General features: G+C 45.0%; 45 protein-coding genes (2 of these 45 running past the window's edge). 19 read left to right on the top strand and 26 right to left on the bottom strand.

Going from position 1 to position 57671, the window contains the following annotated elements:
- The 7 genes from BMZ28_RS10700 to BMZ28_RS10735 form a co-directional block, all read left to right on the top strand.
- Window positions 1-1059, top strand: partial view of a hypothetical protein gene (locus BMZ28_RS10700; RefSeq protein WP_047780894.1) — the 3' portion only. 2583 nt of this gene lie to the left of the window's left edge; the window shows 1059 of its 3642 coding nt (coding positions 2584-3642); its start codon lies beyond the left edge, outside the window; its stop codon occupies window positions 1057-1059.
- Between the two features lie 112 nt (window positions 1060-1171).
- Entirely contained in the window at window positions 1172-3265 is a 2094-nt protein-coding gene (locus BMZ28_RS10705; protein ID WP_053007576.1) for a type I secretion system permease/ATPase, read from the top strand.
- Window positions 3266-3329: 64 nt separating this feature from the next.
- Window positions 3330-4520, top strand: coding sequence for an HlyD family type I secretion periplasmic adaptor subunit (locus BMZ28_RS10710; protein WP_373994789.1), 1191 nt, complete (start codon window positions 3330-3332; stop codon window positions 4518-4520).
- On the top strand, window positions 4521-6152 hold the full coding sequence (locus BMZ28_RS10715; RefSeq protein WP_082118956.1) for a TolC family outer membrane protein: 1632 nt from the start codon (window positions 4521-4523) through the stop codon (window positions 6150-6152). It begins immediately after the preceding gene.
- An 837-nt stretch (window positions 6153-6989) separates the two neighbouring features.
- A complete protein-coding gene (locus tag BMZ28_RS10725) occupies window positions 6990-7595 on the top strand; it encodes a response regulator transcription factor (protein ID WP_053007575.1) in 606 nt (201 codons plus the stop codon).
- Between the two features lie 949 nt (window positions 7596-8544).
- Window positions 8545-9438 (top strand): manganese-dependent inorganic pyrophosphatase, encoded by an 894-nt coding sequence (locus BMZ28_RS10730; RefSeq protein WP_074823070.1) that lies wholly within the window; start codon window positions 8545-8547, stop codon window positions 9436-9438.
- 93 nt (window positions 9439-9531) lie between these two features.
- Window positions 9532-9795 carry a YjbD family protein gene (locus BMZ28_RS10735; RefSeq protein WP_047780889.1) on the top strand — a complete coding sequence of 88 codons (264 nt, stop codon included), beginning with the start codon at window positions 9532-9534 and terminating at the stop codon, window positions 9793-9795.
- A gap of 65 nt (window positions 9796-9860) precedes the next feature.
- Here the strand turns inward: BMZ28_RS10735 and BMZ28_RS10740 are convergent, their stop codons facing one another.
- The 9 genes from BMZ28_RS10740 to BMZ28_RS10780 all read right to left on the bottom strand — a co-directional run bounded on the left by BMZ28_RS10740 (window position 9861) and on the right by BMZ28_RS10780 (window position 18424).
- On the bottom strand, window positions 9861-10166 hold the full coding sequence (locus BMZ28_RS10740; protein WP_047780888.1) for a c-type cytochrome: 306 nt from the start codon (window positions 10164-10166) through the stop codon (window positions 9861-9863).
- 16 nt (window positions 10167-10182) lie between these two features.
- The gene (locus BMZ28_RS10745) at window positions 10183-10680 is read right to left on the bottom strand and encodes a TlpA family protein disulfide reductase (RefSeq protein ID WP_047780887.1); all 498 of its coding nucleotides are present in this window, start codon (window positions 10678-10680) and stop codon (window positions 10183-10185) included.
- Complete coding sequence (locus BMZ28_RS10750) at window positions 10670-11386, bottom strand: ABC transporter ATP-binding protein (protein WP_047780886.1); 717 nt, start codon at window positions 11384-11386, stop codon at window positions 10670-10672. The genes BMZ28_RS10745 and BMZ28_RS10750 overlap by 11 nt, the downstream gene beginning before the upstream one ends.
- Window positions 11387-11392: 6 nt before the next feature.
- Window positions 11393-12505 carry an ABC transporter permease gene (locus BMZ28_RS10755; protein ID WP_169052213.1) on the bottom strand — a complete coding sequence of 371 codons (1113 nt, stop codon included), beginning with the start codon at window positions 12503-12505 and terminating at the stop codon, window positions 11393-11395.
- 13 nt (window positions 12506-12518) lie between these two features.
- A complete protein-coding gene (locus tag BMZ28_RS10760; protein ID WP_074823077.1) occupies window positions 12519-13799 on the bottom strand; it encodes an ABC transporter permease in 1281 nt (426 codons plus the stop codon).
- A 2-nt stretch (window positions 13800-13801) separates the two neighbouring features.
- Entirely contained in the window at window positions 13802-15172 is a 1371-nt protein-coding gene (locus BMZ28_RS10765) for a Fe-S-containing protein (protein ID WP_074823151.1), read from the bottom strand.
- A gap of 176 nt (window positions 15173-15348) precedes the next feature.
- Window positions 15349-15876: an iron transporter gene (locus BMZ28_RS10770; RefSeq protein ID WP_047780883.1), complete on the bottom strand. Its 528-nt coding sequence runs from the start codon at window positions 15874-15876 to the stop codon at window positions 15349-15351.
- A 60-nt stretch (window positions 15877-15936) separates the two neighbouring features.
- Complete coding sequence (locus BMZ28_RS10775) at window positions 15937-17874, bottom strand: FTR1 family iron permease (protein WP_074823155.1); 1938 nt, start codon at window positions 17872-17874, stop codon at window positions 15937-15939.
- Between the two features lie 259 nt (window positions 17875-18133).
- On the bottom strand, window positions 18134-18424 hold the full coding sequence (locus BMZ28_RS10780) for a putative periplasmic lipoprotein (protein WP_074823079.1): 291 nt from the start codon (window positions 18422-18424) through the stop codon (window positions 18134-18136).
- A gap of 615 nt (window positions 18425-19039) precedes the next feature.
- Between BMZ28_RS10780 and fnr the strand changes: the two genes are divergently transcribed.
- Both fnr and uspE read left to right on the top strand, forming a co-directional pair.
- On the top strand, window positions 19040-19789 hold the full coding sequence (gene fnr, locus BMZ28_RS10785) for a fumarate/nitrate reduction transcriptional regulator Fnr (RefSeq protein ID WP_047780881.1): 750 nt from the start codon (window positions 19040-19042) through the stop codon (window positions 19787-19789).
- 120 nt (window positions 19790-19909) lie between these two features.
- Entirely contained in the window at window positions 19910-20854 is a 945-nt protein-coding gene (uspE, locus tag BMZ28_RS10790) for a universal stress protein UspE (protein ID WP_074823082.1), read from the top strand.
- A gap of 79 nt (window positions 20855-20933) precedes the next feature.
- Here the strand turns inward: uspE and pntB are convergent, their stop codons facing one another.
- Both pntB and pntA read right to left on the bottom strand, forming a co-directional pair.
- A complete protein-coding gene (pntB, locus tag BMZ28_RS10795) occupies window positions 20934-22340 on the bottom strand; it encodes a Re/Si-specific NAD(P)(+) transhydrogenase subunit beta (protein ID WP_074823085.1) in 1407 nt (468 codons plus the stop codon).
- 9 nt (window positions 22341-22349) lie between these two features.
- Window positions 22350-23882, bottom strand: coding sequence for a Re/Si-specific NAD(P)(+) transhydrogenase subunit alpha (gene pntA / locus BMZ28_RS10800; protein WP_047780878.1), 1533 nt, complete (start codon window positions 23880-23882; stop codon window positions 22350-22352).
- Window positions 23883-24240: 358 nt separating this feature from the next.
- On the opposite strand from pntA, the gene ydgH reads away from it, so the two are divergent.
- Window positions 24241-25197, top strand: a complete 957-nt coding sequence (gene ydgH, locus BMZ28_RS10805; protein WP_074823088.1) for a DUF1471 family protein YdgH — start codon at window positions 24241-24243, stop codon at window positions 25195-25197.
- A 323-nt stretch (window positions 25198-25520) separates the two neighbouring features.
- Window positions 25521-26915, top strand: a complete 1395-nt coding sequence (locus BMZ28_RS10810) for an amino acid permease (RefSeq protein ID WP_047780876.1) — start codon at window positions 25521-25523, stop codon at window positions 26913-26915.
- 28 nt (window positions 26916-26943) lie between these two features.
- On the opposite strand, the gene BMZ28_RS10815 is transcribed toward BMZ28_RS10810, so the two are convergent.
- Window positions 26944-27588: a Qnr family pentapeptide repeat protein gene (locus BMZ28_RS10815; RefSeq protein ID WP_074823092.1), complete on the bottom strand. Its 645-nt coding sequence runs from the start codon at window positions 27586-27588 to the stop codon at window positions 26944-26946.
- 65 nt (window positions 27589-27653) lie between these two features.
- Complete coding sequence (gene hrpA / locus BMZ28_RS10820; RefSeq protein WP_074823095.1) at window positions 27654-31541, bottom strand: ATP-dependent RNA helicase HrpA; 3888 nt, start codon at window positions 31539-31541, stop codon at window positions 27654-27656.
- A 217-nt stretch (window positions 31542-31758) separates the two neighbouring features.
- On the opposite strand from hrpA, the gene BMZ28_RS10825 reads away from it, so the two are divergent.
- Window positions 31759-32364 (top strand): FMN-dependent NADH-azoreductase, encoded by a 606-nt coding sequence (locus tag BMZ28_RS10825; protein ID WP_074823098.1) that lies wholly within the window; start codon window positions 31759-31761, stop codon window positions 32362-32364.
- Between the two features lie 474 nt (window positions 32365-32838).
- Here BMZ28_RS10825 and BMZ28_RS10830 read toward each other — a convergent pair whose 3' ends face one another.
- The 3 genes from BMZ28_RS10830 to BMZ28_RS10840 are packed head-to-tail and all read right to left on the bottom strand — an operon-like array spanning window position 32839 to window position 35981.
- The gene (locus BMZ28_RS10830; protein WP_047780872.1) at window positions 32839-33162 is read right to left on the bottom strand and encodes a YdbL family probable chaperone protein; all 324 of its coding nucleotides are present in this window, start codon (window positions 33160-33162) and stop codon (window positions 32839-32841) included.
- A gap of 9 nt (window positions 33163-33171) precedes the next feature.
- Entirely contained in the window at window positions 33172-33333 is a 162-nt protein-coding gene (locus BMZ28_RS10835) for a YnbE family lipoprotein (RefSeq protein ID WP_047782597.1), read from the bottom strand.
- A gap of 23 nt (window positions 33334-33356) precedes the next feature.
- Entirely contained in the window at window positions 33357-35981 is a 2625-nt protein-coding gene (locus BMZ28_RS10840) for a YdbH family protein (RefSeq protein ID WP_258554809.1), read from the bottom strand.
- Between the two features lie 157 nt (window positions 35982-36138).
- Between BMZ28_RS10840 and BMZ28_RS10845 the strand changes: the two genes are divergently transcribed.
- Entirely contained in the window at window positions 36139-37125 is a 987-nt protein-coding gene (locus BMZ28_RS10845; RefSeq protein WP_074823101.1) for a 2-hydroxyacid dehydrogenase, read from the top strand.
- 182 nt (window positions 37126-37307) lie between these two features.
- Window positions 37308-37739: a heat shock protein HslJ gene (hslJ, locus tag BMZ28_RS10850; protein ID WP_074823104.1), complete on the top strand. Its 432-nt coding sequence runs from the start codon at window positions 37308-37310 to the stop codon at window positions 37737-37739.
- Between the two features lie 183 nt (window positions 37740-37922).
- On the opposite strand, the gene BMZ28_RS10855 is transcribed toward hslJ, so the two are convergent.
- Window positions 37923-38171, bottom strand: coding sequence for a DUF333 domain-containing protein (locus BMZ28_RS10855; protein WP_047780869.1), 249 nt, complete (start codon window positions 38169-38171; stop codon window positions 37923-37925).
- A 424-nt stretch (window positions 38172-38595) separates the two neighbouring features.
- Between BMZ28_RS10855 and nifJ the strand changes: the two genes are divergently transcribed.
- Window positions 38596-42135: a pyruvate:ferredoxin (flavodoxin) oxidoreductase gene (gene nifJ / locus BMZ28_RS10860; RefSeq protein WP_074823107.1), complete on the top strand. Its 3540-nt coding sequence runs from the start codon at window positions 38596-38598 to the stop codon at window positions 42133-42135.
- Between the two features lie 189 nt (window positions 42136-42324).
- On the opposite strand, the gene BMZ28_RS10865 is transcribed toward nifJ, so the two are convergent.
- Window positions 42325-42600, bottom strand: coding sequence for an IS1-like element transposase (locus tag BMZ28_RS10865; RefSeq protein ID WP_047780867.1), 276 nt, complete (start codon window positions 42598-42600; stop codon window positions 42325-42327).
- 539 nt (window positions 42601-43139) lie between these two features.
- On the opposite strand from BMZ28_RS10865, the gene ttcA reads away from it, so the two are divergent.
- Complete coding sequence (gene ttcA / locus BMZ28_RS10870; RefSeq protein WP_047780866.1) at window positions 43140-44063, top strand: tRNA 2-thiocytidine(32) synthetase TtcA; 924 nt, start codon at window positions 43140-43142, stop codon at window positions 44061-44063.
- Between the two features lie 49 nt (window positions 44064-44112).
- On the opposite strand, the gene zntB is transcribed toward ttcA, so the two are convergent.
- From zntB to ydiJ, 3 genes are read right to left on the bottom strand one after another with little or no spacing between them, the layout of a single operon-like run.
- Complete coding sequence (gene zntB, locus BMZ28_RS10875; RefSeq protein ID WP_047780865.1) at window positions 44113-45096, bottom strand: zinc transporter ZntB; 984 nt, start codon at window positions 45094-45096, stop codon at window positions 44113-44115.
- Window positions 45097-45155: 59 nt separating this feature from the next.
- The gene (locus BMZ28_RS10880; RefSeq protein WP_047780864.1) at window positions 45156-45578 is read right to left on the bottom strand and encodes a hotdog fold thioesterase; all 423 of its coding nucleotides are present in this window, start codon (window positions 45576-45578) and stop codon (window positions 45156-45158) included.
- 34 nt (window positions 45579-45612) lie between these two features.
- Window positions 45613-48666 carry a D-2-hydroxyglutarate dehydrogenase YdiJ gene (ydiJ, locus tag BMZ28_RS10885; protein WP_074823110.1) on the bottom strand — a complete coding sequence of 1018 codons (3054 nt, stop codon included), beginning with the start codon at window positions 48664-48666 and terminating at the stop codon, window positions 45613-45615.
- 323 nt (window positions 48667-48989) lie between these two features.
- On the opposite strand from ydiJ, the gene ydiK reads away from it, so the two are divergent.
- Window positions 48990-50090 carry an AI-2E family transporter YdiK gene (gene ydiK / locus BMZ28_RS10890; protein ID WP_074823113.1) on the top strand — a complete coding sequence of 367 codons (1101 nt, stop codon included), beginning with the start codon at window positions 48990-48992 and terminating at the stop codon, window positions 50088-50090.
- A 79-nt stretch (window positions 50091-50169) separates the two neighbouring features.
- Here the strand turns inward: ydiK and ppsA are convergent, their stop codons facing one another.
- Entirely contained in the window at window positions 50170-52560 is a 2391-nt protein-coding gene (ppsA, locus tag BMZ28_RS10895) for a phosphoenolpyruvate synthase (protein ID WP_074823116.1), read from the bottom strand.
- Between the two features lie 293 nt (window positions 52561-52853).
- On the opposite strand from ppsA, the gene ppsR reads away from it, so the two are divergent.
- Both ppsR and BMZ28_RS10910 read left to right on the top strand, forming a co-directional pair.
- Window positions 52854-53675 (top strand): posphoenolpyruvate synthetase regulatory kinase/phosphorylase PpsR, encoded by an 822-nt coding sequence (gene ppsR, locus BMZ28_RS10900; RefSeq protein ID WP_074823119.1) that lies wholly within the window; start codon window positions 52854-52856, stop codon window positions 53673-53675.
- Between the two features lie 511 nt (window positions 53676-54186).
- Complete coding sequence (locus BMZ28_RS10910; protein WP_047780859.1) at window positions 54187-55233, top strand: 3-deoxy-7-phosphoheptulonate synthase; 1047 nt, start codon at window positions 54187-54189, stop codon at window positions 55231-55233.
- 83 nt (window positions 55234-55316) lie between these two features.
- Here BMZ28_RS10910 and lplA read toward each other — a convergent pair whose 3' ends face one another.
- The 4 genes from lplA to BMZ28_RS10930 form a co-directional block, all read right to left on the bottom strand.
- Window positions 55317-56333, bottom strand: a complete 1017-nt coding sequence (lplA, locus tag BMZ28_RS10915; protein ID WP_074823124.1) for a lipoate--protein ligase — start codon at window positions 56331-56333, stop codon at window positions 55317-55319.
- Window positions 56334-56442: 109 nt separating this feature from the next.
- Complete coding sequence (locus tag BMZ28_RS10920) at window positions 56443-56877, bottom strand: EVE domain-containing protein (RefSeq protein WP_074823127.1); 435 nt, start codon at window positions 56875-56877, stop codon at window positions 56443-56445.
- Window positions 56878-57243: a VOC family protein gene (locus BMZ28_RS10925; RefSeq protein ID WP_074823130.1), complete on the bottom strand. Its 366-nt coding sequence runs from the start codon at window positions 57241-57243 to the stop codon at window positions 56878-56880.
- A 108-nt stretch (window positions 57244-57351) separates the two neighbouring features.
- Window positions 57352-57671, bottom strand: the 3' portion of a protein-coding gene (locus tag BMZ28_RS10930; RefSeq protein WP_074823133.1) for a helix-turn-helix transcriptional regulator. Its footprint extends 370 nt past the window's final position; the window shows 320 of its 690 coding nt (coding positions 371-690); its start codon lies beyond the right edge, outside the window; its stop codon occupies window positions 57352-57354.

Raw genomic sequence — 57671 nt, forward strand, 5'->3', positions numbered from 1 at the left:
ACTGGCAAGATCGTTCTGGATGGCGTTACCCTAAATACCAATGCACCTAAAGGTTCCGCTGACGTTGCACCTAAGATTGTTGCTCTGGATGACGGTACTTTCGCTGTTTCATGGGCACGCATTTCTGGCGGCGACAAAGGTGACTTACTGTTACAACGCTTCCAAATCGTAAATAATAAGTTAGTACCGATTGATGCAGAGCCTACCGTAGTCAATACTACAACCGATGGTGCTCAAGGCGTTCTGATGAACACTTTGGTTGGCGCACACGACATCACTGTTCTGGAAAACGGAAACTATGTTGTCACTTGGGCCTCTATGACTACCGAAGGCGAGTCTCACGTTGTTTCTCGTGTTTTTGATATTTATGGTCAAGCAATCACGCCAGAAATCATTGTTGATAAAGGTGTTGACGATCCAGGTACGTGTTCACTGCCTTCAGTTGTTGCTTTGGCTGACGGTGGCTTTGCGGTTACCTGGTCTGAAGTATCAGATACCGGTGGCAACCTGTATAGCCGTACTTACAACAACGATGGTTCTATCCGTGGAACGGGTGAGCATGGTGATGTCACTAAGCCTGGCGAATATGTTGAAGGTAACTATGAATCGGCTGTCGGTACCGAAGGTCACGATGTTATTGACGGACTGAAAGGTGTAACTAAAGTGAATGCCGGAGACGGTAACGATCACATTATGGTTATGTCTGACAAGTTCACTTCAATTGATGGCGGCAAAGGCTTTGATACCGTGTTCTTTGGTGATACCGAAGCGAAAACCATCGATTCAACAACCTTAAACAAACTGAGCAACATCGAGCAAATCGATTTAAATACCACTTCCGCCCTGACGCTGGATGTTAAGTATGACGATCTGGTTAAGCTAAACGATGAGAAGAAACTGTTTGTTAATGGTGATTCTGAAGACAAAGTTGATCTGGATTTAACCAGTTGGACTAACGTTGCTGTCGCTAACAAAAATGGCGTTGAATACAATCTGTATGTCTACGATAAAGACGAAGATGCACAGATCTGGGTTCAAAACGGTATTTCTGTAATGTAATTACCCCCCAAAGGGGCGGATTCTCGCCCCTTTATTAATTAATCATTATTACTTGATAGTTATTAATTAATAATTAGTTGTTTTATATAAATATGAAGGCAAAGGATTGGTTATGGAATTCTCTCCATGGAATGAATGCGTAACAATTATCGCTCGTGAGTTGGGCGTCAATGTTACGGTAAATAACTTACAGCACATTATTCAAAATGGCGGTAGTCATGATGAATTAATGACTCGCCTGGTTGACCATATTGGCTTGAAATGTAAGAAGTTAGACGAAAAACTGGAGCGTATACCATCACTACTCTTTCCGGTATTTGTACCGTTGAAAGATAATCAGGCTGTTGTGGTTTTCAGTATTAATGAAAATAAAACTGCAACCGTTTCATTTAATATCTCTCCGGATATTAAAACCCAGATAGATTTAGAAAAACTAGAATCTTTAAGAGACGGTGAACTTTGGCTCGTCTATAACAAAGAGCGAGCTAAAGATAAACGAATTGATGATTTTCTTAAGCCGTATAAAGAGAACTGGCTATTACAGTTGATCTCCAAAGATGCCAGATTTTATGGTCAAATCGCTCTTGGCGCTTTGTTTGGTAATATTCTTGCCCTGTCCAGCGCCCTCTTTTCTATGCAGGTTTATGACCGGGTTATTCCAGCTCAGTCATACTCAACATTATGGGTACTGTTTATCGGTGTAACCGTTGCTCTTCTGATGGATATGGGATTACGCCTGGCCCGTAGCCACTTAGCCGATGCCATCGGTAAAAAAACCGATATGTTTATGTCGGGCATGTTTTTCTCTCGCGCATTAAGAATTAAAAATGATGCCAGACCCAACTCCACTGGCGCTTTCGTGGCTCAGTTAAGAGAAATCGAGCATATTCGTGAACTATTAACCTCAACAACCGTTATTGCTATGGTTGATATGCCTTTTATTATTCTCTTCATTGGAGTTATCGCCTTTATCGGTGGCGAGTTAGCTTTTGCCCCACTACTGGCTATTCCACTGATTGTTATTCCGGGATTGATTGCCCAATGGCCTCTATCACGCCTTTCTCAACAAGGTATTCGTGAAAGCGCCATTCGCAACTCTATGCTGGTTGAAACCGTAGAAGGTCTCGAAGATATAAAAATTATGCAGGCAGAAGACCGTTTTCTTCGCACCTGGAATGAATGTAATACCACCACCGCCCAGATTTCTCTTGAACAGCGTCATTGGGCAAGCCTGATTACTAACTGGTGTCAGTTTGTTCAACAGCTGGTTTATATCAGCGTTATCGCGATTGGGGTTTATCTGGTCATTAATAACGATATCACTACCGGTACGTTAATTGCCTGTTCCATTCTCTCCAGTAGAACCGTAGCGCCATTAGGCCAATTAGCGCAGGTATTAACCCGCTGGCAGCATGCCAAAATGGCAAAAACTGGACTAGATGAATTCCTGAAAAAACCATTAGATCAAAAACCTTTTGATGAAACACTTCATACGGATTCGATCAAAGGTAACTTCAGCTTAAGAGATGTGAAATACCGCTTTAATCAAGAGTCTCCTATGGTGTTAAACATTAACAGCCTCAAGATTACCCCGGGAGAAAAAATCGCCATTTTAGGCTCTATTGGTGCAGGTAAATCAACTTTACTCCGTCTGGTATCCGGTATTGCCGAAGCAACTGAAGGTGAATTGCTGCTGGATGGGCTGGTGATGAAGGATATATCCAATAACGATATCCGCCGAGATGTTGCTTACCTTCCTCAAGGCGCACAGTTGTTCCACGGCACCATTCGCGAAAATCTGATCTTGGGTAAACCTCAGACCTCAATAGAGCAGATTGTTGAAGTACTCAATATTGCTGGCGCCGCCAGTTTATTAAAAACCGGTAAAGGGTTGGATTTATCGATTGCGGAAGGTGGTCGAGGATTATCCGGTGGGCAAAAGCAAACGCTCCTGTTGGCCAGAACGCTATTACGCAACTCCCCCATTCTATTTCTCGATGAACCGACTGCCAATATGGATGAAAAATTGGAAAACCACGTAGTGAATGCTTTAGGCAGTCATATAAAAGATAAAACTTTCATTATTGTCACTCACCGTCAGGCACCGCTCAAACTGGTCGATAGGATCATCGTGATGAGCCAGGGAAGCATTGTTCTTGATGGGCCACGAGATCAAGTCTTACAAAGACTGAAATCATCAAATTAACAGGGATGACAAAATGAGTTTTTTTAATAAAAAGAAAAGAATCGCCAATATTGGTGAACAAGAGATGGGTAAAAACACCACCATTATTTGGTTGATATTAATCACCTGTTTTGTCCTGATTGTTTGGGCTAACTTTGCCGAATTAGATGAAGTGACCAACGGTCAGGGAACCGTTGTTACCTGGAACCGCTCGCAGGTTATTCAGACCCGCGATGGCGGTGTGATCCGTGAATTGATGGTGCGTGAAGGCGATATCGTTACTGCTGGTCAACAACTGGCGATCCTGGATGCCACACGCTTTCAGGCGGGTTATAACGAAATTGGAGCTAAAGTAAAAGCCTTAGCGGTCAGCATAGCTCGCTTAACCGCTGAAATTAAAGATGAAAAAGGTAGACCCGATTTTGTCTTACTGTTACGTGAATATAACAGCGGCATTGAAGATAAAAACCTCAGTGATAAAGAACTGATGGATGAGAATAAAGTGCTTATCGATCATGAAATGTCCCTGCTGCTTTCTCGCCGCAGAAGTCTGGATGAAAATGTCTCGGGTTTACAGCGTAGCCTTAAGCTCACGCAAAACGAATTAAACCTTATCCGACCACTGGTTACCAAAGGTGCAGTAAGCCAAGTGGAAGAGCTACGTTTAAGACGTGAAGAAAACGAACTGAAAAATAAGGTCACGGAAGCACGAAATCACTATTTTGAACAAGCCAAAGAAGAATTGGTGAAAAAGAAAAATGAACTGGACTCTATCTATTTCCAACTGCTGCAACGAAAAGATCAGCTTGCTAGTACCATTATTGTCTCTCCGGTAAAAGGAATTGTAAAAGACGTTCAGGTAACGACCGTTGGTGGCGTACTTGAGCCTGGCGGTAAATTGATGGAAGTCGTTCCTTCAGAAGATCAGCTATTAATCGAAGTAAAAATCAATCCACGCGATATCGCTTTTATCCATCCGAACCAAAAAGCTATCGTGAAGGTTAGTGCTTATGAATCATCTATCTACGGCACCATGGATGCCACAGTAGAGCGTATCTCTCCAGATACCATTCAGGATCAGGTACGCCGTGAACAATATTACTACAAAGTTTTCGTACGAACAGAGCGTTCAGCGCTTGAAACACCAGACGGAAAGCTCCACGAAATTGTTCCAGGGATGTTGGCCACGGTAGATATTAAAACAGGGAAAAAGACGGTCTTCGATTACTTAATCAAGCCGCTAAATAAAGCCAAAGAAGCACTGAGGGAAAGATAAGTGACTAATTACAATAAAATAATGCTCACAATTGCGTTAACGTATTGCACAATGACAACCACGGAGCTAAGTGCTGAAACCATCAAGGAAACATTACAGATGGCCATTAACCGCTCTCCGACCATTAAATATCATACCGGGAGAATTGCTTCAGCGGAAAGTTCTATTGGTGAGGCCAGAAGCGGCTGGTTACCCAATGTTTCACTCAACGCAGGTAATGAACTAACCAAAACCAATAAAGATAATAATAACAATGACGACGGTAATACCTACTCACTAAAAGTTGAACAAAATATTTTCGACTTTGGTCGTACCGGCGATCGCGTTGATTACGCTGAGCATAACCGGACGTCAGAAGTTTACACCGCCTTCGATGAGGCGGAAGTGCTTTCGTCTAAGGTAGCCGAAATATATTTAAACATCCTTAAATACCAAGATCTTATTGATATAAACAAGAAAAATAGTATTGAACACCGAAATATCTTAACGCTGGCGGAAGCCAGAGCCAGCGGTGGTGTGGATAGTCGTGGAGACGTAGAACAAGTAGAAGTCCGCATAAAAGGTCTTGATGCTGAGTTATCCAACTACGAAGCTCAACTGAAAGCCGCTCAAGAAGACTATTTAATTCTTGTTGGCAAGCGCCCTTCTGGTCTAAGCGTGCCTGATGTAAAACAGCTGAAAAATAAGCTTAGCGGTCGAATGAAACAGCGAATCGCTAATTCTCCACGCGTAAAAGCAATAAAAGCCAACAAAGAAGCCGCAGCTTCTGAGTATGCTTACACCAGTAAAAGTTGGATGCCGGCATTAAGCGTGTCACTATCACAGGGAAAAACGACAACTTATGGTGAGAATGACACCTTAGTGATGCTAAATATTAACAGTAACGTTTTTGACGGTGGTGGTGCGATTTATCGTAGCCGCGGGGCTGCACAACGGGTAGAAAGTGCCCGCTGGAACATTGAGAAATCAATTGAAGACCTATCGACCAAAGTTTCACAAATGTATCAGGATGCACTCAGCCAGGAAAATCAGGCGAATATCTATGCTCAACGTATTATTCACTCTCAGGAAGTAAAAGAACTGTATCACGAGCAATACAAGGTAAATCGCCGTTCGGTCTTAGACGTACTCAACTCAGAGCAAGAATTTTTTCAAACCATGAGTAATAAAGTAAATGCTGAATTTAACTTTAGAATTCTTTTAATTCGGGTATTCTCTGAGCTCGGTGAAATAAATAATGCATTCAATATCAAGGTCAATTTTGATAAACAAAATGATGGAAATTTTGTCACTGACATGCTTGGATTTAATAATAGCCAAACCGAAAAACCTATAAACATCACTGAAAATCAGGCGCAGGTACAACACCCTGAAAATCAAAGAAAAATTGAATTAATTGAAACGTTAAGTGCTAAGGCGCCACTGGTTCAGGAAAAAAATATCGAAAAAAGAACCATTCTAGGCACCTCGATCATAGATAAAAGTGCAGTAAGCACCCCATCGAATGACGCGAGTTTAAAATACGAAACTAAAAACATTATTCATGAAAATAAGATCAACGACCTTGATAATCAACAACCGGTTAAAGAAATAGAGGATCCATTGCTCCTGATTGGAGTTAGAAGCAAATGATATTGATTTTAATGATATTAAATACATTTCATTAAATATCAATATGAATGATGATCGTGCGATGGCCGCTAAACAGTCTGTTCTAACTAAAGCGCCACAGGCAGGATTTTGGAAATCAGACACTTTCGACTTCGTTGTCAGGGAGAGCACTTTAATTATAACGGAGTCGATTGTGTTTACTGTCGTTTAGGACTGAACTTAAAGCTTTGGATTAAAAGTTACCGCCTAAACGAGAAAGCTGTCCCCTGTTAGTCGCTAAGGTGGCGAATATCCTGTGGACATTGAATTTTATAGATGATGCGTTGTATTACAGAAAACGCTTTCGTACACTGAATTTTCTGATAAGGACACTCGAGAATGTATAACGATTAAGATTAATACGTCATTACTGACAGAGCGGATTTATTGAGCGTTTTAATGGTTTTTTTTCATCGTAAGTTTTTAAATGTGTACTTGTTTAATTTATTAAGTCAGAACCGTGAAATGGTCTGATTTTGGCAACATGACTATAACGATGAAAAAGCACCCAAAAGCATAGAAATATGCCAAAGAAAACACCTGAAAAACTCTAATGACTTACTGTTCCAATAATTGGGGAGTGGATAATGAAAAATTATCTAATTGATAGCTTTTATGTTTGTTAATTAAATGAGATTAGGAAATATAAGTCATTAAAATGCTTCAGCATACTATTTTAGCAATAGCGCAGTCTCAATTAGCTATATATAAATCACTCAATCATCATTTTTTATGATGGATTTATCATGGTTATGAGATTTCATTGCATTCAACATAAGAATCATGAATGCGGTATTAAACAAACGATAGGCACTTAAAATGGACAAAGGCAAAATAAAGACGTTGATCGTCGATAATAATCAATTCGTATGTTTCGCTATCAGTGAAATATTAAAAAACACTGATTTTCTAGATATCGTAGGCGCCATTCACTCAACATCTGGTGTAGTGGATATGATAAAAAATCAGGATATACAGCTTGTCCTTATCAATATTGACTTAATCAATAAAGATAAACTGGTCAAAGAAATTCATGGTGAAAATGCATCGACTAAAATTATCGGGCTGACATCAGAAAATTCTAATTCTAATATCATCAACTCTCTGGATGTATCCATCGATGGTATCATTGATAAAACACATGATATTGAATCACTTACGCTAGTATCAAAGCTGGTTATGAATGGTTTCCAATGCATTCCTAAAAATAAGCTTTGTAACGATAAAGTCAGCAAAACCGCAACATTGACAAACCGTGAACGCGAAATTTTGCAATTCATCACTCAAGGTCTGTCTAACAAAGATATTGCTGAAAAATTAAATATCAGTAGCAAGACAGTTAGCGTTCATCGCTATAACATTATGTTTAAACTAGAAATCAAGAACTCTCTTGATCTGTTTAAGCTAGGTCATTTTTCGGTTTAACACACCTTCAGGGGAATACGTCCACATTCCCCTGAAAGCTTCAATGGATTGTTTGAATAACTCATCTTTGGGCGAAAATAGATTATCAACCATGTTTATTAATATGTTGCCAATAATATTCCCATCCTTTTCATATAATATGAAAATCAAGGTATTCCATCAACCGTTCAGCACAACGCAATTTAATATATCTTTAATGTAATATAGTGACGATTATTATATTAAAAAAGTATAATCGTATTGTCAGCATTTAACTCCACTATATTGCCAATCTTCTGATAACCTATGAAAAATTTAATTACGGCATACTGATAATGAACAATGTTGAATAAAATACCAATAGCACAAAACCGGTTACGAACAGTAAGACTTTCATTGTAAGTACCTCACCGCTTGAAAAACATCATATAGCAGGTATCACATTAAAAATATTCATTTAAAACGTGATAAATCATATTAAATAGCTTAGCTATCATCCGGTATTTTACCACTGAGTTGTGATGGAAATGTTAAGTTATAATGTTAAATTACAATGTAAATAAACAATAATCAGCATTTAACTTCAAAATAAAAACAATAATCGAAACTTAATAGGTATAAAACCTAAAGTGATTGCCTTTAAACATTAAACAACATTTTCACCTATTAGTGCGATTGATAATACCTTTCAATCGCACAATTTAATGCCATGAAGATAATAAATAGCAGGCTTAATAATAAAAAATGCAGCAAATATGCAGCGTTCTCTCCTGACAAACTGACACTACTACGCTTTAAAATAAATGATATTTAAAGCATATCTACATCAACGGATACGCTCAGTAGCGATAACGTATTCCCCTTTGTTTATGGTAGGCTATAGCCATCATTTTGACTGACTATCTTTACGCAATTTAAGCGGCGGTCTCTCCCCGTCTATCTCAAATCACCGCTTTTCAGGATATCCCCTATGATTTCTGTTTTTGGCCACCTTAATCCAGATAGTGATTCTATCTGTTGTAGCATCGTTGTGAGTGATTGGTTAAACGCAACAGGCAGAGCGGCAACAGCCTACCGACTGGGTGAACTTAACCCTGAAACGAATTTTTTACTTGCCGAAGCCCAATGCATTGCACCCGATTTACTGGAAAAAAATGTGGCCGAAGAAGACGTCTGGCTGGTTGACTTTAGTGACCTGGAACAAGGCCCAACTGGATTAAGTAAAAGCAACGTTATTGGCCTTATCGACCACCATCGCTTAGGTTCATTAATCACCGCTGAACCATTGGATGCTTGGATAAGAAAAGTGGGATGCTGTGCAACGTTAGTCTATGACATTGTGTCACAGACCGATGGATACCAATTAACCCCAGCTCACTCGTTGTTGCTATTAGGGGCTATTCTGAGTGATACCCTTGGTTTCCAATCACCCACGACAACAGCTCAAGACCGGTTAGCCGCCCAAAAATTAGCAGAGCTATCCCATGTCGATCTGCATGAATTCACCTTGCGCTTACTCAATGCTAAAACTGATATTAGCGGGCTCAGTATTCCTCGACTACTGCAAAAGGACGAGAAAAATTACGTCATTAACGACAAAAAGCTGATTCTGGCGCAAATTGAAATCAGTAGTTTTGCCGCTATTGAAGATAAAATTTCGGCGATCGCAGAAGAAATGGAAAAACGCGCTAAACATGAAGGCTTAGACTTCTACGTTCTGATGGTGACCTCGTTATCCACGTCGCAGAGCCAGATTTACTTTTCTGCTGACAATCCTATCAGTCAGACGCCTGTAACGTTCGATAACATGTTAAGCAGGAAAAAACAGTTGGTTCCCTGGCTAAATGAGGTATTAAACACATAAGCTACGTTGTCATTGCAGTTCTGATATCAGCCCCACCACTTTACTAGAATTTAGACTACACTATTTCCGATAACCTTCACTGACGGAGTAACAATGAAGAAACTGACCTTAAAAGATTTAACTGAAAGCCAGCTACAGCGAATCCACATGCAGCATGCACAAGCTAAACGCGAACTAGGTAGGGATCTGACCAACGGTGAGAAAGGTAAGATTAAAGATGAGATTATTGCTTTAATCATGAAGGAACAGGAAAAAGAAGATAAAAAAGCTCGCGCCGAAAAGAAAAAGCAGAAATATAAACCAAGTGATGAAACATTCGACTGGAGTAAGAAAAATCACTCCCGTGGTGTTCGCTGAGTATTCCCGCATAGAACAGGGGCTGATTCAGCCCCTACCAATAAGAAATAAAAATTCTACTGTTTTCATTTTGCTACTTTAAGGGTCTGGATATATTCGGCCAAATGTTTAATCTCATCATCACTAAGACGCATCTTCACCTTATTGCCTGCACCTTTAATTTTTCCATCTCGCCTTACGGTTAAGGCCTCAATAACTTGTGCCTCATCGAGAGTGGATAATGCTCTGGCTTTATTCAATGCGGTCTTTTCACCGTTTCTGCCGTGACAGGAAGCACAGCTCTGAGAGTAAAATCCCGCTGTCGTTTGAGCGCTAAGCGAAACACTATATAACAATCCACTTAGCAGCAAACTAACCCTTAGGGTTCTCATCAAATCGGTCACCGGCTTACCCTTTTGATTTATCAAAAATAGCTTTAAGCTGCGGTTCATTCATCATGCCGACATACTGAGCCAGTAACTTTCCTTCAGGGTCAATCAAGAATGATGTTGGCGTACCGATAACCTGATAGCGTTCCTGCGTAATCGCCATCTGATCGCGAACATTTGGGAAAGTGACTTGTCTATCTTGCAGCAGTGTCTGAATATTAGCCTCTTCCCGGTCGGTATTTATCCCGACAACGACGATGTTATCACGGTGAGACTGGCTCAACTTTTCTAGCGTTGGCATCTCGACCAGACAGCCACCACAGTTAGATGCCCAAAAATTAAGGTAGACATACTTCCCTTTCCACTGGGTTAATGACACTTGATTTCCCTGCAAATCATAAGCCGCTAATGTCGGAGCCGGTGCTCCCACGCTGGCTTTTTCTTCTTTACAGGCGCTAAGCAACAGCGTCGCGGCCAGCAGGAGAACTGTGCTTAATTTTCTGCCATCAATTAACATGTTCTACCTCATGATGATTAATTTCTTCACTCAAATATTTCCCATGTTGCAAACGTACAATTCGATCGGCAAACTTTCCCAATTCAGGATTATGCGTCACCATAACAATGGTTCGTCCCTGCTTATGCAAGTCTTCCAACAACCCCAGAACCAACTGTTCATTTTGTTCATCTAAATTACCCGTTGGCTCATCGGCAAAAATCACCGGGGGTTCATTAACCAACGCTCGGGCAATACAAACCCTCTGCTGTTCACCGCCGGAAAGCTGGCTAGGTAAGTGATCAACACGATGCGCTAGCCCAACTTGCTCAAGTACCTTACGTGCCGCCGCTTCATCCACCACACTATGATAATGCTGAGCCAGCATCACGTTTTCCAACGCCGTCAGGAACGGTATCAGGTGAAACTGTTGAAACACCAGACCAATCTTGTCGGCGCGGAAAGCCCGACGCCCTTCCTCATCTAATACGGCGGCATCCGTTCCATCAAGAATGACCTGTCCTTCACTGGCGGTATCCAGACAGGTCAAGATATTCATTAAGGTAGTTTTACCCGAACCTGATGCCCCCATGATGGCAATAAATTCACCGCGCTTTATCTGCAAGTTAATATCATCCAGTGCGATGACCTGATCGAAGCGCTTGTATAAATGACGAGTTTCAATCACCCAAGGTGATGGTTGCTCTTGCTCTGTCTGTTGCTGCATCACCTTTTATTCTCCTTTCAGAACTTTAGCGGGTTCAATCTTCACCGCCCGATAGGTTGGCAGAACGGCTGCAATCAGCGCCACCAACAATGATAAAACCAACGTCAACGGTATGACTTGTATACGCAAACCAATCGATGCAGAGAAAACCGTGTGTCCTAAAATCTGCGCCAGTATGTAACCCGCAATAATGCCAACCACCGTCGCAAACAGGGAGATAATCAGGGTTTCCGCTATGATTTGGCGCACGATATCGCTGCCCTTAGCTCCCAACGCTTTTTGTAGGGCAAACTCGCGCGAACGTTCGCTAACAATAGCCATCAGAGTGGTATTAACGCATAAGGTTGAAAGTACCAAAATCACCAAAGAAACCAGCCCCATCAACCCTTTAATCTTGTCTAATACCTGACCTTCTGACGCCGATACTTTACGTATTGGGCGAATCTCTAAGTCCGGATAAATTTTCTGTAATTGTTGAGCAAAGCGATCGACTTGCCCGTTCTCATTATTAACGCTGAATAATGCATGACTAATAACGTCCGATTGATTTAACCAACTCTGCGCTAACGGTAGGTTGACAATCAATAAGTTATCTGTGGCATCCCCAGCCTCAACAATGCCTTTAATCTGTAGGGATTTTTTCTGGTCACCATTAACCAGAACCACTGAATCCCCCACTTTTAACTCCAGACGGTTTGCCAGCTTATAGCCCATCATGGCATTACGGTCGTCGAAACTGACACCAATCCAGTTGCCGGTTACTTGCCAATAAGGAACAATTTGTTTCAGCGATTCAAACCAAACGCCCATCACCACAACTTTTTCCAACTCGGTACGAGCCATGCCATACAAATAGGGGCTGCCAGCATTAATCACCCCCTTGGGCGCATCATCAATAATTTGCTGATAGTCAGCCAACGGTATGGTATTTCCATGGCCAGGACCAATATAAAAGTTAGCGCCAAAAGTGCGTAATTCCTGACTCATTTTGGCGTTGATATCAAAATAAACCGCTGACATCGCGGTAACGATTGCCGCCCCAACCGCCAGTGCGGCAAAAACCACGACCACTCGCTGCATCCGTAAACGTAATGCGCGGAACACCAAACGCCAAAACATACTAAAGGTGGGATTAGCGGCCATATAGCACCTCTACCGGATACAGATAGGCAATGCGTCGCGCCGGGAACCAAGTGCCGATCAACGCAATCAATACTGAGAGCACCAATACACAAGGCACAACAATCCAGGCAAAACTTAGCGGTGCGCCAAAGAGCATAAAACCAATACCCTTGGCTAAGCCCCAACCAGCCAGACAACCGAGTAAACCGCCAATAATGCCGCTAATTGCCGCTTCCAGATAAAACAACAGCATGATTTGCCACTGTCTTGCGCCAAGGGCTTTCATCAGACCAATCTCTTTACTACGCTCCATGATATTGCTGGTCATCAGTGAGGCTATCCCCATCGCAGAGGCTAGCAACGCAGCCAATGTCACTACCGCCAGCAATAATTGAATTTTCTCAATCACAATACCTTCGGATGCTGCAACCTGCCAGATAGGTCGAACGCCGGAGCCAGAGATGGCTTCTTCTAATTGGTGCGCGATGGAAGACACATACGCCGTGCAATACCACAGGTCATATTCTTCCGCATCGAGAGATTCCAGATCGGCTCTGGCCTTACGCGATAGTTCATTTTCAGGTACGGTTAGCGCGGATACCCGAATAGCCTGTACTTTTGCCGGTAAACCAAGCAGCGTTTGTACCTGTACCAGCGGCATAACCAACTGCTGTTCTTCATCACCACCGCTGGCTAAAATACCGCTAATCGTGACGTCCAAACTGGCTTTTGCCCCTTTCAAATGAATGGTATCGCCAATTTTCCAGCCGGTTTGCTGTGCCAGTTGTTGACCTAACAAGGCTTGATGATATTTGCCAGTTTCATCCGGCCACTCTCCCGTCACCTGCCAATAGGTACTGATGATTTTCTGACCGGTGTGATAATTTTCTTCATCAGGCACGTTTACTTTTTGCTCAAAAAAAGTGCCTAACACTGGAATAACGCGTCCCTTAACGTTGACTTCACCGCTGAGCAACGGTGCAAAGCCCATAATATTATTACGCCAAAAGATATCCTTGATATTCGGGAGCTCCGCTTCATCAAGAAAATCTTGCCCGGCCAATGGGTTATTTTTCTCACCAAACAGTGATGGAAGCGTAGCTTGCCCGGCGGGTTCTATCAGGATATTCGCGCCGTAGGACTTCATCTCCCGCGCCATTTTATCGCCGATATCAATGGATACCGCCAACAGCGCAGAGACCAATCCAGCCGCCAGAAAAATGGTGATCACTGCCAACGATTTCTTGCGGATATTGCGTGCCCAAGACTGCCGTAACATGATCCATAACATGATTACTGCGCCTCCTTCACATACTTTTCAGGATTGTCCCGGAAAGCTTCATAATTAGCCGCATTAGCGAAGAAATAGGTTTTGCCGGCAAAATTATAGCGATGTTCAGCTTTGGTATTGGTGACCTTACTGCCATCAACCGGATCGCTTACCTGCAGTTCAACAATAGTACTGAAATAATTAAGCCCGGTTTCCAGTGACTTTTTACCGATCGTCAACTCCGTTTCGGTCATATTCCATTCATCAATAGGAACCGGATTACAACCGCCGGGCTTACCAATTGACGGAATAAAGATTCGCACATCGCAGGCCACGCAGATAACCTGATTACCTTCCATTACATAGCCCTGATCGCCACATAACAGACACGCATCAAATACCACGCCTAAACGCAATTTGTCCGGATAGCGGTTAATCACAAAGAAACGTACGGCTTTACCGTCATCAGCAATCCAGACAAAACGATGCAGTTTGCCATCCTTCACCTGCTCCAGAGGAATATGTACCAAACCATCAGCAGCCAGAGTGACAGGTAAGGCTTCTGACAAGCGCGGCGGTTGAGAGGCGACTTTGTCCCAGTAAAACTGAGCTAGACCGATAAATACTGCGAGTACGATGATGACAAGTAGCGTTCTACGTGCATTGCGATAATAAGCAATGGCTTTACGATGTTCTGTCGGACGCGATTCTACTCTGGCTGCGCTACGGGGCAGCACCACGCTAAACAGATAAACCAGCGCCACCAACAGCAATAAGGTCGCGCCGATATAATTAATCAGGCTGTTGGCATTAGTGACTTTTGCTACATAGCTGAGTAATGACTTGGTCAGCTCAACCACCTGCAGCTTCATCAGTACCAGCATCAATTCTCCCGATAGCGGTGCCAGTAATACCAATGAAAGAATAATCAGCAGCGGCCAGCGTAAATAACGCAGCTGACGCACACAAATTGCCATTAATGCAGCGGAAAAAGCAACGAGCATCAAGCCAATGACCACGGCAGTCACGTTTAATAGCAGTTCGGTATTAATCACGCTGGTTGCAGTAATAGCGCTCATATTTGGGGTTTGTCCCCAGCGTAAGGCGGCCACAAAAATTAGCAGTAGCTGCCAAAAATAGCCTATACGTAAAGAGGAAGTTGCCTGACTAAACAGGAATAACACGACAAAAACGATTTGCAGGATGGTGATCAACAATGTCCATTGCTGAGAATGAGGTAGATTCATCCCTGCTACAGCGCCGACGAAAAAACCTAACAAGCTTAATAGCACGACCGGGCGGACTTCCGGTGTTTTTCGCCCCACCCAATTCAATCCCAACAGCAGAGAAATCGGTAAAAATGATTGCAGAACCGAAACCAGAAAATAACTCATCATTAATGTGTACCCCGCTTTTCAATTAGCCAAATAAGCATCATTAAAGCGGCAATGTTTTTACTTGCTGCTATTCGTTACGGTGTCACAATAAACGAACAACCCCGGTAGGAATATGGACAAAACAGTCATCGGACGAGCATTTTGATGTATTCGTCCGATGTTATTCATCGTTATCAGTTCAGACCGACATATTTAAAATCAAAACTCACATCAAACGCTTTCCACCAACGGCCAACACCAGTTTCGCTATCGGTATGGCGATGTAAACCAGCCTTTGATGGGGGCTCAATGTGATAAACCACTTTATAGTTACCCACACCCATCATTTTAATATTGGCACCGTAGTGTGGTCCGTCACCGGCTACCATCGGCATAAAGGTTCCCTCTTGCTTCTCACCGGTATCGGTGTTGGTCAGGGTGTAGGAAATCGTCAGGTATGGCATCCACTCTCCGGCACCGAAACCATTTTTATTCCCTTCAACCGCATGGATATCTGCTTCCAGATGAATATCCGCTTTAGCGGCAGGTAGCCCCATTCCTCGCGGTTCCATATCAATTGGCTGTAGATAAACAGCCGCGATTTCCAACTCATTCATTTTTACCGGTTCACCGGCAGGATATTCTTTGAATGCAAACGCTGCTGGCGCTGTTATCATTCCGGCGATAAAAGCACCCGTTACAAACATTTTATTCATTGCCATCTTTTCGATCCTATTTAATGTTGATTAGCCAAATAATCACCGCTACCGGCGAGCCTAACTCTAAACACTGCTTTCGCTTCCTGTTATGCGTTGGCTGTTTCGTACAGCCGAACTTTTTTTCATTACCCATAGTGCAATCAGCGCAGCAATAACCAACGCCATTTGCGGTATTAACGTTTCGACATAAGGATAAATACCCAACCAAGCTATCTCAGGCACTTCAGACAATAGCGTTGGCTCAAATAATTTCCCTTCTATTAATTCCAGGACACCTTTGCCAGCGAAAACGAATGCCATTAGGTACATAAAACAGCCGGTAAACATAAAGAACGGTTTCAATGGCAGTTTGACGACGCTTAATCGCATCACCAGATAAGCAATGAGTAAAATCACACAACCAATTAAGAAACCAGCCAGAATAGAGAGATGGCCGCTAATCGAAGAGGAGTCCCCCATTAGGGCAAAATAGAACAGTACGGTTTCAGCCCCTTCACGGTAAACCGCCAAAAAGCTGGTTAACCATAAGCCAACAACCGAACCGGTACTGAGAGAATGAGAAAGTTTACCTTCCAAATAGGCTTTCCAGTGCTGAGCTTCCACTTTCGACAACAGCCAATAGCTCATGGAGAACAGCATCACTACTGCGATCAGCATAGTAATACCTTCCAGCAGTTCACGGCTGGCTCCAGAATTAGAGAACAATGATTGGAAGATAACGGCGGTCACTGCACTGGCGGCCAGTGCGACATAAATCGACTGACGAATCAGCGGTAGTTTATCCTGATGATTATTTTTCACCAGATAAGCCACGATTGCCGCCACAATTAATAATGCTTCCAGCCCTTCGCGAACAATAATCAACAGACTATATAACAGCAGGCTCCAACTGGTTTGCTCACCGCTGCCAAGCATTTCAACGGCGGTATTCAAATCCTGCTGTAGAGCTTGAGCTTGAGCCTGAATAGACTCTATTGGTTGCTGCGCTTTTATCTGGCTAACCATCCGAGTGAAGTAACCTTCAATTTTGGTTTTAAATGCCGAATCGCGGGAACCTATTTTATTTTCCATACCGCTGGCTTCAAACAGGTCAAAATAGGCATTCTGAATTGCCATCATTGCCTCTTTGATCTGACCTGAACGATATTGTTCAAGCGAAGCATTCACTGCAGTATCAATATCTTTTACCACTTTTTGCCAGTCAGTATCTGGGGTGGTGTCATCGTTATATTCCAGTACCGATACCACCTGTTGATCTTCACGGGTTGTCGGCAGACCTGGCAATAGCTCTTCCAAATCCTGTAATAGTGTGGTGATACGGTAGCTAACTTCGTTGATCTGGTCTGGCTCACCGCTAATAGCAATCAGTTGAGAAAATTGCTGATTGATATTTCCCGCCTGTTGGGATGAGCGATTTTGACGAACCGACATTTCCATTTCGGAATTCTTATATCCGTCATATTGAGCCTGTTGGACACGTCGGCGAGCTTCAGCATAGTCGTGCTTTTGGTATAGCGTAATGGCTTCCGCCAGCGAATCATCAATCACCTTAAAGCTCTGCTGCCAATAAGGTGCGATCTGATCGTTATCATAGGTAGCGTGCTGCTGCTCCGCCGTCAGTTGATGACCATCAACCAGCACCGGCAATACGCCATTCAATTCACTTTTCAGCCAGTTAATTTTCTCAACGACTTCAGCCGGGGGCTTACTATCACCAATCATTTTACGAATTTCACCAAAAGCGGCTTCCATCTGATAGCTTTTTTGCGCAGAGATATTGATGCGTATCGGCCCTTCCAAATTTTCAAATACTTCAAAATAGGCCATCTGCACTTCTGTTCGAGCCTCAGCGATCTGCTGTTGCTGATAGAGTTGAGCGGTTTTATCTAAACGTTGTTGGATATCATTGGTCAGTTGTTGATAGTCCGTCGCCGCGGTTGCTACCGCGTTAATCAGAAGACACCCAATGCATAATGCGAGAAGTCGTTTAATGATATACATGGTTTTGATAACCATTATCTGATTGATAGTGATTCTCATTATAGGAGATTTAAGGCAACAATTAACCTGATCTTTATCAAATTATTAAAAATGGAAGAATCGATCTCTTAATCGCGGGAAAGACCGAATGAAAATGTTACATCGCCGGATTATCCAGTGATTTTCATCGGTATATTAAATCTCGTTGATGCAAAAACGGAACATATCAGACAGGATGGTTGATCCGGGCCACGGTAAGCATCGACCCGGAATAGAGTGACTAGTAACGATAATAACCTGAGTAACCATAATAATAAGGTATCGGCATAACGCTTTGTTTACCGGTTCGTTCCAGAATAACGCAACGTTCAAAGTCGATATTGTCAGCCCTCAGTTTATATTCATCCAATAATAGCGCGACTGCAGAGACATTACCGATTTGCACATCAGAACCTAACCGAGAGCAAAGCTCATCATTACTGAGGGCTTTAACTGACTCTGACGTCAAATTCCAGCTAGCACAGCCGTTAAGGCTCAACACCGCTATCGCTAAAAGGATTAGTCGTTTCATTTTTCCTCTCCCGTAAGTGGATTCATTTAATCCTGAGTCAGGCATAAAATAAATCGCTTGAAATATCGTCTGTCCCTGATCTTAGCTTAGCAGAATAAATGACGTCGCCAAGATCAGAATAAATCGTCCATCCCCATCTTCCTATTTGTAAAATTATTACCGATTAGCGTAAAATTCAAGGCGCATCCATAATGTCCTTTGAGTGGATTTAGCATCGCTTCAATACCTGTCATATCTACTAGTTTTACCCCATTTTGTGATAATTCATCATTTTTACACAGGTAAATGAACAGGTTGTTAAATAAAAGATAAAATTTAATCAAAATAATCGTCGCATTTGGTATCTAGTACTAAATATGACCATCTTTTAGCGCAAACATCTTTATATTCTATTTTTTTAACGATTACTTTAGCTTTTCGCTCAAAAAATAAACCGCAGGATATTATTGCCTCATTACCAACATCTTAAGAAAAGGATAAAGTCATTATAAAACAATGGATTAATATTTTTTCCATACACTTTAACGACGGCAATAGAGACTTGAGTACAGACCTTACCTATTGCGGCAAAAACTGTTAAAATTGACTCATATCAAATAAATTAGGCTTATATTTATGATTCCGGAAAAGCGAACAATTCGGCGTATACAATCAGGCGGATGTGCAATTCATTGTCAGGATTGCTGCATCAGCCCGCTATGCATCCCTTTTACGCTGAATGAGCATGAACTGAATCAGCTTGATAATATTATTGAGCGTAAAAAGCCCATTCAAAAAGGTCAGGCTCTGTTTAAAGCCGGCGACGACCTGAAATCTCTCTATGCAATCCGTTCTGGCACCATCAAAAGCTATACCATCACTGAGCAAGGCGATGAACAGATTACCGGTTTCCATCTGGCTGGAGATTTAGTCGGTTTTGATGCAATAGGCACGCATATGCATCCAAGTTTCGCTCAAGCTTTAGAAACGTCCATGGTGTGCGAAATTCCTTATGAAGTACTGGATGACTTATCCGGTAAAATGCCTAGCCTGCGTCAGCAAATTATGCGCCTGATGAGCGGTGAAATTAAAGGCGATCAGGATATGATCCTGTTATTGTCGAAGAAAAATGCTGAAGAACGCTTGGCGGCCTTCATCTATAACTTATCCCGCCGTTTTGCTCAACGCGGTTTCTCACCGAGAGAGTTCCGTCTGACTATGACGCGAGGTGATATTGGTAATTACCTGGGTTTAACCGTCGAAACCATCAGCCGTCTGCTGGGCCGCTTTCAAAAAAGTGAAATCCTCAGCGTTAAAGGCAAGTATATTACCATTCAAGACAACGACACATTGGCTACACTGGCTGGTCAAAATCAAAGCGAATAATCACTTTCGGATCAATATTTTAACAAAATCTTGATCCGAGTCCCTTTCCTTTCCTGTTCTGTTGCTGATATATAGTTTACTCTTTAGGTATGTTTCGTTAACTACTGTCGGGAGTGCTATATGGCTCACTATCAAAATATCATTGTTGCTCTTGAACCCGAGAAAGAAGATCAAGCAGCACTGCGCCGCGCCGTTTATCTTGTTCGTCGCAACGGCGGAAAAATTAAAGCATTCCTACCTATTTTTGACTTTTCTTATGAAGTCACCAGCCTGCTGTCACAAGATGAGCGCATGGCGATGCGTCAGAGTGCTATCGATCAACGCGTGGCGTGGATACGCCACCTAAGCCATCATTACCTTGAATCAGGCGTTAATATCGAAATTAAAGTGATATGGCATAAGCGTTATCATGAAGCTGTGATTGAAGAGGTCGCATCTTTTAACCATGACTTATTGTTGAAAGCGGCTCATCAGCAAGATCGTTTGGAAGCAGTTATTTTTACCCCCATAGACTGGCATTTACTAAGAAAATGTCCATGCCCGGTTTGGATGGTTAAGGATCAACCTTGGCCTGAACACGGCAAAGCGTTGGTTTCCGTTAATCTGTCCAGCGATGAAGACTTTCATGATGAGCTAAATAAAAAGCTGGTTAAAGAATCTCTTGAGCTGGCGGCGTTTACCGACAGTACTGAAGTTCATTTGGTCAGTGCCTATCCTTCAACCTCGATTAACATTGCCATAGAACTGCCGGAATTTGATCCTACGGTTTACAATAATGCTATCCGCGGCCAGTTTCTTATCGCAATGAAATCTCTAAGACAGCAATTTAGTATTCCTGAAGAATTAACCCACGTTGAGAAAGGAATGCCGGAAGACGTTATTCCAGCCGTTGCCGAAGAGATTGAAACGGGTATTGTCGTTCTCGGCACCGTAGGACGTACCGGGCTTTCAGCTGCCTTTATTGGTAATACCGCGGAACGGGTGATCGGTCATATAAAATGCGATCTGTTAGTCATTAAGCCAGATGATACCTCAGAAGACGACGATCATGATGACGAAGACTAACGGTTAATATTGGTTATCCTGAATGAAAAGGGCCGCACAATAATGTGCGGCCCTTTCGTTTACTTAGTGTTTGCTTTACTTACAGCGCACGCAGGATCTTATCTACGCTCTCTTTCGCATCACCAAACAACATCTGGGTATTCTCTTTAAAGAATAGCGGGTTCTGTACACCAGCATAACCGGTATTCATTGAACGTTTAAAGACAATCACGTTCTGCGCTTTCCAGACTTCAAGAACAGGCATGCCTGCAATTGGGCTGCGTGGATCTTCCAACGCCGCCGGGTTCACCGTATCGTTAGCGCCGATAACCAGTACCGTATCGGTATCGGTGAAATCGTCGTTGATCTCATCCATTTCGAGTACGATATCGTAAGGTACCTTGGCTTCAGCCAGTAATACGTTCATATGACCAGGCAAACGACCCGCAACCGGGTGAATACCAAAACGTACCTTAATGCCCTTCTCACGCAGTTTAGCGGTAATATCTGCCACAGGATACTGAGCCTGGGCAACGGCCATACCATACCCTGGAGTGATAACCACTGAAGTGGAGTTCTTCAGTAGTTCAGCCACTTCCTCTGCCGTTGTTTCACGATACTCACCCACTTCTTCATCTTCACCGGTTGAAGAACCATCGGTACCAAAACCGCCGGCAATAACGCTGATAAATGAGCGGTTCATCGCTTTACACATGATATAGGACAGAATCGCACCAGAAGAACCGACCAGCGCACCGGTCACGATCAACAGGTCATTGCTGAGCATAAAGCCCGCAGCCGCTGCTGCCCAACCTGAATAGGAGTTCAGCATAGAAACCACTACCGGCATATCTGCACCACCGATAGAGGCCACCAGATGCCAGCCAAAAGCCAAAGCAATGATGGTCATAATCAGTAAAGCAAACACGTGCACGCCAACGCTATCGCTGCTAACAAACATAATCATTAACAGGAAGGAAACGACGATTGCCGCCAGATTCAGCTTATGACGCTGTGGCAACATCAGTGGCTTAGACGAAATAATGCCGCGTAGTTTACCAAACGCCACGATTGAACCGGTAAAGGTCACCGCACCGATAAAGATACCGAGGAAGACTTCAACGTTGTGAATATTCAGCACAACCTGTAGTTCTTCAACCGGCACACCTTCCACGTGTGGGCCAACAATATAGCTATTGAAACCAACCAATACTGCGGCCAGACCAACGAAGCTGTGTAAGACTGCCACCAGTTCCGGCATTTCAGTCATCTCGACTTTTCTGGCCAGATAAATACCGATAGCGCCACCGATAATCATTGCCATAATAATCCAGCCAACGTTGCTGGAATATGGCCCGAAAATTGTTGCAATCAGAGCGATTGCCATTCCCAGCACGCCGAAGGTGTTACCCTGTTTTGACGTTTCATGCTTGGATAAACCAGCAAGGCTGAAAATAAATAGAACAGCGGCAACAATATATGCGGCTGTCACTAATCCTCCAGACATAGTAACTCCTTAATTCTTCCGGAACATTTTCAGCATGCGCTGGGTGACGGTGAATCCACCGAAGATATTAATACTGGCAATCAGTACGGCGATAAATGAGAAGAATGTAACCCATCCACCATGACCAATTTGCAGTAATGCCCCAACAACGATAATGCCTGAAATGGCGTTTGTTACCGACATCAGCGGTGTATGCAACGCATGACTCACGTTCCAGACCACGTAATACCCCACCACACAAGACAGTGCGAATACGGTAAAGTGAGAGAGGAATGACGCCGGCGCAACGCTGGCTAACCAACCGAACAGAATAATAAACAACGCCAACAGCGCATATTTCTTAACCGGAGAAGTCGGTGCTTCAGCAGCTTTCGCTGCCATCACGTCGGCTACTTTCGGTTTCTGCGGTTGAGCGGAAACTTTGATTGGAGGCGCAGGCCAGGTGATTTCACCCGTCTTCACCACGGTGACGCCACGGATAACATCATCTTCGAAGTTGATATCCAGCTCACCATTTTTCTCTTTGCACAGCAGTTTTAATAGGTTTAGCAGGTTGGTGCCATACAATTGAGAAGATTGCGTCGGTAAACGGCTTGGCAGGTCAGTATAGCCAATAATCTTCACGCCGTTTGGTGTCTCAACAATTTTATCGGCTACGGTCAGGTCGCAGTTACCCCCGTTCTGCGCCGCTAGGTCAACAATCACGCTACCCGGCTTCATTGACTCAACCATTTCGGCAAGAATAAGCTTAGGTGCCGGTTTTCCTGGAATCAACGCCGTTGTCACGATGATATCGACATCTTTTGCCTGAGCAGCAAACAGTTCCATTTCCGCCTTAATAAAGGCTTCTGACATCACTTTTGCATATCCGTCGCCGCTACCTGCTTCTTCCTCAAAGTCTAACTCAAGGAATTCAGCACCCATACTCTGAACCTGTTCTTTCACTTCAGGACGGGTATCAAACGCACGGACAATCGCACCCAAGCTGCCTGCGGCACCGATGGCGGCTAAACCGGCCACGCCTGCACCAATCACCATCACTTTCGCCGGCGGTACTTTACCTGCCGCAGTAATTTGACCGGTGAAGAAACGACCGAACTCATGGGCAGCTTCAACAATTGCACGATAACCGGCAATGTTAGCCATTGAGCTCAATGCGTCCATTGACTGTGCTCGTGATATACGTGGAACTGAATCCATCGCCATCACGGTCACGTTTTTGTCTGCCAGCTTTTGCATCAGTTCAGGATTCTGAGCAGGCCAAATAAAACTGATCAGCGTTGTACCTTCACGCAGTAATTCAATTTCACTCTCTTCTGGCGCATTAACTTTAAGAATAATGTCTGACTGCCAAACATCATCCTTTGAGACAATCGTTGCGGCGGCAGCTTCATAAGCTGAGTCCTCAAAGCTGGCAAGCTTGCCGGCTCCTTGTTCTATGGCAACAGTGAAACCCAACTTGATTAACTGCTCTACCGTTTTCGGCGTTGCAGCAACTCGGGCTTCATTGGCCAACCGCTCTCTTGGTACACCAATATGCATATTATTCCCTTTCATCTGTCGTGGATGATAAGTGTATTGTTAACCTGATTTATTATTACTTCTTCGAGCCGAGAACACTGGATAAAAATAACTGTGAACGAACAGTTACCTTTGGTTAATTCAGCTGCCCTATAACCTACTGAAAATGTAACCGGTGATCCACCGTTCTCTGCTTTTATCACAAATTTTTTTATCCGCTCGTTATAATGTGGTGCTATCACGTCCCTAGTTATAACTTGAAAAGCTAAAAAATGCTAAAGCATCCCCTGTAAATCCATGACATAATCACCTAACCTTATCGGTACTGATTTATGCATACGTTAACAAATGTTAATAATTAAGGCGTAAAGGATCCTTTATGAAGCTGAAGACAACGCTAATCACCACAGCCCTGCTCTCCGCAATGAGTTTTTCAATATTTGCCGCTCAAGAATTGACGCCTGAAAAGGCCGATGAACTCGTGCCTTTCGATAGAATTACCTTTTCTGGTCGTTATGACAGTATTTATGATGCTAACCGAGCAGCATCAAAGCGAGCGGATAAACAAGGTGCAGCGGCGTTTTTTGTCCGCGACATCAGCGAGCAAAGTGGCAATGGTGGTAATTCACGCGTTATCGCGGATCTTTACCATGCTGATGCCAAAGCGGCCTCGACAGAAACCCAGTACCGTGTTTTCAACGGAGTTCGTGAATTACCAAGAACTGAAGCCAGTCAATTAGAACCCTTTGATACGGTATCTATCCGCGGTTTCTATCCGGTTCAGAATGATGTTAATAATGCGGTAGCTGAACAGGCTAAAGCGAAAGGTGCCGATGCCTTCTTCATCGTAAGACAGATTGACGCAAACCGTGGAGCAAACCAGTTCATCACGGCCTATATCTACAAAAAAGATGCACCAAAGCGTAAAGTTCAAGCTCAGGACAACCCGATCCCTGCTGACTCTGAAGCCGGTAAAGAGGCTCTGGCTGCCGGTGGCGCTGCCGCCGCTGAAGTTGAAATTCCAAACGTTGCCTCTTCCACCTCTATCAGCGCTGACGTTGGCCGTTTCTTTGAAACCCAAACCAGCAGTGAAGGTTCTCGCTATACCGTCACATTAAAAGACGGTACCAAAATTGAAGAACTGAACAACGCGACGGCAATGAAAATGACGCCGTTTGATTCAATTACCTTTACCGACAACTTTAGCAACTCTACCGATATGTCTGAGCAAATTGCCAAACGTACCGCAGCTAAAGGCGGCAAGTATTACCACATTACCCGTCAATGGGAGAAGAACGGTGGGAATATTACGGTAACGGCAGATATCTTTAAGTAATTTCTGACAAGCATATCGACTATCTTGATTCCAGATTTACTCTTATCATCCTAGCTTTACTCTCGTTATCCCCGCTTTCGCGGGGATCTCTCCCTTAAGCCAAGAGTGGTCATTAGATTAAAGCCCCAGTCCCGATTTTCACCGGAATGACGAAAAAGAGCACGGATTAGGCCATATCCACTCTCCTGATGCCGAAAGTGTTTTTATAACACAATTATCCATTGCAACCCCGCCGGGGGCTCCGTAGAATCAGCAACAATTTTTTACCGGCCTCTACCGGTGCAATCTATTTCCCTTTAACTACCCGTAGCAGGAATTTTACGTTGGAAAAAAAACTCGGCCTCACCACGCTGACTGCGTTGGTATTAAGCTCTATGTTAGGGGCTGGTATCTTCAGTCTCCCGCAAAATATGGCTGAAGTAGCAAGTCCCGCGGCACTGCTTATTGGCTGGGGAATTACCGGTACTGGTATTCTGTTTCTGGCTTTTGCCCTACTGATTCTTACGCGTATTCGCCCTGATTTGGACGGTGGTATATTCACTTATGCCAAAGAAGGGTTTGGTGAGCTAATGGGCTTCTGCTCTGCCTGGGGATACTGGGTTTGTGCGGTTGTTGCCAACTTATCCTATCTGGTGATTGTCTTCGCTGCCTTAAGCTTTTTTACTGACACACCAGACCGCATCATTTTTGGTGAAGGTAATACCTGGCAGGCAATACTCGGTGCATCAGCCCTGCTGTGGATTGTTCATGGTCTGATACTGCGTGGTGTACAAACCGCCGCTCTGATTAATCTAATCGCGACGCTAGCCAAACTGATCCCTCTGGCACTGTTTATTATTCTGGCGATAACGCTGTTTAATCTTGATACCTTTAAAATCGATTTTACCGGGATTAATCTGGGTAAGCCTGTCTGGGAACAGGTAAAAAGTACCATGCTGATTACCTTATGGGTATTTATCGGTATTGAGGGCGCAGTGGTCGTTTCCGGTCGAGCAAAACGTAAGGCCGATGTAGGAAGAGCCACAGTGCTAGCCGTTCTTATGGCGCTTAGCGTATACCTGCTGGTTACGCTGCTGTCGTTAGGTGTAGTGCCACGCGCTGAACTAGCTGAAATGCGTAATCCCTCTATGTCCGGCATCATGGTACTAATGATGGGGCCATTGGGAGAAATCATCATTGCTGCCGGTCTGATTATCTCGGTCTGCGCAGCCTATTTGAGTTGGACAATCATGGCCGCTGAAGTGCCTTTTTTGGCGGCACAACACGGCGCTTTCCCACATGCTTTTATTTACCAGAACCATAAAGGCGCACCATCATCTTCGTTATGGTTTACCAATGGCACTATACAGCTTAGCCTGCTGTTAATCTGGCTAACAGGTAGTAACTACAGCACCTTACTGATCATCGCCTCTGAGATGATTCTTATCCCCTATTTTCTGGTGGGGGCATTTCTGCTTAAAGAAGCGATTCGACGTAAAAATATTAAATTGGGCTTAGTCGCTGCGGGAGCGAGTCTTTATGGGCTGTGGTTGATTTATGCTTCCGGACTAGAAAACCTGTTTATGTCGATTGTCTTATATGTGCCGGGAATACTGGTATTCTTTTATGCCCGCCGAGTTGCCACACATAAGAAAAAGCCGCTGAATACCACCGAGCGCACCATTATCATTATGCTCTTTATTCTGTTGGCACCTGCGCTGTGGATGACCTTAAAGTAAAGCGTTCTCTGACGGTCCTTAGCGGCCGTCAAATAACGATAATCCCCAAAGGTTCTAATAACTGACTCTGTTGCTCCTGCGTTATCTTTACCCCGGTTAAATCGACGCGGCGCACATCCAATTGGCTTAAGTCACAGCCAGTTAAATCGCAACAGGTAAAATCGGCCGACTGCCAATCAATATGATGAAATTCGCCGCCGGAGAGATCGGAGCCGCTAAATTTTGCGGCCAACAGGTTGGCCTCAGACCAACGGTTTTCCCTTAAGTCACACTGTTCCAAAATCACATCTTCAAAACTGGCATAACAGAAATTATTACGCAGCAATGTGGCGGTACAGAAATAGCTATTCTGACCAATCATATTTCTGAAGCTGGCACCGCGAAAATCAGTACCTTGTGCTTTACAGTCGCTGATTTCCAGCCCTATTGCATCAGTATGTCGGAAATCCGACATGCTCAAATCGCAATGGCTAAACAGTGTGTCTTTCAGCGTGGCTCGATAAAAAGAGCAACCGGCATCATGTTGTTCATCATAGAATTTACAGTGTAAAAAGCGCAATTCGCTGAGATCGGCGCGATCAAAACCACAGCGATAAAAATGACAGTGTTCAATGGTGTCATCAGGAAAATCATCGCGAGAAAAATGTTGGTCGTAAAATTCCCGATGTTTCATAAATAGCTTACCTTTAGTAAAAATCCCGTTTTATCAGCATCACCACCAACAAAACGGGATTTAAGTTACAGTGTAACTTGATCTATTGCCTGTAAAATACGCTTATCAGAGATGGGGAATGGCGTTCCCAACTGTTGAGCAAAGTAGCTAACCCGCAGTTCCTCTATCATCCAACGAATATCGGTGATTTCGTCACTTACTGGTTTATGCGCTGGCAGCTTGTTTAACAGCTGTTTGTAGTTGTTTTGTACCTGCTCTACTTTCAACATCTGAGCTCGATCGCGATGCGGGTCTAACGGCAATTTATCCATACGTCGTTCAATTGCCTGCAAATAGCGCAGAATATCCGGCAATCTTTTCCAACCGCTTTGGCAAACAAAGCCCCGATAAATGAGCCCGTTAACCTGAGATTTAATATCAGCCAGAGACAGGGCTTGCGCCATATCGACACGCCCTTTCAGACGCTTATTAATATTGTGTGCCGTGGTCAAAATTTGCTCCACCTGTTGAGCAACCTCAACCACACTCTCATTTAACTCTGCGCGAATATGCTCTTTCAGAACGTTAAAGGCTTCCTCATGCCATACCGGCCCACCATGTTCGGCGATCAGTTTATCGACACCGCAGGCAATGCAGTCATCGATCAGCTCTAATATTTTACCAAACGGATTAAAATAGAGTCCCAGTTTGGCTTTATTCGGCAGCTTTTCATGCAGGTACTTCACCGGTGAAGGGATATTCAGCAGCAGTAATCGTCGGATGCCTTGCCACATCACCTGTTGCTGTTCCTGCTCAGTTTCAAACAGTTTAATACCAACGCTATCTTTCTCATCGGTCAACGCCGGATAAGCCTTCACCGAATAGCTGCCCCGTTTCTGTTCAAAACGGGTTGGCAACTCACCAAAAGACCACACGTGAAGCCCGCTCTGTTCAATGCCATCATCTGCGACGGCAGACAGCGTTTGTTGAACTTCGCCTTTTAGCTTCTGTTTCAATAAAGACAGGTCTTTCCCTTCTGCCAGCATCTTATTCTGGTCGTTAACCACCCTGAAGGTAACTTTAAGATGATCGGGCACCTGATCTAATTGCCAACTGTCACGCTCGACGGTAACGCCGGTCATTAAGCGTAGTTCGCGCTCTAATGCATCCAACAAACTCATGGTAAATGGTTTAGCTCGTTGCAAAAAAGCGTCAGCGTAATTAGGTGCCGGAACAAAATTACGACGCACCGGTTTAGGCAACGATTTAATTAGCGCAATCACCAGTTCTCTACGTAATCCTGGAATCTGCCAGTCAAAGCCCTCTTCTTGTATCTGATTAAGAATCGGTAAAGGAATATAAACGGTGACGCCATCTGCGTTAGCGCCGGGTTCAAACTGGTAGGTTACCCGCAGCTTCAGATTTCCCTGATGCCAACTGTTTGGATAGTCCAGTGCACTAATTTCCCCCGCGCCTTCTTTGATGAGCATGGATTTTTCAAAATTGAGCAAATCGGGTTGTTCCCGTCCTGCTTTCTTCCACCATGCATCAAAGTGCCGACTGGAGACTACATCCTGCCCAATACGTCGTTCATAAAATTCGAACAAGGTTTCATCATCAACCAGAATATCTCGCCTACGGGACTTATTCTCCAGCTCTTCCACTTCTGACAATAAACGCAGGTTGGCTTTAAAGAATGGGTGACGCGTTTGCCAATCCCCTTCCACCAAAGCATGGCGAATAAACAGTTCCCGGCTGACCAGCGGATCGATAGCACCGTAATTTACTTTGCGCTCGGTGACAATCGGTAAACCAAACAGCGTGACTTTTTCGCTGGCCATCACCGCACCTTGCGATTTCGACCAATGTGGCTCGCTATAAGAACGCTTAATCAGATGCTGTGCTAACGGCTCAATCCATTCAGGATCTAAACGGGCAGCAATTCGCCCCCATAAACGGGTCGTTTCCACCAGTTCGGCCACCATCACCCATTTAGGCGGTTTTTTAAACAGTCCGGAGCCGGGGAAAATTGAGAACCTGGCATTACGCGCACCAGAGAACTCATGTTTCTCAACATCTTTTTGACCGATATGGGATAACAAGCCAGAAAGCAGTGCCGTATGAATTGAACGGTAATCCGCAGGAATACTGTTCACCGGAAAACCGAGTTCTTTAACGACCTGCCGGAGTTGGGTATAGACATCCTGCCACTCACGTACCCGAAGATAGTTGAGATAATCACTCTTGCACAACTTACGAAACTGAGCGGTAGACAGTTCAGTTTGCTGTTCTGCCAGATAATTCCACAGATTTACAAAAGCAATAAAGTCCGACTCTTTATCGCTAAAGCGACGGTGCTTTTCATCCGACGCTTGTTGTTTCTCCAACGGGCGTTCACGAGGATCCTGAATAGACAGTGCGGCAGTAATAATCATCACTTCACGCACACAGCCACTTTTCTGTCCTTCGATCACCATTCTGGCTAAGCGAGGGTCAATCGGCAACTGCGCCAGTTGACGGCCTATCGGCGTAAGCTGACTCTGGCTCTCGCCTAGTTGATTAATGGCCCCCAGTTCTTCCAGCAGGCGCATACCATCTTGAATATTGCGCTTATCCGGAGCCTCAACAAACGGGAAAGCGGCGATATCTCCCAGCCCGATCGCCGTCATCTGCAAAATCACCGATGCCAGATTGGTACGTAAAATTTCCGGGTCGGTAAATTCCGGACGCGACAGAAAATCCTGCTCGGCATAGAGTCGAATACAAATACCGTCGGATACCCGTCCACAGCGCCCTTTACGCTGATTAGCCGAGGCCTGAGAGATCGGCTCTATCGGTAAACGCTGAACTTTAGTTCTGGCGCTGTAGCGACTGATACGCGCGGTACCGGGATCGATAACGTATTTAATCCCCGGTACGGTTAATGAAGTTTCCGCCACGTTAGTAGCCAGCACAATCCGACGACCAATATGGGACTGGAAAACTTTGTTCTGTTCGCTGTTGGATAGTCGAGCATAGAGCGGTAACACTTCGGTATGAGGCAAATTTTGTTTATTCAGCATATCCGCGGTATCACGAATTTCCCGCTCTCCGCTCATAAATACCAGAATATCGCCCGATGCTTCATGCATCAGTTCATCAACCGCATCAAGAATCGCCTGCTGCTGATCGCGATCGCTATCGTTGCCATCATCGACTATTGGCCGATAACGCACTTCAACCGGATAGGTTCGCCCTGAGACTTCAATAATGGGCGCATGATTGAAATGACGTGAAAAACGCTGTGGATCAATGGTAGCCGAGGTAATAATCACTTTCAGATCGGGACGTCTTGGCAGTAATTGGCGTAGATAACCCAGAATAAAATCGATATTCAGGCTGCGTTCATGAGCCTCATCGATAATAATGGTATCGTACTGAGTCAGTAAACGATCTTGCTGTATCTCCGCCAGCAGAATACCGTCCGTCATCAGTTTGACTAAGGTATTGTCACCAATACGATCGTTGAAGCGCACCTTATAACCAATGGCGCCACCCAAGGTAACATTTAGCTCTTCGGCAATTCGCCCGGCTACCGTGCGCGCCGCTAAACGTCTGGGCTGTGTATGACCAATTGTGCCTTGGATACCACGCCCTAACTCCAGACAAAGTTTAGGAATCTGAGTGGTTTTTCCCGATCCGGTTTCACCGGCAATAATCACCACTTGGTTATCGCGAATAGCCGCTAATAATTCATCTTTTTTCTGACTAACCGGCAAATTTTCTGGATAAGAGATAGCCGGACACGCCGCTTTACGATTCGCAATGCGCTGTAACCCGCTCTGGATATCGGATTCTATCTCTGCTGTAATCGCAGCTAATTTTTCACCGTTGGTGATTTTACGAGCACCGTCCAATCGACGGCGTAACCGCTTCTGGTCACGTAGCATTAACGCATTAAGTTGACCGGAAAGTGCGGCAAATGGGGATTTCACGTTCTACAATCCTGTGCTGAATAGACTCATTTACTACCATTGGCGGCTATGTTATCACAAAGCCGATTTCAAGGTTGAATGGTCAAATCATTCTCTTATTCAAAAAAATAGAACGACTTTATCTAATTATTACGCTATCAATATCCGACAGATAAAAATAATATGCTATCCATCGCCGGTTAATCCGTCTATCGATTAGCATAAATAAGGAATTATCATGAGTAACGTTTTAGTCATCAAATCAAGCATCCTGTCTAACTTTTCTCAATCTAATATTTTAGCCGATTTTTTCGTTGAGCAATGGAGACAAGAACATCCGTCAGACGTTATTACCGTTCGTGACTTAGCCGCTAATCCAATACCGGTTTTAGATGGTGAATTAGTCGGTGCACTACGTCCATCAGATCAGACGCTGACTGCACGTCAACAGGAAGCTTTAGCCCTGTCCGACACCTTAATTGAAGAGCTACAGAGTAACGACATTATCGTTATGGGTGTGCCAATGTATAACTTCAATATCTCCACCCAATTAAAGAACTACTTTGATCTTATCGCTCGTGCTGGCGTGACCTTCCGCTATACCGAAAATGGTCCTGTAGGCTTAGTGACCGGTAAGAAAGTGTATATTCTGACCAGCCGTGGTGGTATCCATAAAGATTCACCAACCGATCTGGTTGCCCCTTACCTGAAACTCTTCCTGGGCTTTATCGGTATCACTGACGTTGAGTTTGTGTATCAGGAAGGTGTGGCATACGGCCCGGAAGTTGCGACCAAAGCACTGGAAGATGCTAAATCATTCATTCAGCAGCACGTTAGCGCCTGATATTTGTTTTATTCCGGTTATTATCCCAGCTTTTGCTGGGATTTTGCCTTTTAGTGTATCTAGAGTGTCATCCCCGCAAAAGCGGGGATCTCGCCCTGAAGCCTAGCGTTACTATATCGGCCTCTAGATTCCGGCTTTCGCCGGAATGACTGTATCTAGATCGTCATCCCCGCAAAAGCGGGGATCTCGCCCTGAAGCCTAGCGTTGCTATACCGGCCTCTAGATTCCGGCTTTCGCCGGAATGACTGTATCTAGAGCGTCATCCCCGCAAAAGCGGGGATCTCGCCCTGAAGCCTGGCGTTGCTATATAGGCCTCTAGATTCCGGCTTTCGCCGGAATGACGGGGATGGTGAGAATTACAGAGATGGTGGGAATGATGCAGATGGTTAAAAATGCAGAGAATCACAGAAAATAATTAGAATAACCGCGATCATAGAAATGGTGGTTATCGCAGATAATAATCCTCAACCTATCCTACTTTCTCAACCACTGACCATTAATGCCTTTGACATATTCACCGGATTCAGCACGGTTAATCAGCTTCTGACCAGTCATACTCGCCACATCACCGACGCTAACGCTATTTTGCGCCGCAACTGATTTATATTGTTCCAGACGTGCCTGATTAATTCGTTTAACCAGATCCTGAGCCTCGGTGGTTGGCTGTACTGCTGCGATATAGCCATTGAGGGTTTCACCCACCAATCCTTGTTGTTTAGCCTCTTTCAACGTTAGCGCCCCTGCTACTGAACTGAACAACAGTGCCGCGACGATTAATCCAACATTCATTCTTTTCATTGTGCGTCCTTAAAAGATATCTGACTGGGATTTCATCATTTTTTCGACATCTTTATCCACTTTTATATGAATTTCATGTTCAATTTTGACGTTCATATTAATCACGATTGGCTCTTTCGAGGGTGCGACTTCGATACGCGGAACGCAACCACCCAGAGAGAAAACAGCCATCACCAACAACCATCTAAATTTATTCACTGATTATTCTCCACCGGTAATGAAAAGAGTTGCTGCAAATTATCCTGCAAATTGTCACCAAACCGTAAGCTACGCCATAACTGGAAGATATCCTCTTCATGATGATAGTTCAGCTCCACCAGCCGTTCTGCGTTCTTGGTTGGGTTAAAACCTTTTATCTGAGCATCCATGGTTAATAAACCCAAGTTACTCAAGTTAACATCTGCTCGTGAACGACTAATCTCCATATAGCGCAGCCAGTCCATAATATCGCCTGTCGCCATATTGTCATCACTTATTGCTTGTACCATATCTTTATCCAGACGCAGCGTAAGAGAGTTACTGTTTTCTATCCAACCGTTACGTATCAACCATTCAGGATGATTAAGGAACAAAGGTAACTCTCCATCTACTCGACCTGACATGGTAAATTGTTTAGGTTTCAGAATGGTAAATAGTTCACTGAGATCGATAGCTTTCAGAGTTAACATTGCCGGATTTTTTTGCGGTATACGAAGCTCCTGCATGCCAACATGGCCTTTCAGCATATCCACACCGACGTTAGTCAAACGTAAAGGATAACGATCGCTGTGCGGGTAATATCCCTGCAAGTCCGCCGTAATATTGCTCATATCAAACAGGTTATTCAGCTTTTTCACTCTCAGCTTAACCGGGCTTTTAGGCCCCAACTGCCAAATATGATCCTTCAAACGATACGACATAACAAAGTCTAAGCCGCTGAGTTCACCATCTTTTAGCCACATGCCGCCATCTTTGACTACCCAGTGACCTCCAGCCTCAACGCCCTGCGCCTCAGAGATAGAGAAAGCCGCCTGCGCATAAAGTTTACCGCCGCGAATTTTGAAACCGAGATCCGGCGGCAATAGCGTCTGGAATACCTGCAGAGACTGTTCCGGCCACCATGCTTCACCACGAATGCGTTCACCATCCCAGCGTCCGCTCAGGTTAATCGGCCCAATCTTATCGGTGCTGAGATCGCCCTTCCACTGAAAATTAGCCGGATCGCGGCCTAAAAAGTTAATGTTCAGCGTTGATGGGGGTAAATAAGCCCCGTTATCAAAAGACACTTTGTCCGCATGTAGCTGCCAACCTGCCTCATACATCCCTTGTGAACGCTGCCAATTTAGCGGCGATGACAAAGTTAATCTTGGTTTATCCACCGTCACTTGCCCATAAACCAAATGATTAAACCCGGTTGACAGACTTTGTAGATTAATCAGGCTTTCATTCCATTCACCACGCCCTGACATATCCCATTTTGCTTTCAGCGGAGGCATATCGCCGTTGCCCCAGAAATTCCATTCCCAATGCCCCTGATCCAGCCAGAATTCTTGCGCCCGCCCATCCAGATGCAGTTTGTACTTTCCCCAATAACGATGACTGGCGCTGATAATGGTTTGTAGCCGTCCGCTAACGCCTTTATCAGTTATTTTAATTCCTGCCAGCGGTAATCGGGCTTCCTGTAAATAAATATCCGGTGTAACTGGCCCAACAGCCCGTAGCAATGAACCGGAAAGCATACGTAGTGTCGGATTAACGATGGGTCCGGTTAATATCCCTGGCGTTGAGATATACAGAGACATCTGTTGTTCATTGACCTTACCGGTAAGCTGAAAATTTAAATCGCTGTTGGTCAAACTCACTTTGCCGGGAGCAAAGGTCAGCACCGCGTTACCTTTACCGGCGCTGCCCTGCGTCACCATATTTAAACGGGCTTCGATATTCGCTTCACTGTAGTCGCTGTTCCAGTCTGATAGCGTCATATCAACGCCGCCGGAAAATGGCTGGGAACCATAAGGCCACTGCCATTTTCCCTGCTGCACCGTTAAGCGTTTCTCGGATAAGACCCAGGGTAAATCCAGCAGTTTTTCTTTCTCGCCCTGCGGAGTCACAAACAGATGCCCATCGCGTTGTTGCCACCCCAGTTCAAGCATCAGCGGTTTATCAATGTATGAAGTGACAAACTCCCCATAGATATTTCCCTGCTCCGGTATCGCATCCAGACTAACCGGAACCTGAATTTCACCGTTAAGCTGAATAACATCATCGCTGTCTGGAATATGCAAAGAAAATGACTCAAGGGTAAGCTGCTGTTGATTGTTTAAGCTCGCTACACCGGAGAGTAAATTGCCGTTAAACGTTATTTTCTGCCCCTGAGCACTATTCGTCAGCTCCACTTTACCGCTATAGGCTTCCCATGGCGTCACGCTGAGGCGATTGAGAGTGATATTAAATAAAGGTAACTGTTGCTGAATATCGCCAATAGAAAACGGTGAGGTCGTTTGTTCCTCGGTTTGCTGTGTCCTAAGTTTTTCCAGACAGTGAGTATCAATATCCAAAGACTCAGCCAGTAAGTTCCACTGACGGTTCTGATAGGTTAGCGTCATCGGCCCGGCATCGGCTAAAAAACAGTCTTCGGCTAAAAACTGAATACCTTGAAGAGAAATGCCGCGCTTAATCAACTCCGGTCGCTGGGTTAAGACTAATTGTGTTCCTTCCGGCAGCCATAAACCCACCAGCTTCGGTAACCACGTTGCAATCGTTGACCACAATACCATCAGTAACAACATGATGATGGCAACAACAAGCAAAGCGGTTTTGACACACTTACCTTTAACCACGACTTACTTACCCCAGCGTGCGAATGAAGTTCGAAATATAGCATATTAATGATAGTGGCTAAACTGAATCTCTATCGGCTTATGCACTATATCGTGAAATTGTTCCCACTCCTGATATCTGATAAATTAATATCATAAACTCTGGTGGAGAGACGTAATGAAATTAGCGATTTACAGCACAAAACAGTATGACCGTAAGTACATTGATATTGCCAATAAACGATTTGGTCTCAACCTTGAGTTTTTTGATTTTAAACTCAGCCCACAAACGGCCAAAACCGCCGAGGGCTGTGAAGCTGTCTGTATTTTTGTTAATGATGATGGTAGCCGCCCGGTTCTTGAGGAACTAGCAAAGTTGGGTGTCAAAATCTTAGCGTTACGCTGCGCCGGTTTTAATAATGTCGATTTAGATGCCGCCCATGAGCTGGGCCTACAGGTCGTTCGGGTACCTGCTTATTCACCGGAAGCGGTTGCTGAACATGCTATTGGCCTGATGATGAGCCTGAATCGCCGTATTCATCGTGCCTACCAAAGAACCCGCGATGCCAATTTCTCTCTCGAAGGCCTGATTGGTTTTAATATGCATAACCGTACTGCCGGCATTATCGGTACCGGTAAAATTGGCGTTGCTACCATGCGTATTTTAAAAGGTTTTGGCATGCGTCTGTTGGCTTTTGACCCCTATCCGTCCGCTCAAGCGCTTGAGCTAGGTGCCGAGTATGTCGATCTGCCGACCCTCTACGCTGAATCTGACGTTATCTCTCTACATTGCCCACTAACGCCGGAAAATCATCATTTACTTAATGCCGAAGCTTTCAACCAAATGAAAAATGGCGTGATGATTATCAACACCAGCCGCGGCGGGTTAATTGATTCCCCGGCGGCGATTGATGCCTTAAAGCAACAAAAAATAGGCTCTCTGGGTATGGACGTTTATGAAAATGAAAGAGATCTTTTCTTTGAAGATAAGTCTAATGACGTCATTCAGGATGATGTTTTCCGCCGTCTCTCCTCCTGTCACAACGTGTTGTTTACTGGCCATCAAGCATTTTTAACGGAAGAAGCTCTGCTGAGTATTTCAGAAACTACCCTGCAAAACGTTCTACAATTAGAACGTGGCGAACCGTGCCCTAATCTGCTTTAAGGTATTGAACGTTTTTTAACCGGTAGTGTAATCATTGTATTAACTACCGGTAAATCATTGTAAATAAGAATTTATTAGCTACTTTTATATGGTACAACGCCGATTATTGAGCAAGAGATAACGCTTGCTGTCGTGATAAATATTCTGCATTCGTTTTAAATAAACATGCTCTGGAGTAGATAATGAGATTTGCCTTACCTTTTATTATTTCCGCTGCCCTGATTACTGGCTGTACCAGCACTGATAATCATGCAGTGAAAGAAAGCGATCTGTTACACCACAACTTTATTCTAACCAGCGTTGACGGCTCAACGATTGCTGACAGCGGTAAACAACGACGCCCATTGAATATTGAGTTCGGTGAAAATATGCATATTAGCGGTGCCATGTGTAATAACTTCATGGGTAAAGGCACGCTGGAAAACGGTGTACTCACGGCTAAGCAGTTAGCATCAACCCGTATGGCCTGCTTTGATGAGCAAATTAGTAAACTGGATCAGGTGATTGCGGATATGTTAGCCAAAGGCGCTAACGTTAATCTGGATAACGGTACACTGACCTTGACCACACCGGAACATGTTCTGACCTATACACTGCGCGATAGGGTTAATTGATCCCCTTTCTCCCAATAAAAAAGCGGAAACGGTTTGGTGGCCTGCTCCGCTTTTTTATGCCAAACCGACCTTTACGTTGGTTCTGACATACGATGCCAAAATGGAATCATTAATCATCATTTACTATCCGGTGGAATATCACCACTGACGTTATGGTATCCCCCCCCGAATTTAATCCATTAACTAAAACCGTTTACCATTGGAAAGCTGACATTTACTGACTGCGCTGCCATCCAGATTATGCAAGGTGGTCGGCATTCCGCCCATATTATTACAGTTTGCCAGTGCTACATCATCCATCGGTATCGCTGATGCCGTCTCTTCCATCATCATTGCCTGATTAGGTAATAATCGCAATTGGTCCGGTTCACTACTGCATCCCGCTAACAAAAATGTGCCAAATAAAACGGCTAAACAAATCTTTCCCTTCATAATTAACCTCTGATGATTATTCTTGTTCGCTGTCGATATAAAAACCGCCTGTGTTCAATAGTCTAAACTGGTTCTTCACTATATTTAACACACAGCAATGCCGACCGCATCTCGTTGGCGATAAGCTATATTTAGCCTATTAATATTGATTAGTCCAGCAGCAAACGGTTTCTCTGCCAATGACGCCTCTTACAGATCCCTTTTCCAATGTGTTGGTTACTATTAAGATAGTCATAATAAATATCATCACTATTTTCTGTCACAGATTGTAACAACACACGAAACGCTCGCTGGCCGTATTTCGCTATCTGGTATGATCATCTGCAATCTGGCAGCTTTAAACAGAACTCGAATAATCTGTCCGCTGTATTTATTGCGCTTTTATTTTGGTCAGCAAGCAAATGTCAACAAAGGTACTAAATCTATGATAACTACCGATGGTAACAGTGCGGTTGCCTCCGTTGCATATCGCTCTAATGAAGTTATCGCTATCTACCCCATTACCCCCAGTTCTACCATGGCTGAACAAGCCAATGACTGGTCTGAATATGGGAATAAGAATATTTGGGGTGATGTTCCCCGGGTAATGGAAATGCAGTCGGAAGCCGGGGCTATCGCCACGGTGCACGGCGCACTGCAAACCGGTGCCTTGGCGACTTCATTTACCTCTTCTCAGGGATTATTACTGATGATCCCAACGCTATATAAAGTCGCAGGGGAATTAACGCCATTTGTTCTGCACGTTGCAGCCAGAACGGTCGCTACCCATGCTTTATCCATTTTTGGCGATCATTCAGATGTGATGGCCGTTCGCCAAACTGGCTGTGCGATGTTGTGCGCCAGCTCGGTGCAAGAAGCGCAAGATTTCGCGTTAATTTCACAGATTGCAACGCTGAACAGCCGAATTCCGTTTATTCATTTTTTCGATGGTTTCCGAACCTCTCACGAAATCAATAAAATTGCCCCTATCAGCGATGATACTATCCGCCAACTCCTGCCTGATGAGGCGATTCAGGCTCACCGCAGCCGCGCTTTAACGCCGGATCATCCAGTGATTTGTGGTACATCTGCTAATCCGGATACTTATTTCCAGTGCCGCGAAGCAACCAACCCTTGGTATGACCAGACCTATCGTCATGTTGTTGAAGCTATGGACGCCTTTGCTGAGCAAACCGGGCGTCGCTATCAGCCTTTTGAGTATTACGGTCATCCACAAGCTGAGCGTGTCATTATTCTGATGGGCTCGGCCTGTGGAACGACGGAAGAAACCATCGATACGTTACTCAGTCGTGGCGAAAAAGTCGGTATGATCAAGGTTCGGCTTTACCGTCCATTCTCCGCCGAACATTTGTTAGCACAATTGCCAACCAGCGCCACTAAAATCGCCGTACTCGATCGCACCAAAGAACCCGGTGCGCTCGCTGAGCCCCTTTACCTTGATGTGATGACCGCCTTAGCGGAAGCCTGTTCCCACGGTAAACGACAAACCTTACCGATGGTTATTGGCGGTCGATATGGCCTTTCTTCCAAAGAGTTTGGTCCAGACTGCGTATTGGCCATTTTCAAAGAGCTCACTCAAGACAAACCTCGGCCTCGTTTTACCGTGGGTATTTTTGATGATATCAGCGGTCTATCCCTGACATTGAGCGATGAAACCATTCCTCAAAAAGCCTCGCTGGAAGCCTTATTCTTTGGCCTCGGTAGCGATGGCACAGTTTCTGCCACTAAAAACAATATAAAAATTATCGGTAATGGCACGCCTCTTCATGCTCAAGGGTATTTTGTTTATGACTCCAAGAAAGCCGGTGGATTAACCGTCTCTCATTTGCGCGTCAGCCAATACCCTATCAGTTCAGCCTACTTGATTACTCAAGCTGATTTTATTGGCTGCCATCAAAATCAGTTTATCGATAAGTATCAGATGATCGAAAAACTGAAAACCGGTGGCACCTTCCTGCTAAATACCCCATATGGGAAAGAAGAGATCTGGCAACGTTTACCGCAGGATATTCAGGCGTTATTGCATCAGCATAAAGCGCGTTTCTTTATTATTAATGCGGCGAAAATTGCCCGAGAATGTCATCTGGGCGCGCGTATTAATACCGTCATGCAAATGGCATTCTTCCACCTGACGCAGATTATCCCTGGCGATACCGCGTTACAACAATTGAAGGATGCCATCGCTAAAAGCTACAGCAGTAAAGGTCAGGATATCGTTCACAATAACTGGCAAGCGTTGGAGGCAACTATCGATGCATTGGAAGAGATTATTTTGTCTCCGATTAATCCATCCAGTCCAATGCGTCCTCCGGTGGTTTCTGATAGCGCACCGGATTTCGTTAAAACCGTGACAGCGACGATGCTGGCGGGCCTCGGCGACAGTTTACCGGTATCGGCATTTCCTCCTGATGGCACTTGGCCGGTAGGCACCACTCGCTGGGAAAAACGTAATATCGCCGAAGACATTCCTATTTGGCAAGCGCCTCTCTGTACCCAGTGTAATCATTGTGTCGCCGCCTGCCCTCATTCTGCCATCAGAGCAAAAGTCGTTGCTCCTGAAGACTTAATGGATGCGCCTGACGACCTCCAGTCTCTGGATGTAAAATCTAAAGATATGCGTGGACAAAAATACGTACTTCAGGTTGCGCCGGAAGACTGTACCGGCTGTAATTTATGTGTGGAGATTTGCCCGGCTAAAGATCGCCAAAATCCTGAGATTAAAGCGATCAATATGCGTTCACGTTTGGACAATCTTGAGGTTGAAAAACGACATTATCAATTCTTCCTGCAACTGCCTGAGATTGATAAGAGTAAGCTAGAACGCATTGATATTCGAACCTCTCAGCTGATTACTCCGCTGTTTGAGTATTCCGGTGCCTGTTCAGGCTGTGGCGAGACGCCTTATATAAAGCTACTCACGCAGCTATATGGTGACCGCCTGCTCATTGCTAATGCGACCGGCTGTTCCTCCATCTATGGTGGCAATCTGCCAAGCACACCTTATACCACCAATTCAGAAGGCCGAGGCCCTGCCTGGGCTAACTCTTTGTTTGAGGATAACGCCGAATTTGGCTTAGGTTTCCGCCTAACGGTCGATCAGCACCGAGCTCGGGTACTACGCTTACTGGACGAGCTAACGCCTAAACTACCAGCCGAGCTGGTTCAGTCATTGAAAGACTGCGATATCTCAGTAGAAAGCTGTCGTGAGTTAATATCTCAATTACGCACTTTATTAACCGATATCGACTCTTCAACAGCCAGAGAATTAGCTGAAAGTGCCGACTATCTGGTTGAGAAATCAATATGGTTAATTGGTGGTGATGGCTGGGCTTATGATATTGGCTTTGGTGGTCTGGATCATGTCATGAGCCTCACTGAGAACGTTAATGTCTTAGTGCTGGATACTCAATGCTATTCGAATACCGGCGGCCAGCAGTCTAAAGCAACGCCGATGGGCGCAGTCACCAAATTTGCTGAACGGGGTAAGCGTAAGGGCCGTAAAGATTTGGGCGTCAGCATTATGATGTATGGCCATGTTTATGTTGCTCAAATTTCGTTAGGTGCACAGTTGAACCAAACCGTAAAAGCCATTCAGGAAGCGGAAGCCTATCCGGGACCATCACTGATCATTGCTTATAGCCCATGTGAAGAGCATGGTTACGATTTAGCCTTCAGCCATGACCAAATGCGACAGTTAACAACGTCTGGATTCTGGCCGCTGTACCGCTTCGATCCTCGTCGTTTATCCGAGAATAAACCGGGCTTAACGCTGGACTCTCGCCCACCAGCAGAAGGATTAGCCACTACGCTCTTAAAAGAGCAGCGTTTCCGCCGCTTGGATGTCCAAGAGCCTGAAGTTGCAGCCTCCCTTTACGCTCAAGCTGAACAAGATATTCTTGAACGCTATAATTTACTGAGTTTATTAGCCGGTAAGCCTGTTGAGAAAAGAAATAATGAGGAGTGATAATTTTTAATATTGAAGAGAGACATCTTAATAATCATTAGGAATTTCACACAAAGCACCAGAATCTATCTGGTGCTTTATTTTATAATATTAAGGAGAATTAAGACCTTCTCTATTTAAAGGTAAAATTAATTTAATTTAGGCGGTGTATTATATTTATATTCTTTATTATAAATATAAACTATTAAATTAATTAATACCTTCAGCCGTCTTTAAATATCTCATTACGGTATTAAGACCCACTTTTAACGTTCTACTCGTATGTCGAATACCGGCTCCCTGAGAGGCCATCTCGATAATTTTCTCTTTCATCCCTGGCTGATGGGCTCGATATAAATAAGATAGCTGGAATGTACGCTTACAATCATTACAGTAATAACGAGGGTATCCACCACGTCCCTTGCCATGTTTTCTTACCGGTTTTGTTTCATTACAGTGACGACATGCAACTTCAATAGTGACCATCTTCCATCTCCTTTTGGACAAACATAAGAAAAAGTAATCAAGGTCTGAATACTTCGGAATATTATTGAGACGCTATATAAGTAACTCTTTATTTTAGAAGTATATGGGCCATACCTCTAAAATAAGATAATAGTTTCAACATTATTCAATAAACCATGAAATTACTTAAACAACAAAATCCAACTGCTCATGTCATTTACCCGATTCTAATATATATTTATTCCCAGTATCACTGGTATAATTGACAGTTCTGCATAAAACACATCAATAATAACGGAGGGCAATTTATCAGTTTTCATTTAACCTCATGTTATTACGCATTAATAACACCGGTTAAACAATATTATTATCCTGTTTTACCCCCTTCTTTATTTAGTTCTGCTCAGGTACCTAGACCAAATGGCCGTTCTGTCAGCGATCCGATGCGTATTATTCTACTGACAACATCAACAATAATCCGTACCATACTCCTCCTGAATTTTTTCAGCGGGCAAGCAAGCCCGCCAATGTAAAATCAACCGGTAAACAGAGTCACAGCAATGAGCACAACTGCATCGCCAAGCCAGAAAGAACAATACAACCTCAATAAGCTTCATAAGCGATTACGTCGCAATGTTGGTGAAGCGATTGCTGATTTTTCAATGATCGAAGATGGCGATCGCATCATGGTGTGCCTGTCTGGTGGAAAAGACAGTTACACCATGCTGGATATCCTACAAAATCTACAGCGAAGTGCGCCGATCAGTTTTGAGCTGATCGCAGTGAACCTAGATCAAAAACAACCTGGGTTTCCTGAACATGTTTTGCCTGAATATCTGAAATCTCTGGGTATTGAATATAAAATTGTTGAAGAGAATACTTACGGTATCGTAAAGGAAAAGATTCCTGAAGGTAAAACCACCTGTTCACTGTGTTCGCGTCTGCGCCGTGGCATTCTCTACCGCACCGCCAGTGAACTTGGGGCGACCAAAATCGCGTTGGGTCATCACCGCGACGATATCCTACAAACCTTATTCCTGAATATGTTCTATGGTGGCAAGCTGAAAGGTATGCCACCTAAATTGATGAGCGATGACGGCAAGCACATTGTGATTCGCCCATTAGCCTACTGTCGGGAAAAAGACATCGAACGCTATGCCGAGGCAAAAGCCTTCCCTATCATTCCATGTAACCTGTGTGGTTCTCAGCCAAACTTACAGCGTCAAGTAATTAAGGATATGCTCAGAGATTGGGATCGCCGTTATCCCGGCAGAATAGAAACCATGTTTAGCGCCATGCAAAATGTGGTTCCATCCCACCTGTGCGACCGCGAATTATTTGATTTTGCTGCCATACAACAAGGTATGCCGGTAGTTCACGGCGGTGATTTAGCCTTCGATAGAGAAGAATTACCAATGCAGCCGGTCGGGTTTACCCCTGAGGATAATGACGAGCTGGGTATTGACGTCGTTGAAGTGAAATAATCGTGAAGCTGGCCGAATTCGCTGAAAATTCGGCCAGCGATAATCATACCTAGAGCCACTTTCGGCGTTTAAACCACCACAGAATTCCCGCTACTACCGACACCAGACAAATACAAAAAATAGTAAATGCGCCGTGTTTATCACCACCCGGAATACCACCAAGGTTGACGCCAAACAATCCGGTCAAGAAGGTTGCCGGCAGGAAAAGCATCGCCATTAACGACATAGTGTAAGTTCGGCGGTTCATCGCATCCGCCAGCAATGCGTTAATTTCATCCACAATTACCGCAGTACGGGCAATAGTCGCATCTAAATCATCTAAGCCACGCCCTAAACGCTCAGCAATATCCTGCATTCGATGCCGATCGTCATTACTCATCCACGGTAAACGCTCACTGGCTAAGCGAGAGAAAACATCCCGCTGTGGCATTAAGTGACGGCGTAACACAATTAATTGTTTACGGATTAAAGCAATGACGCCTCTGCCAGGTACCGCTCTATCCAGTAAACCATCTTCCAGTTCAATAACCTGACCGTGAATATCATCGATAAAATCACTGACCTGATCGGTTAATGAGTCTAAAATATCCACCAGCCAGTCGCCGCTATGGGTCGGCCCCGCATTCTTTCCTAACTCAGCCACCACATCATCAATTGCCTGCACGGGACGATGACGGGTCGACACAATCAGATTATCAGTAATAAAGACACGCAGAGTAACCAGAGGATCGGGAATGGATTCACTGTTAAGATTAATACTGCGTAAAATAATCAATGTGCCATCTCCCTGGCGGGACACCCGCGGACGACAGCTTTCACCAGACAATGCCTCTTTAAAGCTATCGGGCAGCAATTCCGTATTATTCAACCACGCCATACTTTCTGGCTGTTCATAATCCAGATGCAGCCAACAAGGTTGTGCTGCCGTCCCTTCCGTCTTATCAGTTATCGGTAAAATCCCACCTTTTCCGTCTAGCTGATAGGCATGTATTGTCTGAGTAACCGCTAATTGCTTACCGGTAACTTTATCCACATTTATCACCTTTTATTCTTAACTACCTGATAATCTTTCATTATTAATAAAATATAGACCTAAGCGCGCCTTTTATCCAGAACTGCAGTGGTCAAACGGGAGATGCAGCAGAGCTTGTCTGCTTCATCATAAATTTTAATTTCCCAAACCTGATGGCTGCGACCGACATGGATGGCAGTACACACGCCGCGCACCGAGCCCTGTTTAGCGGCGCGAACGTGATTGGCATTAATATCAATCCCCACCACTTGCGCATCCCCTTCACAGCATAACCAACCGGCAACGGAACCCAAGGTTTCGGCCAGAACAACCGAAGCACCACCATGCAGCAAACCAAAGGCTTGAATGGTTCGATGATCCACGGGCATCGTTGCTTCCAACGTATTTTCGGTACATTTGGTATACACAATACCAAGATGCTCCATCATGGTACCTTGAGATATTTGGTTCAGTTCGCTTAGTGATTTTTGACGTTTCCACATAGCCTAATTCATCCTATTTTATATCGATAAAATGTTATACCAGTTCAAGCAGCGCCTGAAGAGGATGCTTCAGTACTACGTTATCAAATCGCTTCACCTGACTGCGGCACGAATATCCGGTAGCCAAACAGCGGCTGGCATTTTTACTGTTCAACGCTTTTTGCCAGGATAAAGCGTAAATACCGGCAGAGTTTTGCTGGTTATCCGCTTCATGCCCATAAGTTCCGGCCATACCACAGCAACCGAGACTCACATTATCCAGCTGAGCACCAAAATGGCTAAATACGGTTTGCCACTGCTTACCGCTGGCAGGCAATGCGGTACTCTCGGTACAATGGCTAAACAGATACCATGTTTCCTGAGCTGCGCTCTTTGACGGAAAACGCGTAAGCTGAGTCAGCATCCACTCATGGACCAGTTGAACCTGAAAATCCCCTCTTTCCGCGCCCAGTATTTGATTGTACTCATCGCGGTAGCACAGTACCAAAGCGGGATCGACCCCAACCATAGGAATGTCCAGTTTGGCCACTCGATTAAGCATATCAGCGGTGCGTTTAGCGGTTTTGGCAAACTGATGCAAAAATCCTTTGATATGCTGAGCCTTACCGTTAGGGCTAAACGGCAGCAGGACTGGCTTCATCCCTAATTTTTCAACCAAGTGAATAAAGTCGGCCACCACTTTGGCATCGTAATAGCTGGTAAAAGGATCCTGCACCACTAAAACATAGTCTTGTTTAGCCTGTGCATTCAAACCTTCCAGCTGTTCCAACGTCATTTGGCAGGCGGTATGCCCCTGTAGCTGCTGCTTCAACGTTGGTGTAGACAGCAACGGTAGATTGACCATACCGATGCTTTTCTCCCCCAGCGTTTGTACCCACGGCTGACGGATAAAGAAGTTAAACACGCCGGGGGCTTTTGCCATCAATGGTGCATAATTTTCCACCGAGGCCACCATATAGTCTCTGACGGGACGAAAATAGCGAGTATGGTAAAGCTGTAAAAAACGTGAGCGGAAAGCCGGTACATCAATTTTAATTGGGCACTGCGTCGAGCAGGCTTTACAGGCCAGACAGCCCGCCATTGACTGCTTCACCTCATGGGAGAAATCATATTCCCCCTGACGTTTACGCCAGCCATTTTTCGTTTTATCCAACAGGCTACGCCAACTCAAGCGTTTTTCCGTTAGCTGTTTTTCAATCTCTAATGGGTCAATGCCTTGTTCGGTCAATAAGCGCAGCCATTCACGCACCAGCGTCGCTCGCCCCTTCGGTGAATGAACTCGATTAGCGCTGACCTTCATTGATGGGCACATTGGGCTGTTAGCGTCAAAATTAAAACACAGACCGTTACCATTACACTCCATCGCCCCTTTAAATGAGGTACGAACCGCTAATGGAATCAGACGATCGTAAGTGCCGCGTTTTACTGCATCAACTTTAAATACCGCATCGTCACGCCCCATTGGCGGACAAATTTTACCCGGATTCAAACGATTATTCGGGTCAAAGGCCCCTTTGATTCGACGTAATTCGTCATACAGCTCCGCGCCAAAAAACGCCGGACTGTATTCAGCACGAAAGCCTTTACCGTGTTCTCCCCACAGCAATCCACCATATTTAGCCGTGAGTTCGACAATCTGGTCAGAAAGCTGCTTCATCAGCATCTCTTGCTGTGGATCGCACATATCTAAGGCCGGTCTGACGTGCAGCACACCCGCATCAACGTGACCGAACATGCCGTAAGCTAAATTGTGGCTATCCAACAGCGCACGGAATTCGACAATATAATCCGCCAGATGCTCAGGAGGCACACAGGTATCTTCTGCAAAGGGTATCGGTTTGGCTAATCCTTTGGCATTACCCAATAACCCTACGGCCTTTTTACGCATGCCATAAATACGTTCAATATCTGCCAGATCGTTGCATAGCTGATAGCCAATAATCCCGGCTTCATCATTCGCCATCAGCTGATCTAGTCTGGCGCAAAGCGACTCAACCTGCTGAGTGATTAATGCCAGATCATCGCCGGCAAATTCAACAATGTTCAATCCCTGCATATCTTTACCGGGGATATCGGTAATCAGATTTTTAACCGATTCCCAAACAATATCTTCCCGCGCCAGATTAAACACTTTGGAGTCAACGGTTTCCACCGACAGCGCCTGCGCTTCAACCATCAACGGGGCATTTCTCAATGCAGAATCAAAACTATCATATTTGATATTCACTAAACGGCGCACCGCCGGTAATGGCGTAATATTTAAGCGAGCTTCAGTAATCAGCGCCAATGACCCTTCTGAACCGGTTAAAATGCGCGTTAGATCGAAAGTCTGTAAGTCATCGCTAAAAACGTGCTTCAAATCGTAGCCGGTTAAAAAGCGGTTCAGTTTAGGAAACTTATCGAGAATTAATTGACGCTGCTGACGACAGCGCTCTAACACGGTTTGATAGATTTTTCCGGCCTGAGTTTGCTGAGCGGCAAGCTGTTCAGCCATCGCCACCGGCATAGGATATGTATCCAATAATTCGCCATTAAGCAGTACGTTTCTCAAACCCAAAACGTGATCGGACGTTTTACCGTAAACTAACGATCCCTGACCGGACGCATCGGTATTAATCATGCCGCCTAACGTCGCCCGGTTGCTGGTTGATAACTCCGGCGAGAAAAAATAGCCATGAGGCTTGAGATACTGATTAAGCTGATCTTTCACTACCCCAGCTTCAACCCGCACCCATCCCTGTTCCAGATTTAGCTCCAGAATACGGTTCATATAGCGCGACATATCGACCACAATACCGTCATTCAGAGACTGGCCGTTGGTACCGGTTCCGCCACCTCTTGGCGCAAAGGTAATGGTGGAAAAGCGCGCTTCGTTAGCGGTACGAGTAATCAGCACCACATCGGCGGTAGAACGAGGAAACACAATAGCCTGCGGTAACAACTGATAAATACTGTTATCCGTCGCCATCGTCAGACGATCGGCATAGTGCGTTGCCACATCACCACTAAACCCTGATTGTTTCAATGCGTCTAAATACGCTTGAACCAATGCATCAACGCCCGGTGCCTGCTTTAGCTGTGGAATCATAGTGATTAATCTCTTTTGCTATTTTTTATTATATTTTAAACATTACTCACCAATCTTACGATCGGCTACTTATCTGCCAGTCCAACGGACTAAACTAGCATACAGAGTTATCGTTTGCGTAGCCCATTGATAAAATTAATCACAACCTACCGGCCATCGCCCTCTTCAGAATAAAAAAACTCAGTATTTAGCTCTCGAATGGCGCTTTATTCCAGCAATTAAACGATATTTATCAGTTTATTAATTCTAATGGCGTAATAACCATTCATACCCGATAATATAACTCAGTTATTCGCCTTTTTATTTCATAATGAGCTCAGCCCATGACCGAACCCCATAAGCGTTACGATCTTGCCCGTCTGATATTCGGAATACTGTTTATTGTTATTCTGATTCTTGCCTGTTTCTGGGTTGTTCAGCCGTTTATTCTTGGCTTTACCTGGGCTGGCATGGTGGTTATTGCCACTTGGCCACTGTTGCTAAAAGTACAGACAATGACCTGGGGTAAGCGGATGCCTGCCGTTATCATTATGACACTCTTGTTGATACTGGTGTTTGTCTTACCGTTTGGCCTGGTGATCAACAGTATTGTTGATAACAGCGGTCAGTTGGTTGATTGGGTATCCAAGCCGGACAATTGGCATATTCCTAAACTGGTTTGGCTGGAAGATATTCCAATGGTTGGCGAACGATTATATAAAGGCTGGCAATCCCTCACTGCTGACAACGGCAAAGCACTGGTTGCCAGCGTACAGCCGTATGCCGGAGCAACCACCACCTGGTTTGTCTCTCAGGTCGCCCACGTTGGGCGCTTTATGCTGCACGGTACATTGATGGTAGTGTTTAGCGCCATTCTATATTACAAAGGCGAAGCGGTCGCCAAAGGCATTCGCCATTTTGCTTTACGGCTAGCGGCATCACGCGGTGAGTCAGCGGTGATCCTCGGTGCACAAGCCATCCGCGCCGTTGCTCTTGGGGTGGTTGTTACTGCCTTAGTACAGGCGCTGCTGGGCGGCATTGGTCTGGCGGTAGCGGGAATTTCCTATGCCACGCTGTTAACCGTATTAATGTTTATCTGCTGTTTGGCACAAATTGGCCCTTCTCTGATTCTGTTCCCTTCGGTTATCTGGCTCTATTGGACTGGCGATAACACTTGGGCCACCGTCTTGCTGGTCTGGAGCTGTATCGTCGTCTCTTTGGACAATGTACTGCGCCCAGCATTAATTCGTATGGGTGCCGACTTGCCACTGCTGCTGATTCTGTCCGGCGTTATTGGTGGATTACTGGCCTTCGGCATGATTGGTCTGTTTATCGGCCCGGTGGTACTGGCGGTTTCTTATCGTCTCATTTCAGCCTGGATGGACGAAGTTCCTGAACCTACAGAGCAACTGCCGGATTTACCACCAAGCATAAACAAAGAATAACGCTTCGTTATTTAGAACCCGCTCTTTCCATAAAAAAAGCCACGCAATATGCGTGGCTTTTTTACCATCAAAACTCACCCTATACCGTCGCGGTGCTTTGCTCCGCCAAGGCAACCCAGGTTTTAATCACCGTATCAGGATTTAGCGAAATACTATCGATTCCCTGCTCCATCAGCCATGCGGCAAAATCTTCATGATCTGAAGGCCCTTGACCGCAGATACCAACGTATTTACCCTGCTTTTTGGCCGCTTTAATGGCCATCGACAACAGCGCTTTCACCGCCTCGTTACGCTCATCAAACAGCGTTGATACCACGCCTGAGTCGCGATCCAGCCCCAGCGTAAGCTGAGTCATATCGTTGGAACCAATGGAGAAACCATCGAAATGGGCAAGAAATTGCTCGGCCAACAACGCATTAGATGGTATTTCACACATCATAATTACTTTGAGGCCATTCTGTCCGCGCTTCAACCCTTCATCAGCTAAACGGTCAACGACCGCTTTCGCTTGCTCAACGGTTCGCACAAACGGAATCATGATTTCAACGTTGGTTAGCCCCATCTTATTACGCACGCGTTTTACCGCTTCGCACTCCAGCGCAAAACAGTCTTTAAAGTCGTCGGAAATATAGCGACCGGCACCACGGAACCCCAGCATTGGGTTTTCCTCATGCGGTTCATAGCGGCTACCACCAACCAAGTTAGCGTATTCATTCGACTTAAAGTCGGAGAGTCGCACAATCACCCGCTTCGGCCAGAAAGCGGCGGCCAGAGTTGCAATACCTTCCGACAGACGACCAACGTAGAACTCCACCGGGTCATCATAACCGATCATCAGTTCGCGAATTTCCTGCTTCACCGACTCTTCCTGCTGGTCAAACTCCAGCAGCGCTCTCGGATGCACACCTATCATACGATTAATAATAAATTCCAGACGAGCTAGCCCTACGCCTTCATTCGGTAAACGGGCAAAGTCAAACGCGCGATCCGGGTTACCCACGTTCATCATAATCTTCAACGGAATTTCCGGCAGTTTATCCAGTTGAGAGCTCTGCACTTTAAAGTCCAGAATATCCTGATAGATAAACCCAGTGTCGCCCTCGGCACAGGACACCGTCACATATTGACCTTCATGCAACAATTCAGTGGCATTCCCACAGCCTACCACCGCCGGAATCCCTAACTCTCGAGCGATAATAGCCGCATGGCAGGTGCGACCACCGCGGTTAGTGACAATCGCCGCCGCGCGTTTCATGATCGGTTCCCAGTCCGGGTCAGTCATATCGGTTACCAATACATCACCCGGTTGAATGCGATCCATCTGACTAAGATCGGTAATCACCTTCACCGGGCCTGCGCCAATGCGATTTCCGATAGCACGCCCTTCTACCAAGACCTCACCACGTTTATTTAACTGATAACGCTCCATAACCTGTTCATTAGAGCGCACGGTTTCTGGACGCGCCTGTACAATATACAACTTGCCGCTATGACCATCTTTAGCCCATTCGATATCCATTGGCCGGCCATAGTGCTTTTCAATTAACAACGCCTGATGAGCCAACTGCTCAATTTCATCGTCTCTTAAGCTGTACTGTACCCGATCCTGCTCCGGTACATCTTCAATACAAACCTGTTTGCCATGTTCCTGACTGTCAGCATAAACCATGCGAATTTTTTTAGAACCGATCGTACGACGCACAATAGCCGGTTTATTATTTAATAATGTTGGCTTATGAACGTAAAACTCATCGGGGTTAACCGCCCCTTGAACCACCATCTCACCCAGCCCATAGGCTGAAGTAATAAATACCACCTGGTCAAAACCAGATTCAGTATCAATGGTAAACATCACCCCAGCCGAAGCCAGATCGGAACGCACCATACGTTGAACGCCCGCAGACAGCGCAACGCCACGATGATCGTATCCCTGATGTACACGGTAAGAAATGGCCCGATCGTTAAACAACGAAGCAAACACATGCTTAATCGCCACCATGACGGCATCAATACCCTGCACGTTTAAAAACGTCTCTTGCTGACCGGCAAACGAAGCATCGGGCATATCTTCGGCGGTGGCGGAAGAACGAACGGCAAAGGAAGCACCGGCATTCCCTTCAGACAGCGTCTGATAGGCTTGAGCAATCGCCTGCTCCAGTTCCGGCTGGAATGGAGTATCAATAATCCAGCTGCGAATTTGCGTCCCGGCCACAGCCAGCGCATTGACATCATCCACATCAATCTGATCGAGCAATTGATAGATGCGCTGATTTACCCCACTTTGCTCAAGAAAGTCATTAAACGCCTGAGCCGTCGTAGCAAAACCATTAGGAACCGACACGCCCAGATCGCTCAGATTAGTGATCATTTCCCCTAAAGAGGCATTTTTGCCTCCGACACGATCAACATCATGCATTCCCAGTTGGTTATACCAAACAACGTTACGTTGATTACTATTGATATCAGGCATTAGAGATGTTCCATTATTGAGTCAATAACACACAAAATAAGTATTGTATTGGACGGGTAAATATTCCAGATACACATGGCAGCTTACACAGCAATAAACAACTTATGAAATGATTAATCGTTTCCGCATTTAAACTTAGTTTTCTTACACTTATAAATAGCGCACCTTGTTCGTAAACGCGCTTTTTATGTTCATTTTCAACAATGAATTGGCAATTATTTTATTTATATTGCTGAATAAGATCGGATAATGCTTTTTAATTAATGGCACTATTTCATTCACAGGGGAAGGCAATGGAACGTACGGTTTTTTTTATTTCTGACGGCACGGCAATTACCGCCGAAGTCCTAGGGCATGCGGTGTTATCCCAGTTTCCTATCAGCCTAAACCAGTACACCATTCCTTTTGTGGAGGATGTGGCAAAAGCCAACGAAGTTCGCCAGCAGATTGACGAGCTGTTTGAACAAACCCAGCTAAAACCCTTGGTGTTTTACTCTATTGTCTCGTCAGATATCCGCGCCATTATTGAGCAAAGTAAAGGTTACTGTCAGAACATTGTTCAGGCCTTAGTGGCACCGCTACAGCAGGAGTTAAACATTGAACCGCTTCCCTCCGCGCATCGAACCCATGGTTTAACTGAAAGTAACCTTATCAAATATGATGCCCGTATTGCCGCGATTGATTACACGCTGGCACACGATGATGGTATTTCGCTACGCAATCTAGAAGACGCTCAGGTTATTCTGTTGGGCGTCTCTCGCTGTGGCAAAACCCCGACCAGCCTCTATCTGGCCATGCAGTTTGGTATTCGAGCCGCTAACTATCCGTTTACCGCCGACGATATGGATAATATTCAGCTCCCTCAGGCACTAAAACCGTTTCATCATAAATTGTTCGGCCTGACCATCGATCCGGAACGCCTGTCGGCGATTCGTCAGGAGCGTCGGGAAAATAGCCGCTACGCCTCACTGCGCCAATGCCGAATGGAAATTGCCGAAGTTGAAGCGCTGTATCGTAAAAACAATATCCGCTTTATTAACAGTACCAACTACTCCGTCGAGGAAATCTCCACCAAGCTACTGGATATTTTGGGCATGAGTCGAAGGATGTATTAAGGTTGAAGCTGAAACAGCGAAAGTTTCGTCCACTATCAGTACAGAGAATAAATTAACGTTGGCGCACGTGTCCGAGCAAAGGGCGTTAGGGCGAACGCCCTCTGCTCGCCCACGCCTTCGCCCCCGAATCCAGGCCACCTACGGCGGCTCCCCTCCGCCTTCGTTCGGGTTAACGCACCGGCGCTGATTTGCTCCCGACGAAGCAGCGCCTCGCCCATCATCCCTGATGGGCGTGCTCCCTCACTCAGTTGTCGGCTGAATTCCAGCGCTCAATATAAAAGACCAAAGATAAAACTCACCGAACCCATTTCCTTAACCGAGCCGCATTAAATAACAGCATTTTTTCTGCCACAAAATCTCGTTACCAATTACCCTAACCTGCAAATTTTAATAAATAGCGACAAATTAATTTCATCCGCTATTTGCATCGATTGTTGTTTCCGTTATTGTGATATACATCACTTCCCGGTATCTCGCCGCTGCGAAGACAAGATTTAGAGAATAACGATCAATGAATAAAACTGACGAGCTCCGCACCGCGCTGATTGATAGCCTGGTGACGCCTGAGCGATTGGCACAGCAATTTCCGCTTACCGCCGAAATCAGTGCCAATATCACCCAATCCCGTAAACGTATTGAAAAGATTATTCACGGTGAAGACCGCCGTTTATTGGTGATTATCGGCCCTTGCTCCATCCATGATGTGGATGCCGCCATGGATTATGCCGAACAATTAAACGCCTTACGTAACCGCTATCAGGATCGGCTGGAAATCGTTATGCGTACCTATTTTGAGAAACCCCGTACCGTTGTCGGTTGGAAAGGTATGATTTCTGATCCTGGCCTCGATGGCTCTTATCAGGTTAATCAGGGGTTAGAATTGGCGCGTGACCTGCTATTGAAAATTAATAAGCTGGGTTTACCGACTGCCACTGAATTTCTGGATATGGTGATCGGTCAGTATATTGCTGACTTGATTAGCTGGGGCGCGATTGGTGCCCGCACTACCGAAAGCCAGATTCACCGTGAAATGGCCTCGGCTCTCTCCTGCCCGGTGGGATTTAAAAATGGTACTGACGGCAGCACAAAAATCGCCATTGATGCCATTCGCGCGGCACGTTCCAGCCACATGTTTTTGTCGCCGGATAAACGTGGCCAAATGAGCATTTATCGCACCAGCGGTAATCCTTATGCCCACATCATTTTACGCGGTGGTAAGACCCCTAACTATCATGCTGCCGATATTGCCGTTGCCTGCGATAACCTGCGCCAGTTCGATCTTCCTGAACACTTGGTGGTAGATTTTAGCCACGGCAACTGCCAAAAACTGCATCGCCGTCAGTTAGACGTGTGTGAAAACGTTTGTGAACAAATTAAAGCCGGTTCAATGGCGATTGCCGGCATTATGGCCGAAAGTTTTCTGGTAGAAGGCACGCAAAAACTACAGCCCGGACAGCCTTTGACCTACGGTCAATCCATCACTGATTCATGTCTGAGCTGGAGCGATACCGAAAGAATGCTATTTAATCTGGCAACGGCGGTAGATAGCCGCTTCTAGGCGATGATAGTTTAGATTGGCGTCCCCGGTGCACACCGGGGTCTAATCTTTAGGCCGAAAAGATGTACTTTAGCAAGCAATCCCTAGCGCACAATCTCCGCAATCCAATGCCCTAACTCGGTTAACTCTTTTTTCTGTTCAGGAAACCGGACAATCAATTCCTCACAGCGTTTTTGTAGAGCATCACTCTGATAAAGGCAGCCGACTAAACTGTCTGCCAAGGCTTCTAACGGTGCTGGATTTAAGCTATCGGTAAAGATTTGGCTGCGGGTAAGCTGGCCTTTTTCCACATCAAAATGCAGTTCAACTCCGCCCCACACAAAACGCTGATCCAACAGATGGGTAAATGCCGGCGCCTGACCGAAATTCCATTCCCAACTGCTTTGACGGGCAAAGGTATCAACAAAGTTGGGTAAATCAGGTAGCGCATCCGGAGAGATATGTTCCGCTTCAACCTGCTCGCCATAATGCTCAAAGAACGACCTTATCACCGCATCACACACTTGTTGATGGCTGATATTCGGTAACAGTTCACTTAAGTTTGTTACCCGCCCTCTCACGGAGGTAATTCCTTTGGCCTGTAGCTTTTTGACATCCGGATTTAAATAGTTGGCTAATCGGCTTAAGTCCGCATCCAATAACAGGGTTCCATGGTGAAATCCGCGATCCATGGTTTCCCGATAGGCCGATCCGGATACCTTTCGTTCCCCTTCCGGCGTCGCCACCACCAGATCGTTACGCCCAGAAGCGCTGGCACTAATTCCTAATGAATTAAGGGCATTAACCACAATCGCCGTCGAAATGGTTTTATCATATTCCGGTTTTCCGGCCATAAACGTAAAACAGGTATTACCCAAATCATGAAATACTGCACCACCGCCGCTGCTACGTCTGGCCAGTTTCACTTTGTCCTCTTCCATCCGGCAAGTATTACACTCTTTCCATGGATTCTGTGCCCGTCCGATAACCACCGTATCTGCATTACGCCACAGGAACAGCACCCGTTGAGTAGCGGGCATCTGGCGAAAAATGCACTCTTCAACGGCAAGATTAAACCAAGGGTCATAAGAATCAGAAATAAGCAGACGTAAACGAGACATGATGAAAATCCATCCAGCGAAACAAGAAACGCTATATTAACATGGATAATCTCGAACTGGCGTTGATTAAGCGGCGTTTCCACCGCTTAATCAAAAAGGTAAACACTATTTACGATATGAATTGAGGCGCTACCAACATTGCTCTGGCAATGGTTCTAATATCATCCTGAGCAATCTCAAATAATCCAAAGCGGAACTTATAGCCCCAGTTCGAATTGCCTGAGGTAAAGCTCAACATCGGCAGCAATGGCTTAATAGCGGCTATTTCACTATCAAACCACTCAACATCGCGCCGATAAGGATAAAACTCATCAAACATATGTACCTGATAAGGGGCTTTATCCTTGACGCATCCTATTGCGGTAAAAGACTGACAAGGTGTTTTCTCACCAAAATGCACTACGGGAGAGTAATAAACTACGACATCACCGCCCTGTAGTCTTTTTAATGGCGCCGCTTTACCGTGGCAAACCTGCATAAATCCCTCTTTTCGGCCAATTCGTACATGATCCAGCGATGCCACGGCTACCCAATAACGCGTCATTTACGCCACCGCAAAAACGCGCAGCCGGTGTCCATCTGGATCCTGTGCGGTAAAGGTATAACCAAAATCCATATGCTGCGGCGACTGAATAATGCTCACCCCTTTCTGCTGCCATTCACGGTAATAATTATCCACCGCTTCGGCAGACTCTACGGCAAACCCCAGTTCGCCACTGGCAGTAATTGTCCCCGCTTTAGGCTCAACGGTATGTTTAGACCATAACCCTAACAGAACATCGGATGAAAAATGGAACATGGCAAAGGTGTCTGAAGCCTCAACCGGCGATTGACCAAGAATATGCTGATAAAAATCTTTGCTGGCAGTTGGGTTATCCACATAAAAAATAAACATATTGGCGTTTAACATGATTCTCTATTCCTTAAGATAAATGAAATATCAATCGAGCCTGAACGGGCTCAGTGCTGATATCGGTATCTTAGGAGAATCGAGTGACAGTTTTTGTCAGTAGTTAACTTATTTACGCGGGATATTTTTTTGCCGATACCAGTCATTTAACAAGGTCTGACGACGGCGGGGATAGCGAATATCGGTCACCTTTAGTGAAGCAATGCGATCGACTCTAAAGTTACGGGAATCATTTCTTAGTTCGCACCAACCGACCACCAGTCTGACATTATCAAAAAAACCAATCGCAAAAGGCCAGATAGTCCGTTCCGTTTGCTGACCCTGTTGATCTTGATATTGAATAACTAACTTGCATTCGACCTCAATGGCGCGACGAATATCCAATACTTGCGGTTGACAGAAACTATGATTATCCGAGGGGCCAACCA

This window comes from Pragia fontium DSM 5563 = ATCC 49100, from assembly GCF_900112475.1.
GTDB lineage: Bacteria > Pseudomonadota > Gammaproteobacteria > Enterobacterales > Enterobacteriaceae > Pragia > Pragia fontium.

What these genes read in the sequence shown, in the direction of transcription:
- BMZ28_RS10880 (WP_047780864.1), bottom strand. Translation starts at nt 45,578, where the DNA reads ATGTGGAAACGTCAAAAATCACTAAGCGAACTGAACCAAATATCTCAA.
- pntB (WP_074823085.1), bottom strand. Translation starts at nt 22,340, where the DNA reads ATGTCTGGAGGATTAGTGACAGCCGCATATATTGTTGCCGCTGTTCTA.
- ppsR (WP_074823119.1), top strand. Translation starts at nt 52,854, where the DNA reads ATGGAACGTACGGTTTTTTTTATTTCTGACGGCACGGCAATTACCGCC.
- ydiJ (WP_074823110.1), bottom strand. Translation starts at nt 48,666, where the DNA reads ATGATTCCACAGCTAAAGCAGGCACCGGGCGTTGATGCATTGGTTCAA.
- BMZ28_RS10815 (WP_074823092.1), bottom strand. Translation starts at nt 27,588, where the DNA reads ATGAAACATCGGGAATTTTACGACCAACATTTTTCTCGCGATGATTTT.
- BMZ28_RS10740 (WP_047780888.1), bottom strand. Translation starts at nt 10,166, where the DNA reads ATGAGAACCCTAAGGGTTAGTTTGCTGCTAAGTGGATTGTTATATAGT.
- BMZ28_RS10830 (WP_047780872.1), bottom strand. Translation starts at nt 33,162, where the DNA reads ATGAAAAGAATGAATGTTGGATTAATCGTCGCGGCACTGTTGTTCAGT.
- ydiK (WP_074823113.1), top strand. Translation starts at nt 48,990, where the DNA reads ATGACCGAACCCCATAAGCGTTACGATCTTGCCCGTCTGATATTCGGA.
- BMZ28_RS10865 (WP_047780867.1), bottom strand. Translation starts at nt 42,600, where the DNA reads ATGGTCACTATTGAAGTTGCATGTCGTCACTGTAATGAAACAAAACCG.
- BMZ28_RS10925 (WP_074823130.1), bottom strand. Translation starts at nt 57,243, where the DNA reads ATGTTAAACGCCAATATGTTTATTTTTTATGTGGATAACCCAACTGCC.
- ppsA (WP_074823116.1), bottom strand. Translation starts at nt 52,560, where the DNA reads ATGCCTGATATCAATAGTAATCAACGTAACGTTGTTTGGTATAACCAA.
- BMZ28_RS10725 (WP_053007575.1), top strand. Translation starts at nt 6,990, where the DNA reads ATGGACAAAGGCAAAATAAAGACGTTGATCGTCGATAATAATCAATTC.
- ydgH (WP_074823088.1), top strand. Translation starts at nt 24,241, where the DNA reads ATGAAGCTGAAGACAACGCTAATCACCACAGCCCTGCTCTCCGCAATG.
- BMZ28_RS10825 (WP_074823098.1), top strand. Translation starts at nt 31,759, where the DNA reads ATGAGTAACGTTTTAGTCATCAAATCAAGCATCCTGTCTAACTTTTCT.
- ttcA (WP_047780866.1), top strand. Translation starts at nt 43,140, where the DNA reads ATGAGCACAACTGCATCGCCAAGCCAGAAAGAACAATACAACCTCAAT.
- nifJ (WP_074823107.1), top strand. Translation starts at nt 38,596, where the DNA reads ATGATAACTACCGATGGTAACAGTGCGGTTGCCTCCGTTGCATATCGC.
- BMZ28_RS10710 (WP_373994789.1), top strand. Translation starts at nt 3,330, where the DNA reads ATGGGTAAAAACACCACCATTATTTGGTTGATATTAATCACCTGTTTT.
- BMZ28_RS10780 (WP_074823079.1), bottom strand. Translation starts at nt 18,424, where the DNA reads ATGAAACGACTAATCCTTTTAGCGATAGCGGTGTTGAGCCTTAACGGC.
- lplA (WP_074823124.1), bottom strand. Translation starts at nt 56,333, where the DNA reads ATGTCTCGTTTACGTCTGCTTATTTCTGATTCTTATGACCCTTGGTTT.
- hslJ (WP_074823104.1), top strand. Translation starts at nt 37,308, where the DNA reads ATGAGATTTGCCTTACCTTTTATTATTTCCGCTGCCCTGATTACTGGC.
- BMZ28_RS10765 (WP_074823151.1), bottom strand. Translation starts at nt 15,172, where the DNA reads ATGAGTTATTTTCTGGTTTCGGTTCTGCAATCATTTTTACCGATTTCT.
- BMZ28_RS10730 (WP_074823070.1), top strand. Translation starts at nt 8,545, where the DNA reads ATGATTTCTGTTTTTGGCCACCTTAATCCAGATAGTGATTCTATCTGT.
- BMZ28_RS10920 (WP_074823127.1), bottom strand. Translation starts at nt 56,877, where the DNA reads ATGACGCGTTATTGGGTAGCCGTGGCATCGCTGGATCATGTACGAATT.
- BMZ28_RS10845 (WP_074823101.1), top strand. Translation starts at nt 36,139, where the DNA reads ATGAAATTAGCGATTTACAGCACAAAACAGTATGACCGTAAGTACATT.
- BMZ28_RS10770 (WP_047780883.1), bottom strand. Translation starts at nt 15,876, where the DNA reads ATGGCAATGAATAAAATGTTTGTAACGGGTGCTTTTATCGCCGGAATG.
- BMZ28_RS10755 (WP_169052213.1), bottom strand. Translation starts at nt 12,505, where the DNA reads ATGTTTTGGCGTTTGGTGTTCCGCGCATTACGTTTACGGATGCAGCGA.
- BMZ28_RS10775 (WP_074823155.1), bottom strand. Translation starts at nt 17,874, where the DNA reads ATGTATATCATTAAACGACTTCTCGCATTATGCATTGGGTGTCTTCTG.
- BMZ28_RS10855 (WP_047780869.1), bottom strand. Translation starts at nt 38,171, where the DNA reads ATGAAGGGAAAGATTTGTTTAGCCGTTTTATTTGGCACATTTTTGTTA.
- BMZ28_RS10910 (WP_047780859.1), top strand. Translation starts at nt 54,187, where the DNA reads ATGAATAAAACTGACGAGCTCCGCACCGCGCTGATTGATAGCCTGGTG.
- pntA (WP_047780878.1), bottom strand. Translation starts at nt 23,882, where the DNA reads ATGCATATTGGTGTACCAAGAGAGCGGTTGGCCAATGAAGCCCGAGTT.
- BMZ28_RS10750 (WP_047780886.1), bottom strand. Translation starts at nt 11,386, where the DNA reads ATGCAGCAACAGACAGAGCAAGAGCAACCATCACCTTGGGTGATTGAA.
- BMZ28_RS10735 (WP_047780889.1), top strand. Translation starts at nt 9,532, where the DNA reads ATGAAGAAACTGACCTTAAAAGATTTAACTGAAAGCCAGCTACAGCGA.
- BMZ28_RS10760 (WP_074823077.1), bottom strand. Translation starts at nt 13,799, where the DNA reads ATGTTATGGATCATGTTACGGCAGTCTTGGGCACGCAATATCCGCAAG.
- BMZ28_RS10745 (WP_047780887.1), bottom strand. Translation starts at nt 10,680, where the DNA reads ATGTTAATTGATGGCAGAAAATTAAGCACAGTTCTCCTGCTGGCCGCG.
- BMZ28_RS10705 (WP_053007576.1), top strand. Translation starts at nt 1,172, where the DNA reads ATGGAATTCTCTCCATGGAATGAATGCGTAACAATTATCGCTCGTGAG.
- BMZ28_RS10835 (WP_047782597.1), bottom strand. Translation starts at nt 33,333, where the DNA reads ATGGCTGTTTTCTCTCTGGGTGGTTGCGTTCCGCGTATCGAAGTCGCA.
- fnr (WP_047780881.1), top strand. Translation starts at nt 19,040, where the DNA reads ATGATTCCGGAAAAGCGAACAATTCGGCGTATACAATCAGGCGGATGT.
- uspE (WP_074823082.1), top strand. Translation starts at nt 19,910, where the DNA reads ATGGCTCACTATCAAAATATCATTGTTGCTCTTGAACCCGAGAAAGAA.